The sequence below is a fragment of the Bacillus sp. TE9106W genome (assembly GCF_054062215.1).
On the sequence record NZ_JBSSFA010000023.1, the window covers coordinates 1 to 56899 of the forward strand.

The window sequence follows — 56899 nt, forward strand, 5'->3', positions numbered from 1 at the left end:
CAGGATCAAACTCTCCAATAAAGTTAGTTTGTCTAGCATCTAAAATAAAAATTGACGTTTCACGTTGTTTGTTTCGTTCAGTTTTCAAAGAACTACTTGGTCGCTCATTTGCGACTTCCTTATGTTAACATCTTCGTTTTTCAATGTCAACTAAGTTTTTCAATTTCTTTTTGTCGTTTTCTGCGTTTCCGCATCAGCGACGGTTATTAATTTATCATATAATAACCATGAACGTCAACACTTTTTAATAAAAAGTTCTTTTTCTTACGTAACGAATACAGTCCTCTGCATTAGCGACTCTTCGAAACAAACAAAAAATGATTTTATATCTTTCTTCCATCGCCTTTTTTACAACGTCATGAATACGTTCATCTTCAAAATCAAATAAAAGTTCTTCTAACTCTCTCTTCAATATGTATTCCATTTCTTTTTTCTCTTCTTTCGTTAACATAAACCCAAGCAAATCATCACCTCAATCATTTCTTACAGAGCAATAAACATTACGCCGATTTTCATTTAACAAAATCCTACCATCCATTATATCCACTACTTACGATATTAATCCCTTGTTCTCTTTTTTATATTTACAGCATATATGTAACTGAAAAGGATTGGACAAAGGGGCGTAATATTATGTTTTTCTTTTTTATTACGAGTAAAAGAAACTTTAAACACATTAGCTTAATAGTGATACTTTCCTTATTTACCGCATGGCTACTCTTTTTAAAAACATATTCACACGAGTCTGCTTTTTCAACTGCTACAGGGCCTAAAGTTATTTACAAAGGCGACACCTCTAAAAAACAAGTTGCATTCACGTTTGATATTAGTTGGGGAGACAAAAAAGCAATTCCAATCCTTGATACACTTAAAGAAAGAGATATTAAGAATGCAACCTTCTTCCTTTCTGCTGCATGGGCAGAAAGACACCCTGATGTTGTTGAACGCATCATAAAAGATGGACATGAAATCGGTAGTATGGGTTATAATTACACGTCCTACACTTCTCTAGAGACAAATGAAATACGAAGAGATCTTCTGCGAGCACAAGATGTTTTTACAAAACTCGGTGTGAAACAAATCAAACTATTGCGTCCACCTAGTGGAGACTTTAACAAGGCAACACTTAAAATAGCAGAATCACTCGGATACACTGTCGTTCATTGGAGTAATAACTCAAACGATTGGAAAAACCCTGGCGTAAACAATATCGTTTCCACCGTCTCTAATAATTTAAAAGGTGGAGATATCGTCTTATTACATGCATCCGATTCTGCCCTTCAAACAAATAAAGCTTTACCACTGCTTCTACAGAAATTAAAGAGTGACGGCTATGAGCAAATATCCGTATCACAACTTATTTCCAATACAAGTACGAAAAGTAAAGATGTTCAATAATTTTTTACACATAAAAAGCTCTACTACCTTTCATTCAGGTAATAGAGCTTTTTTCATCCCGATATTTTCATACATACAACTATCCTGCGTAAAAATGCTCTTAATTAGGCCGACTTACTCGTCTTTCCAATTAAACGATGTAATATAAGTAACTGATATGCATTACATAATAAAAGTGGTATCACCATTAAATATAACCAATCTGTATCATTAATCCGAAGCGCTGGTACCCACTCCAGAATTGTTACAACAACCATAAAGAACAAAGCTGGCACAAATGCCTTTTTATTCGTTTCTTTACTTTTTATATAAGCAACGATGGCCCCAAACATAAATAACACACCAGCAACAAGTATGTTATTCCCTAATGAAACTTCCCCATTTGCAATCAATACCGACCTTAAATACACGAAATCAAATAAAACGAATGCAATAAAGAAGAGCTGGACTATATTCCATAAAGAAGACGATCGGAACATCCCTAGTCCAAAACGGTGGATTGTTAAATAAGCAAAGAACCCCATTTGACTTATTACACTAAAAATGAATCCTACACCCATCAACCAGAAGGAAACTGCCAAAATCTCCTTTCCGTCGAAATTTTGAAAAAATTTAACATACTTGTCCCACTCTAAAACAAACCCAATAATGACTGTACTAATCCCACCAAGAAACAACGTCGTAAAAAATAGTCGTACCCACTTGCGGCTATTCACAACACATCCCCCATTATCCTTATATTTCTAATTAAATTGTATCAATGACAATTTCAAAAAGCTAGCCATGTTCATGTATAAATTCCTTAAAGATATTTATATTAAAAAGAGAGAACTGTGCTGAAAGGAGTTCCAACTTATGAAACGGATGCTGCTCGTTTTGACTTCTTCTTTTCTATTTCTTGTACTTGTAGCATGTGCACAAGAAAAAGAAGCAAAGTCCGAACTTGATTATGATCAAACGAAGAAAATGATTGTTGATATTTTAAAAACCGATCAAGGTAAGAAAGCCATTCAAGATGTGTTAACTGATGAAAAAATGAAACAGGCACTCATACTAGATGAAACAGTAGTAAAGAAAACGATTGAAGATGCAATGGTATCCGACAAAGGGCAACAATTCTGGGAAAAGCTCTTTAAAGACCCTGAGTTCTCATCGAAATTTGCTAAAAGTATGGGAAAAGAACAAACAGCCTTAATGAAAACATTACTAAAAGACCCTGAATACCAAGCAGGTGTTATAGAAATTATGAAAAACCCTGAAGTAGAAAAAATGATGTTACAAACGATGAAGAGCAAAGAATACCGTCAATATTTACAACAAGTACTAACAGAAACTGCTGAAAGCCCACTCTTCCAAGCTAAGATGATTGATATTATTAGTAAAGGTGTCCAAAAAGCCGAAAAAAGTGGTTCCGATAAAAAGGAAGCAGGCGGTGAAGGTGGTTCTCAAGAAGGTAAAAAGGAACAGCAGTAAAAATAATAACACTAATAATGAGTGGACAATATATGTATCGTCCACTCATTATTATTTTATTTTTGCGCAACAGCTGTTTTATCAATTACTGTTTCAGCTATCGTGCGATAAATAAGACCTGTCGTATGCGTATCTTCATATACTGACGGCGCAAAATCTTCTTTATTCCAATCAGGTTGTTGAAGCGGGATTCGGCCAAGTACTTCTGTTTGAAGTTCTGTAGCTAACTTATCTCCTCCACCTCTTCCAAACACATATTCTTTTTCACCAGTTGTTTTACTTTCGAAATAAGCCATATTTTCAACAACACCAAGAATACTATGTTCTGTACGTAAAGCCATTGCTCCAGCACGTGCTGCTACAAATGCCGCTGTTGGATGCGGTGTTGTGACAATAATCTCTTTACAAGCCGGCAACATCGAATGTAAGTCTAGCGCAACATCACCTGTACCTGGTGGTAAATCTAAAACTAAATAATCTAAATCGCCCCACTCTACTTCCGTAAAGAAGTGATTTAACATTTTCCCAAGCATAGGCCCTCTCCAAATAACCGGTGCATTATCTTCTACAAAGAACCCCATTGAGATTACCTTTACACCTAGACGCTCCACTGGAATAATTTTATCTCCTCTTACTACAGGTCGTTTCTCTATCCCCATCATATCCGGTACACTAAAACCATAAATATCTGCATCAATGATACCAACTTTTTTCCCTAGACGTGCTAGAGCAATAGCAAGGTTAACAGAAACTGTTGATTTTCCTACTCCACCTTTTCCACTTGCCACTGCTAAAAATGTCGTTTTCGAATTTGGTGACAATAAAGATTCAGTTTGCTCTTCTTCTTGTTCCGGTGCAAACTGAGCTAATTCCTCTTCTGTAAATTCTGCAAAGCGAAGCCCTACTGTTGCTGCTCCTAGTTCTTTTACTAACTTTACAATTCCAGATTGCAATTGCATTTGTTCCGCTGTACCGTTTTTTACAATTGCAATTTTAACACTTACATGTTTCTTCTCAGGCTTGACTGTTACCTCTTTAATTGCCCCTGTTTCTTTTAACGTTTTATGTAAAAACGGATCTACAATCCCTTCTAACGCTTCCACTACTTGCTCTTTCGTTACCATAATTAGCCCAGCCCCCTGTATGAAAAATAACATAATGTTAATTAAATATATCTCTCTTCACTTTTAAAATAAATGCGTTTACATTTCCAGTATAACATATTTTCGGAAAACTTCGTTAACGAGAGAAACTCAAAAAAATCCTCCTTATTCTGGAGGATTTCCTTTTTCCGTGAAATAACGTAATATACCACGATATACTGCAGCCGCTACCTTTTGCTGGTATTTCTCCGAATTTAACATATACCTTTCATTTACATTCGATAAAAAGCCAGCTTCAATTAAAGCGCCCGGTGTTTTCGCATACTTTAATAAATACACATGGGAAATTGTTTTAGCAGAACGACTTGTATTCTCTAAACTTGTTCTCAACTCAGCTTGTATAAATTTCGCAGCACGTTCATTTTCAATTGAAGAACGGTAATAGAACGTTTGTGCCCCCTTCGATCCACTACTAGTTAAAGCATTTAAATGAATGCTCGCAAAGAAGTCTACATCAGGTTTATTAATAATCTCTACACGCTTTTTTAAATCTTCTGCTTTACGTCTACTATATGACTTTGTATCTTTCTGGGCTAAATCATAATCTCCCTCACGTGTTAAAATAACTAACGCACCTTGTTCTTGTAAATAATCTTGTACCTTCTTTGTAATCTCAAGCGTAATATCTTTTTCTACAATATCCTTGCCACCAACTGCTCCTCCATCTGGTCCACCATGCCCAGCATCTAATACAATTACTTTCCCTGATAAGGGTAAATTCCAAGCTCGCCACGATTTTGTAATTTGAAATTCTTGTTTGACTAAAAAAAACAAAATAACCGCAGCGAGTGCAAAAGAGATAATTCGAATTCTCTTCATACCTTTCCTCCTCCAGCTAGTCCCTCTAATTACTTATATGGGACAAGAGGAAAGTTTATGCTTGTCTTAATGAAGCTTTAATCGATATCTTCTTTCACCTTTTTCATATCCTTCCTGCCACCATAAGCCAATAAACTGCTGACAAGATTCAAAAAGCAATTCCTCATCTTGTAACTTAATTTCCCGCATAGTCATGCTCGTTAAAAATTGAAATAGCGTTTCCGTTAATTGTTGCTCTTCTTCTAGAGCCCTATATTTCACATCAAAGAACGATTCGCCATAATAACCAAATTTACTATATCTTGCTCCTAATAAATACGATTCTATCCCTAATTCAATGCAGTAATCTTCATACTGGCGATGAAGTTCTTGCATCTGAAAGGCATCTCTAATATTTGAACGTAATGTTTTTAATGATAATTCCCGCAGCATCTTCCGCTCATATTTCAACTGCTTTTCTTTTTGTTTTTCTTGTAAGCTGACAATGACATTCATAGTACTTATAAACCTCCCTAATACGTATTAGTCTAAACTTCTAAAGAAGAAGCATACGCGAGAGGATAGCACTAAAATATTCCAAACTACAAAAATTACAAAAGAGGAATGAAACATAAAAAAACCCCAACCAAAATGGTTGGGGTTTGTAGTTCGCAAAAATTAACGTTTTGAGAACTGAGGTGCACGACGTGCGCCTTTAAGACCGTATTTTTTACGCTCTTTCATACGTGCGTCACGAGTTAATAGACCTGCACGTTTTAGTGTTAGACGGTATTCTGGATCAGCTTTTAATAAAGCGCGAGAAATACCGTGACGAATAGCACCAGCTTGACCAGTGTATCCACCACCATTTACGTTTACAAGTACATCGTAGTTACCTAAAGTTTCTGTTGCAACTAGAGGTTGTTTCACTACTTCACGTAATGCAGCAAATGGGATATAGTTTTCAAAATCACGACCGTTAATGATAACGCGTCCTTCGCCTGGAACTAGGCGTACGCGCGCTACTGAACTCTTACGACGTCCAGTGCCATAGTATTGAACCTGTGCCAAAGTAAGCCCTCCTTTAATTGATTATCCGCGAAGTTCGTAAACTTCTGGTTTTTGTGCTTGGTGTGGATGCTCTGCTCCAGCATACACGTTTAGTTTCTTAGAAACTTGACGGCCTAAGCGTCCTTTTGGAAGCATGCCTTTAATTGCAAGCTCTAACATTTGTACAGGGTAGTTTGTACGCATTTCAAGAGCTGTTCTTTGTTTAAGTCCACCTGGGTGGTTAGTGTGACGGTAGTAAATTTTATCGTTTAATTTATTACCTGTTAAATGAATTTTCTCAGCGTTAATAATAATTACATGATCACCCGTGTCAACGTGTGGTGTAAATGTAGGTTTGTTTTTACCACGTAAAATGGATGCTACTTCACTAGCAAGGCGACCTAAAGTTTGACCTTCAGCATCAACCACATACCATTTACGCTCAACTTCGTTAGCTTTTGCCATAAAAGTCGTACGCATGTGTTTCCCTCCTCGTTATCTTTTCCATAGAAAAAATCTATTGTTTATCTTAAACACGATTTCCTTCCGGGGCTAATCGTGGTTTTAGAAACAATACCATATGTTATGATATACTTTTGAGTTTCTAATGTCAAGCAAATGTTACACCAGGATTAGTTGTTATAGTTTACCTGCCATAAATAAAGCCCATGACCAGGAGCCATCTTTCCAGCAAACTGACGATTTTGTTTCGCTAAAATCTCTGGAATGCTATCCGGATCAAGCTTTCCTTGGCCTACGTTAAGTAACGTACCAACAATAATCCTGACCATATTATATAAAAATCCATTACCTACAAAACGAAAAATTAATTCATCGTCTTGCTCAATTAGCTCGATTTCATAAATTGTTCTCACTTTATCTTTTTTGTCAGTTTTTGCCGAACAAAAAGAAGTGAAATCATGCGTTCCAATAAAATAAGGAATCGCTTTTCTTATAGAGTTTACTTCGAGTGGATATGGATATTGATATACATAATTTCTACGGAATACATCCGCAGTCTTTGATACTAGTACACGATAACGATATTCTTTTCTCTCAACACCGTATCGAGCATGAAATTCTTCTGTTTTTTTCTCTACCTGTGTGATAACAATATCATCTGGTAGCATTGTGTTTAATGCATTACTCCATTGCCACTCTTCAAGAGACAACGGTGTATCAAAGTGTATCACTTGTCCTTTAGCATGAACGGTAGAATCCGTTCTGCCCGATGCCTGAACACGAACAAGTTCTCCTTTATGCAATTTCTGTAAAGCTTTCTCTATCTCTTGTTGAACAGTACGATGCTGCGGTTGAATTTGATAACCACAAAAATGCATGCCATCATATGCAACCGTACATTTTATTCTATCCATTTCTTTATTCTCCATTACGATCGCACCCATGCCAAAATACAAGCTAAACAAAGCAAGCTTATAATCGTTACTGTATCGCTTGTTTTCCAGCGTAGTTGCCTAAATTTAGTACGTCCTTCGCCACTTTGATATCCACGAGCTTCCATAGCGATTGCTAAGTCCTCTGCACGCTTAAAAGCACTGATAAATAGAGGGACGAGTAGTGAAATGATAGCTTTCATTCTATCTTTTATCGGTCCCCCTGCGAAATCAATACCACGTGACGATTGTGCCTTCATTATTTTACTCGTCTCATCCATTAATGTCGGAATAAAACGAAGAGAAATTGACATCATTAATGCGATTTCATGAACAGGAACTTTTATACGCTTCAACGGCTTTAATAACGTCTCCAAACCATCTGTAATCTCAATGGGTGTCGTCGTTAACGTTAATAATGTCGTCATTAAAATAATAACGAAGAATCGTATAGAAATGTATATCCCTTGCTCTAATCCTTTTTCATGTATCGAAAACCAACCAAGCTGGAATAGTACTTCCCCTTCTTTATTCGTAAAAATATGCAGGAAAAATGTAAAAAGAAAAATCCATAGAATTGGTTTTAAGCCCGAAAGTACATAACGAATCGGCACTTTTGCAAAAAATAAAGCAATGAGTGCATATAAAAATAAAAATCCATATGAAATCGCATTATTTGCTAAGAAAACAACAAATACATATAAAAAGACAATCAGCAGCTTCGTGCGTGGATCAAGTTGATGAATAAGAGAATTCCCTGGAATATACCTTCCAATAATCAACTGCTGCATGATTCATGACCACCTTTTCGTAACACCTGCACAACTTCATGAGTAAGATCCTCTAAAGATAAGGTAGCCTTTGGGATTGAAATGCCAAACTTCTCTTCAATTGCACGTTTATACTTTAAAGACATAGGAAGATCCACGCCAATTCTCTCTAGTTCATCAGCATGTGAAAAGACTTCCTCTGCACTTCCTTGCAAAAAGACCGTTCCTTTATACATAACTACAATCTGCTCGGCATATTTAGCAGCATCCTCCATATTATGCGTTACAAGGATAACTGTAAGGCCTTTCTCCTTATGTAGCTTATAAAACATCTCCATAAGTTCATTTTGCCCTTTTGGATCTAGTCCTGCTGTAGGTTCATCTAATACAAGCACTTCGGGTTCCATCGCTAATACGCCTGCTATCGCAACACGCCTCATTTGCCCACCGCTTAACTCAAATGGTGAACGCGCTAACAGGTCTGGTTCTAACCCTACAAGTTCAATTGCTTCTCTTGCCTTTTGCTTCGCTTCTTCTTCCGATACCCCAAAATTAGTAGGGCCGAAACAAATATCTTTCTCCACAGTCTCTTCAAATAACTGATGTTCTGGGAATTGAAAGACAACCCCTACCTTTTTACGTAGCGGCTTTAGCTTTTTTTCTTTCTTTCCTGCCGAAATGAAATGTTCACCAATTTGAACTGTGCCATTTGTCGGCTGCAATAAACCATTTAAATGTTGAATCATCGTCGACTTACCTGAACCAGTATGACCGATAATGGCATAATAGCCCCCACTTGGAAACGACACGTCTACATCATAAAGTGCGCGTCTTTCAAATGGAGTTTTATATTGATAACGATGTTCTACTTTTTGGAATGTAATCTCCAAAGTTCGTTCACCAAGCTTTCCATTGTAAGATGCGTATTTTGCAAGAGAATTTCATTTCTTTTTAATAATTCTGCTATTTTCACTGAAAATGGTACATCTAATCCAATTTCTTGGAGCATATGAGAGGACTTGAAAATTTGTTCTGGAGTCCCTTCCTCTAATATCTCTCCCTTATTTAAAATAATGACACGGTCTGATTGTGCCGCTTCTTCTAAATCGTGCGTAATTGATAACACAGTAATACCTTTTTCATTAACAAGTTGTCTAACCGTTTCTACTACTTCACGTCTCCCTTGAGGGTCTAGCATTGACGTTGCTTCATCTAATATCAAAATAGATGGCTGAAGTGCTAAAACGCCCGCTATTGCTACTCGCTGCTTTTGTCCACCAGATAACGAATGAGGCTCATCATTAAGAAAATCTTCCATACGGACTAGTCGTAAAGCTTGATCTAATCTTTCTACCATTTGTTCTCTTGGCATTCCAATGTTCTCTAAACCAAAGACAACGTCATCTTGCACTGTCGTTCCAACAAATTGATTATCTGGATTTTGAAATACCATCCCAATTTGTTTTCGAACATCCCATACCGTTTCTTCTGACAAAATCATTGTATCATTTACTGTAATTGTCCCTGCTTCCGGCAAAAACAAACCATTCAATAATTTTGCAAGTGTAGACTTCCCTGAACCGTTTTGTCCAATAACAGATACCCATTCTCCTTCAAATAAGGAGAATGAAACATCTTTTAATGCATAAGTGGCTGCACCAGGATATTGAAATGATATATTTTCTGTCCGAAGTTTCTCTTTTTTCAATACAAGGCACCCTTTCCTTCGCCAAGTAAGCCTATTTTTATATTTAAAAAAAAGGGCCATGACCAGTTTCTTGAAAAGAACTGTCCTGCCCTTTTAATTATCATTATACTAACTCGATAATTACCATTGGTGCTGCGTCTCCGCGACGTGGACCAATTTTTGCAATACGAGTGTATCCGCCTTGGCGCTCAGCATAGCGTGGAGCTACATCAGCGAATAGTTTTTGAAGTGCATCTTGACCAGTCTCAGCGTTAGCTACTTCATTGCGAATGAAAGCTGCTGCTTGACGACGAGCATGAAGATCTCCGCGTTTACCTAAAGTGATCATTTTTTCCACTACAGAACGAAGTTCTTTTGCACGAGTTTCTGTCGTTTGGATGCGCTCGTTGATAATTAAATCAGTAGCTAAGTCACGTAACATAGCTTTACGTTGCGCACTTGTACGGCCTAATTTTCTGTATGCCATTCGTAGTTCCCTCCTTTGTTGATGGGTTTAAATCCTCAGTCGTCTTTACGTAAACCTAAACCTAATTCCTCAAGTTTATGTTTAACTTCTTCTAAGGATTTACGTCCTAAGTTACGAACTTTCATCATATCTTCTTCTGTTTTGTTCGCAAGCTCTTGTACAGTATTAATTCCTGCACGTTTTAGGCAATTATAAGAACGAACAGAAAGGTCTAGTTATTCGATAGTCATCTCAAGAACTTTCTCTTTTTGATCTTCTTCCTTCTCGACCATAATCTCAGCATTTTGTGCTTCATCAGTTAAACCAACAAAGATATTTAAATGCTCAGTTAAGATTTTGGCACCTAAAGAGATAGCTTCTTTTGGCCCGATGCTTCCATCCGTCCATACATCAAGCGTAAGCTTATCATAATTAGCCACTTGTCCGACACGTGTCTTTTCCACTTGGTAAGTCACACGTGATACTGGAGTATAAATAGAATCAATAGGAATTACTCCTATTGGTTGATCTTCGCTTTTATTTGCATCAGCTGGCGTATACCCACGGCCACGCTTTGCAGTTAAACGCACGCGGAAATGCGCATCTTTTGCTAACGTTGCAATGTGTAAATCTGGATTTAAGATTTCTACATCACTATCGTGAGTAATATCAGCAGCTGTGACAATACCTTCGCCCTGCACATCAATTTCCAACGTCTTCTCTTCTTCAGAGTAGATTTTAAGAGCTAACTTTTTCAAGTTTAAGATGATCGTTGTAACGTCTTCTACTACGCCCTCAACTGTTGAAAATTCATGTAATACGCCATCGATTTGGATAGCAGTAACAGCGGCACCAGGGAGTGAAGATAAAAGAATACGACGTAAGGAGTTACCCAACGTAGTACCATATCCACGCTCAAGCGGTTCAATTACGAATTTACCATATTTAGCATCTTCGTTAAGTTCAACCGTTTCGATTTTCGGCTTTTCGATTTCAATCATTAACTAAACCCTCCTTCAAAACGTCGAAACCCCGGTTAAACAAAGGTATAACCTCTGTCTAACCGAAAGTCCCCCTTAGGCAGTTCCCGATTGTGCACAACAAGCGATGTTTCTGTACGAAATTTCTCGATAATGCATCATATCCATTATAGACAAAAGGGAAAATTCTATACAGAAAAATTACACACGACGACGTTTTGGTGGACGACATCCATTATGAGGAACTGGAGTAACATCTCTAATTGCTGTTACTTCTAGACCTGCAGCTTGAAGAGCACGAATTGCAGCTTCACGACCAGCACCAGGACCTTTAACAGTAACCTCTAAAGTTTTTAAACCGTGTTCCATTGCAGCTTTAGCAGCAGTTTCAGCAGCCATTTGTGCAGCGAATGGAGTAGATTTACGAGATCCACGGAAACCAAGTGCACCAGCACTAGACCAAGAAAGTGCGTTACCGTGAGTATCTGTAAGTGTTACGATTGTGTTGTTGAAAGTAGAACGAATATGAGCTACACCAGCTTCAATATTCTTTTTCACACGTTTTTTACGAGTGTTTGTTTTACGTGCCATTGTTAGTTCAACCTCCTTTACTTATTATTTCTTTTTATTTGCTACTGTACGACGTGGACCTTTACGTGTACGAGCATTGTTTTTAGAGTTTTGACCACGAACTGGTAAACCACGACGGTGACGAAGACCACGGTAAGAACCGATCTCCATTAGACGTTTGATGTTAAGAGATACTTCACGACGAAGGTCTCCCTCAACTTTAATACGATCGATGATATCACGGATACGTCCTAATTCGTCTTCCGTTAAATCACGAACTCGTGTTTCTTCAGAAATACCTGCTTCAGCAAGAATTTTTTCAGCAGTTGTGCGACCAATGCCGAATACGTAAGTTAAAGAAATAACAACGCGTTTGTCTCGAGGAATATCTACACCTGCGATACGTGCCATTACGAATGCACCTCCTTCTGATTAACCTTGTTTTTGTTTATGTTTAGGGTTTTCACAAATAACCATTACTTTTCCACGTCTACGAATAACTTTACATTTTTCGCAGATTGGTTTAACTGACGGTCTTACTTTCATGTCTCGAACCTCCTTAAAGATTACGGAGTGCTATATTATTTAAAACGGTACGTAATACGACCACGATTTAAATCGTACGGAGATAATTCTACCGTAACTTTGTCTCCTGGTAAAATACGAATGAAGTTCATACGGATTTTACCAGAAACGTGAGCCAATACGACATGCCCATTCTCTAATTCTACTTTGAACATAGCATTTGGCAACGTTTCAAGAACGGTACCTTCGACTTCAATTACATCATCTTTAGCCATTCAATAGTTCTCCCTTCATCAAATCAGTAACATTTTACACTGCTCTGAAATCCCGGAGAGCCAGCTACTTATAAAGTGGTAAGGATTTCGTATCCTGCTTCTGTAAGAGCAATCGTGTGCTCAAAATGGGCACACCATTTACCATCTACCGTTACCACTGTCCAGTCATCAGATAGTGTTTTTACATATCGTCTTCCTTGATTCACCATCGGCTCAACACAGATGACCATGCCCGGCTTTAATCTAGGGCCTCTATTTGGTGGACCATAGTGCGGGATTTGAGGGTCCTCATGTAAGTCTTGCCCGATTCCGTGACCAACATACTCCCTAACGATCGAGAATCCCTTCTCTTCAGCATGGGTTTGAACCGCATGTGAGATATTTGATAATCTCTCGCCTGGTTTTACTTGTTCTAGACCAAGATACAACGATTTTTCTGTGACATCAAGTAGCTTTTGAACAGATTCAGAAATGTTTCCAACTGGATACGTCCATGCAGAATCTCCATGGTACCCATTGTATTTCGCACCAATATCGATACTGATGATATCGCCCTCTTTGAGCTTGCGCTTCCCTGGAATTCCGTGTACAAGCTCTTCATTTACAGAAGCACATATGCTCCCCGGAAATCCGTTGTATCCTTTAAAAGATGGCGTAGCACCATATTTTTGAATCGTCTTTTCCGCTATTTGATCGAGCTCTTTCGTTGTAATTCCTGGAGTAATGTGTTGTTTTAACTCTTGATGAGTTAAAGCAACGATCCTGCCAGCTTCTCGCATGATTTCTATCTCGCGAGGAGTTTTGCAGATTATCATTACGCTAAGCCTCCGATGAGAACATCGATATCAGCAAATACTTTATTGATATCTTGCTCACCATTAATGCTTTGTAGGTAACCAAGCTCCTCGTAGAAATCAAGCAAAGGTTTAGTTTGCTTAATATTTACATCTAAGCGATTTGCTACAGTTTCTTCATTGTCATCAGAGCGTTGATATAATTCGCCACCACATTTATCGCACACGTCAGCTTTTGCTGGCGCATTGAATTCTAAGTGGTAAGTCGCACCGCACTCTTTACAAATGCGACGGCCTGTAAGGCGTTTTAATAACAACCCTGAATCCACATTAATGTTTAAAACATAGTCGATTTTTTTGCCAAGATCTTTCATAATCTCTTCAAGAGCTGATGCTTGTGCAACAGTTCGTGGGAAACCATCTAATAAGAAGCCTCTTACACAGTCTTCTTGGCTTAAACGTTCACGAACGATTCCGATTGTAACTTCATCTGGAACAAGTGCACCTTTATCAATAAAAGATTTTGCTTGTAAACCCATTTCAGTTTCAGCCTTCATAGCTGCACGGAACATATCTCCTGTTGAGATGTGAGGGATGTTATACTTGGCAACAATCTGTTCGGCTTGTGTACCTTTACCAGCACCAGGAAGCCCCATTAAAATTAAGTTCATCCTTGTTCCCCCTCAGAGTACATGAGCATGTAGGGAAGACAATACTTCCCACTTACTCACTGCTTGATAAACCCTTTGTAATGGCGTTTTACCAGTTGGCTTTCTAGCTGCTTCATTGTTTCTAAAGCAACGCCGACAACGATTAACATACTCGTTCCACCGATCTGTGCAGATGGAGGAAGATTTCCCAGCTTCGTAAAGATAACTGGTAAGATTGCAATCGCTGCTAGGAAAATTGATCCTACAAAGGTCAAACGATACAAGATTTTTGTTAGATATTGTTCCGTATTCTTACCCGGACGAATACCTGGAACATATCCACCTTGTTTGTTTAGATTCTCTGACATTTGCTCTGGATTAACCTGAACAAACGCATAGAAATATGTGAAGGCTACAATGAGCGCAACATATATGATCATTCCCACTGGGTGAGAATAGTTAAAGTTTGCAATAATCCACTGCGATACATCATGTTTCGGGAAGAACTGTGCAATAGTCGGAGGCGTAATTAAGAATGAAACAGCAAAAATTACTGGAATAACACCAGCACTATTTACCTTAAGCGGTAAATGTGTATTTTGTGCTCCAGCATAACCACCATTTCCTCCTGTTACACGCTTCGCATATTGAATTGGGATCTTTCTAACAGCCTGTTGAATGAAAATAACACCCACAACAACTGCTAGCACAGCTAGTAAAATCAATGCAACTTTAACGATACTCATGAACAATTGATCTCCGATATTTTGAAACTGTTGCTGATACACTTGAGATATAACACTTGGGATCGCTGCGGCAATACCACCAAAGATCAGGATGGAAATACCATTACCTACACCTTTAGCTGTAATCTGTTCACCTAACCACATTAAAAATGCAGTACCAGCAGTCAGTACCGTAGCAATGTATAAATAAGTGCTCCAACCAGGATTCAAAATTAATTGTCCACCTACCATACCGTTAAAACCGATTGACATACCAAACCCCTGAATAAACGCAAGAACAATTGTAAAATAACGCGTGAATTGCGTTAATTTACGACGGCCCATTTCACCTTGCTTCGCCCATTCCGAAAATTTAGGAACAACATCCATCTGCAATAATTGCACGATGATGGATGCTGTAATATACGGCATGATTCCCATCGCAAAGATGGAGAAGTTTTTCAAGGCTCCACCGCCAAATGTATTTAGAATACCTAAAGCATTTAATTGATCTTGTGCCTTCAGTACGTCTCCATTTGTAAATGGCACGGGGATAAACGTGCCAATCCTGAATACGATTAACATCGCTAAAGTGAATAATATTTTACGTCTTATCTCAGCAACGCGCATAAAGTTGGAGATTGTACGAAACATTAGATCACCTCAACTGATCCGCCAGCTGCTTCAATTGCTTCTTTAGCACTTGAAGAGAACTTGTGCGCTTTAACAGTTAGTTTTTTCTCTACTGCGCCGCTTGCAAGAATTTTAACACCGTCGTTTAATTTGCTGATAACGCCAGTTTCCAGCAATAATTCAGGTGTTACTTCTGTACCATCTTCAAAACGATTTAACGTTGATAAGTTTACAATAGCAAACTCTTTACGGTTAATGTTTGTGAAGCCGCGTTTTGGTAAACGACGGAATAATGGAGTTTGACCACCTTCGAAGCCAAGACGAACACCGCCGCCAGAACGTGCGTTTTGTCCTTTATGACCTTTACCAGCAGTTTTACCGTTACCAGAACCGATACCACGACCGACACGGTTACGTACTTTACGAGAACCTTCTGCAGGTTTTAATTCATGAAGTTTCATTCCCAGGCACCTCCTTATATTAATGAGTTATCCTTAAGCTTCTTTTACAGTTACAAGGTGAGAAACTTTGTTGATCATACCAAGAATAGCAGGAGTTTCTTCCTTAACTACAGTTGAATTCAACTTTTTAAGACCTAAAGCTTCTACCGTCGCACGTTGATCTTGTGGACGACCAATTACACTACGAGTGAGGGTAATTTCTAACTTTTTCGCCATTTGTTTTCCCTCCTTAACCTAGTAGCTCTTCTACAGATTTACCGCGTAATTTTGCAACATCTTCAGCGCGCTTAAGTTCGCTTAATCCGTTCACAGTAGCGCGAATCATGTTGATTGGTGTGTTAGAACCAAGAGATTTCGAAAGAATATCTTGTACACCTGCTAATTCAAGGACCGCACGAACAGGTCCACCAGCAATAACACCAGTACCCTCAGCAGCAGGTTTTAAGAATACTTCACCAGCTCCAAAATGACCGTTGATTGTGTGTGGAATTGTTGTACCAACTAATGGTACAGCGATTAAGTTTTTCTTAGCGTCTTCGATAGCTTTGCGGATTGCGTCTGGTACCTCTTGTGCTTTACCAGTACCGAATCCAACATGACCGTTTTTATCGCCAACTACAACTAGTGCAGCAAAGCGGAAACGACGACCACCCTTAACAACTTTCGCGACACGATTTATCGTAACTACACGTTCTTCAAGTTCTAATTTACTTGGGTCAATGCGATGCATCAATTTTCCCTCCTTTGACCATTAAAATTGTAATCCAGCCTCACGAGCAGCTTCAGCTAGAGCTTTAACACGGCCATGGTATAAGTAACCACCGCGATCAAATACTACTTCTTTAACGCCTTTCTCTACAGCACGCTTAGCAACTGATTCTCCAACTTTCGTAGCAGCTTCAATATTGCTAGTACCGTTAAGAGCAAGGTCTTTATCAAGAGTAGATGCACTTACTAACGTTACACCATTCACATCATCAATAACTTGAGCGTAAATATGTTGGTTAGAACGGAACACGTTTAAACGTGGACGCTCTGCAGTACCAGTAAGTTTAGCACGTACACGTGCATGTCTTTTCTTACGAGTCGCATTTTTATCAGCTTTAGTGATCATTCTTGTCACTCCTTTCTCTCACCTAACGGGTTTACTTAGCAGTTTTACCTTCTTTACGACGAACAACTTCGCCTTCGTAACGAATACCTTTACCTTTGTAAGGCTCAGGAGCACGTACAGCACGGATGTTAGCAGCAAATTCGCCAACACGTTGCTTGTCGATACCTTTGATTACGATCTTAGTTGGTGCAGGTACTTCAACTTCAAGACCTGCTTCCGGAGTCATTTCTACTGGATGAGAATAACCTACGCTTAATACAAGTTTATCACCTTGTTTTTGAGCACGGTAACCAACACCGACTAATTCAAGTCCGCGTGCGAAACCTTCAGTTACACCTTCAACCATGTTTCCGATTAAAGCACGAGTTGTACCGTGTAATGCACGGTGTTCCTTCTGTTCAGATGGACGCTCAACTGTTAATGTATTCTCTTCAATTTTGATAAGCATATCAGCATTGAAAGTACGAGTTAATTCACCTTTAGGGCCTTTTACTGTTACAGTATTGTCTTCTGCAACTGTAATAGTAACACCTGCAGGGATTTCAAGAATCTTTTTACCAATACGAGACATGTGGTCACACCTCCGTTCGTTTTAAATATATATTACCAAACGTATGCTACTACTTCTCCACCAGTTTGTAATTGACGAGCGTCTTTGTCTGTCATTACTCCCTTAGATGTAGAAACAAGAGCGATACCTAATCCGTTAAGTACACGTGGTACTTCGTCAGCTTTAGCGTAAACGCGTAAGCCAGGTTTACTGATACGTTTTAATCCAGTGATTACACGTTCATTGTTTGCACCATATTTCAGGAAAATACGAAGGATACCTTGTTTGTTATCCTCGATGTATTCTACATCACGAATGAAACCTTCACGTTTTAAAAGTTCAGCGATCTCTTTTTTGATTTTAGAAGCAGGAACCTCTAATTTCTCATGACGTACCATGTTCGCATTACGGATGCGAGTAAGCATGTCTGCAATTGGATCTGTCATCACCATGTGTTTTACCTCCTTCCCATTTGTGGGTTTTACCAACTAGCTTTTTTAACACCAGGAATTTGACCTTTATATGCAAGTTCACGGAAACAAATACGGCAAAGTTTAAATTTGCGGTATACAGAATGCGGACGACCGCAGCGTTCGCAACGTGTATACTCTTGTACTTTAAACTTAGGAGTACGCTTTTGTTTCGCTATCATAGATTTTTTAGCCACGTTTTCGCCTCCTCTACTTAGCGTTGGCTTCCATTATTTTTGGAATGGCATACCGAATTGTGTTAACAGTTCACGAGCTTCTTCATCAGTTTTCGCTGTAGTAACGATTACGATGTCCATACCGCGGACTTTGCTTACTTTATCATAATCAATCTCAGGGAAAATAAGTTGCTCTTTAACACCTAATGTGTAGTTTCCACGACCATCGAATGATTTCTTAGAAACACCACGGAAATCACGTACACGTGGTAAAGAAACTGATACTAATTTGTCGAAGAACTCATACATTTGCTCGCCGCGTAAAGTTACTTTCGCACCGATTGGCATACCTTCACGAAGACGGAAACCAGCGATTGATTTTTTAGCACGAGTTACAACAGGTTTTTGACCTGTGATTTGTGTTAATTCTTCTACTGCGTTGTCTAACGCTTTTGAGTTAGATACCGCGTCACCAACACCAGTGTTGATTACGATCTTTTCGATTTTTGGTACCTGCATTACAGATTTATAGTTAAACTTGCTCACTAGAGCAGGAGTAATTTCCTTTTGGAACTTCTCTTTAAGGCGATTCAATGAAGTGACCTCCTTTCTTAAGAAAATTATTTATCTAATAATTCACCAGATTTTTTTGCAATACGAACTTTTTTACCATCTTCTACTTTGAAGCCTACACGAGTAGGTTCACCTGTTTTCGGATCTAAAATCATAACGTTAGAAACGTGAATAGGTGCTTCTTTAGTAATAATTCCACCTTGTGGATTTAATTGAGATGGCTTAGAGTGCTTCTTAACGATATTGACACCCTCAACGATAACACGGTTTTGCTTTGGGAAAGCCACAAGGATAACGCCTTGTTTTCCTTTGTCTTTACCAGTGATTACCTGTACTTTATCACCTTTTTTTACATGCATCTTAATTCTGCACCTCCTTAGCAAGGCAATACCTTAAATTATAGAACTTCTGGAGCTAAAGAAACGATCTTCATGAAGTTGCTATCACGTAATTCACGAGCTACTGGTCCGAAGATACGAGTACCACGTGGGCTCTTATCGTCTTTAATGATAACCGCTGCGTTTTCATCAAATTTGATGTAAGAACCGTCCGGACGACGAGCTCCGCTCTTCGTACGTACTACTACTGCTTTAACAACGTCACCTTTTTTAACAACGCCACCTGGTGTTGCTTGTTTTACCGTAGCAACGATAATGTCACCAATGTTAGCATATTTACGACCAGAGCCGCCTAATACTTTAATTGTTAAAAGTTCACGTGCACCAGAGTTGTCAGCAACTTTCAAACGAGATTCTTGTTGGATCATGTTATGAAACCTCCCTTCGGACTAAAAATTCCGATTCGTCTATTTAGATAATAACCGCTTCTTCAACGATTTCAACTAAACGGAAACGCTTAGTAGCAGAAAGCGGGCGAGTTTCCATGATTTTAACGATATCGCCAAGTTTCGCTTGGTTTTGCTCATCATGGGCTTTGTACTTCTTAGAATACTTAACACGTTTTCCGTACAAGGAATGAGTTTTGTAAGTTTCAACTAAAACTGTAATCGTTTTGTCCATTTTGTCAGACACTACACGACCAGTATAAACTTTGCGTTGGTTACGTTCGCTCACTATGCAAACCTCCCCTCAATTTATCGATTAATTCCGATCTCTCTTTCACGAACTACAGTTTTCATACGAGCAATTGCTTTACGCACTTCACGAATGCGAGTTGGATTCTCTAATTGTCCTGTAGCAAGTTGGAAGCGAAGATTAAACAACTCTTCCTTTAAAGCTTTAACTTTTGTTTCGATTTCGGCAGTGGTTAATTCACGAATATCATTAGTTTTCATTAGATTCACCACCATTTTCTTCACGTTTTACGAATTTACATTTCACAGGTAACTTGTGAGCTGCAAGACGTAATGCTTCGCGTGCTACCTCTTCAGATACACCCGCGATTTCGAACATAATTTTCCCAGGTTTTACTACTGCTACCCAGCCTTCTGGTGCCCCTTTACCGGAACCCATACGTACTTCTAGAGGTTTTGCAGTGTAAGGTTTAGAAGGGAAAATTTTAATCCATACTTTACCGCCACGTTTCATGTAACGAGTCATTGCACGACGAGCAGCTTCGATTTGACGGTTTGTAATCCATGAAGCAGCTTGTGCTTGTAAACCGAATTCACCGAAAGCAATTTCAGTTCCACCTTTTGCACGACCACGCATTTTACCACGATGCTCTCTACGATATTTTACGCGTTTTGGCATTAACATATTATTTTCCTCCTTCCTCAGAAGCTTTCTTTTTTGTAGGAAGGACTTCTCCACGGTAGATCCATACTTTTACGCCTAATTTACCGTATGTTGTATCAGCTTCAACTGCTGCATAGTCAATATCAGCGCGAAGTGTATGAAGTGGAACAGTTCCTTCACTGTAAGATTCTGCACGAGCGATATCAGCTCCGCCAAGACGACCAGAAACCTGTGTTTTAATACCTTTAGCACCTGCACGCATAGCACGTTGAATAACTTGCTTTTGTGCACGACGGAATGATACACGGTTTTCTAATTGACGAGCAATGTTTTCGCCTACTAATTTAGCGTTAAGATCAGCTCTCTTAACTTCTAAAATGTTGATGTGTACACGCTTGCCTGTTAATTGGTTAAGAGCTTTACGAAGTGCTTCAACTTCAGTACCACCTTTACCAATTACCATACCAGGTTTTGCTGTGTGAATTGTAACATTTACACGATTTGCTGCACGTTCGATTTCTACTTTAGCAACAGCAGAATCTTTTAAGCGTACATTAATGTACTCACGGATTTTGATGTCTTCATGTAATAATGTAGCGTAATCTTTCTCAGCGAACCAACGAGATTCCCAGTCACGGATAACGCCGACACGAAGACCAATTGGATTAACCTTTTGACCCATCGATTATCCCTCCTTCTTTTCTGATACCACAACTGTGATGTGGCTTGTGCGTTTGTTAATTTGGCTTGCACGACCCATTGCACGTGGACGGAAACGTTTTAACGTTGGACCTTCGTCAACGAAAACTTTCTCAACAACTAGGCTGTTAATGTCCATTTCATAATTGTGCTCTGCATTTGCGATTGCAGATTTTAAAACTTTTTCTACAACTGGAGAAGCAGTTTTTGGTGTGTGGTTAAGGATAGCAATCGCTTCACCCACTTGCTTACCTCGGATTAAGTCTACAACTAAACGAACTTTACGAGGAGCAATACGAACTGTTCTCGCTACTGCTTTAGCTTGCATTGAAGTGCCTCCTCTCATTATCTTCTAGTTTTCTTATCGTCAGCATCATGACCTTTATACGTACGAGTTGGTGCGAATTCACCTAACTTGTGGCCTACCATGTCTTCAGTAACATATACAGGTACATGTTTACGACCGTCATATACAGCGATTGTGTGACCGATGAACTGAGGGAAGATCGTTGAACGACGAGACCAAGTTTTAACAACTTGCTTTTGCTCAGTTTCATTTAGCTTTGCAATTTTACTCATTAAATGATCATCGACAAATGGTCCTTTTTTCAAGCTACGAGCCATTTTGGTGCCTCCCTTCGTGATTGCCGTACGGTTCTCAAAGTGAACCGTACTACAATCCCATTATTTTTTACGACGACGAACGATGAATTTGTCAGACGCTTTGTTTTTCTTACGAGTTTTGAATCCAAGAGTTGGTTTACCCCATGGAGACATTGGAGACTTACGTCCGATTGGTGAACGTCCTTCACCACCACCGTGTGGGTGATCAACTGGGTTCATTACAGAACCACGAACAGTTGGGCGCTTACCTAACCAGCGAGAGCGACCAGCTTTACCGATCTTGATAAGTTCGTGTGACTCGTTACCAACTTGACCTACAGTTGCACGGCAAGCAGATAATACAAGACGCACTTCACCAGAAGTTAAACGTACAAGAACGTATTTACCTTCTTTACCAAGTACTTGTGCAGATGTACCAGCAGAACGAACTAATTGTCCACCACGACCTGGTTTAAGCTCGATGTTATGAACAACAGTACCTACTGGAATGTTGATTAATGGTAATGCGTTACCGATTTTAATGTCAGCTTCAGCGCCAGACATAATTTCCATACCTACTTCTAAGTTCTTAGGAGCAAGAATGTAACGTTTTTCACCGTCAACGTAGTTAATTAATGCGATATTCGCAGAGCGGTTTGGATCGTATTCGATCGTAGCAACGCGTCCTGGAATTCCATCTTTGTTACGTTTGAAGTCGATGATACGGTATTGACGCTTATGTCCGCCACCTTGATGACGTACAGTGATTTTACCTTGGTTATTACGACCAGCCTTTTTGCTTAAAGGAGCAAGTAAAGACTTTTCGGGTCTGTCAGTCGTGATTTCAGCGAAATCATTCGTAGTCATGTTACGACGACCGTTAGTAGTTGGATTATACTTTTTAATTCCCATCTCAATTTCCCTCCTTCTTTAGTAAGAATTAAACGCCTTGGAAGATTTCGATTTCTTTGCTGTCAGCAGTTAGCTTAACGATTGCTTTACGACGACGGCTAGTAAAACCAGCGTGACGACCAACGCGTTTTGCTTTCGGCTTGTAGTTCATGATGTTCACTTTTTCTACTTTAACACCAAAGATCGCTTCTAGAGCATCTTTAACTTCTGTTTTATTAGATTTAACGTCCACATCGAACGTGTATTTTTTTTCAGCCATCATTTCCATAGAACGTTCAGTGATAACTGGGCGCTTAATGATATCACGAGGATCTCTCATTATGCAAGCACCTCCTCTACTTTTTCCACTGCCGCTTTTGTCATGATTAGCTTATCATGATGAAGCACGTCTAAAACGTTTACGCCATCAGCAGTGATTACTGTTACTCCAGGGATATTGCGAGCAGATAACTCTACAGATTCGTTTGCATCAGCAGTTACGATAAGAGCTTTCTTCTCAACAGTTAATCCTTTAAGTACTGCTAGCATATCTTTTGTTTTTGGTGCATTTAACACTAGGTCTTCAAGAACTACAATGTTGTTCTCAACTACTTTAGTAGCTAATGCAGATTTGATTGCTAAACGACGAACTTTCTTAGGAAGTTTGTACGCATAGCTTCTTGGTGTAGGTCCGAATACCGTACCACCACCACGCCATTGAGGAGAGCGGATAGACCCTTGACGAGCACGTCCAGTTCCTTTTTGACGCCATGGTTTACGACCACCACCGCGAACTTCAGAGCGAGTTTTTACTTTGTGTGTACCTTGACGTAAAGATGCACGTTGCATCATTACAGCTTCGAAAAGTACAGCTTCATTTGGTTCGATACCGAAAATAGCTTCAGCTAATTCGATTTCACCAACCTGTGAACCAGTTTGGTTATATACAGTAACTTTTGGCATTGGAATTCCTCCTTCCTATTGTGAATTATTTGCTAACCTTCACAGCGCCTTGAACAACTACAAGAGATTTCTTAGCACCTGGAACGTTACCTTTTACTAGTAATAAGTTGCGCTCAGTGTCAACTTGAACGATTTCTAAGTTTTGGATAGTAACTTGGTCTCCACCCATACGTCCAGCAAGTTTTTTGCCTTTGAATACACGGTTCGGAGCAACTGGGCCCATTGAACCTGGACGACGGTGATAGCGAGAACCATGAGACATAGGTCCGCGAGATTGTCCGTGGCGTTTGATAACACCTTGGAAACCTTTACCTTTAGAAATTCCTGTTACATCAACGATTTCACCTGTAGCGAATACGTCAACTTTTACCTCTTGACCAACCTCTAATCCGTCCACGTCTGCATCGCGGATTTCGCGAATGAAGCGCTTAGGAGTTGTAGATGCTTTAGCAGTGTGGCCTTGTTCAGGTTTGTTAGTTAACTTTTCACGTTTATCTTCAAATCCTAACTGAATTGCGTTGTAGCCATCAGTTTCAGTTGTTTTCTTTTGAAGAACAACGTTTGGATTAGCAGCGATAACTGTTACTGGGATTAACTCACCGTTCTCAGCAAATACTTGAGTCATACCGATCTTTCTTCCTAAGATTCCTTTGGTCATGAGTTACACCTCCTACATTTTTAAGTTATATAAATTATAGTTTGATTTCGATATCTACACCAGATGGTAAGTCTAAACGCATTAATGAATCTACTGTTTGTGGAGTAGGACTCACGATGTCGATTAGACGTTTGTGCGTGCGCATTTCGAATTGCTCACGAGAATCTTTGTACTTATGAACAGCACGAAGAATTGTGTAAACAGTTTTTTCAGTTGGTAATGGGATCGGACCAGAAACTGTTGCCCCAGAACGCTTAGCTGTTTCTACAATTTTCTCAGCTGACTGATCAAGAATACGGTGATCGTAAGCTTTTAAACGGATACGAATTTTTTCTTTTGCCATTATTTTCCCTCCTTCGTTCGCCTATTTCTAAAATAGACCTTCTCCATGGAAATTTCCCCACACCATGCCATGGCAAAGCGGCCGGGTGTGTCAGCAACCTTCCACTTCATCGCAGTCAAAGACCAACATTGCCTATTATACAATGTTATTCGTCTAGATGCAAGCATCTTTTTGTTTGCATCTGCTTTTCTCTACTTTTGCTATTATACATGGCACTTTAAAGAATTTCAAGTTTTCATCTACCAGAATTCATTTTACAGTTTCTGGGTTTTGTTTATTACTTTTTATATACTATAGAAGAAACTCGTCAAAACATAAAAATATGATTTCATTTATTATATAAACGCAAACAAAAACCCCAAGGGAAAATCCCTTGAGGTTTTTTATATCAGTTAAGATTACTCAACGATAGTAGCAACTACACCGTAACCTACTGTACGTCCACCTTCACGAATAGAGAATTTAGTTCCCTCTTCGATAGCGATTGGAGCGATAAGTTCGATAGTCATTTCGATGTTGTCACCAGGCATTACCATTTCAGTACCTTCTGGTAATTGGATGATACCAGTTACGTCAGTTGTACGGAAGTAGAACTGAGGACGGTAGTTAGCGAAGAATGGAGTGTGACGTCCACCTTCTTCTTTAGATAATACGAAAACTTCAGCTTTGAATTTAGCGTGAGCTTTTACAGAACCGCTTTTCGCAAGTACTTGTCCACGTTGGATGTCTTCACGAGCAACCCCACGAAGTAAAGCACCGATGTTGTCACCAGCTTGAGCTTGGTCAAGAAGTTTACGGAACATTTCTACACCAGTTACAGTTGTAGAAGCATTTTCTTCAGCAAGACCGATGATTTCTACAACGTCACCAACTTTAACGATACCGCGCTCAACACGACCAGTAGCAACTGTACCACGACCTGTGATAGAGAATACGTCCTCTACAGGCATTAAGAATGGTTTGTCAGTTTCACGTTCTGGAGTTGGGATGTAAGCATCAACTTCAGCCATTAATTCAATGATTTTTGCTTCCCAATCAGCTTCTCCTTGAAGAGCTTTAAGAGCAGAACCTTTGATTACAGGAATGTCGTCGCCTGGGAATCCGTATTCAGATAATAGGTCGCGAACTTCCATTTCTACTAATTCTAATAATTCTTCGTCGTCTACCATGTCGCATTTGTTTAAGAATACAACGATGTAAGGTACACCTACTTGACGAGAAAGAAGGATGTGCTCACGAGTTTGAGGCATTGGGCCATCAGCAGCAGATACTACTAAGATACCGCCGTCCATTTGAGCAGCACCAGTGATCATGTTTTTAACATAGTCAGCGTGACCTGGGCAGTCAACGTGTGCATAGTGACGAGTTTCAGTTTCGTACTCAACGTGTGCAGTTGAGATTGTGATACCGCGCTCTCTTTCTTCTGGAGCAGCATCGATTTGATCGTATCCGCGTGCTTCAGCACCACCAGCTTTTGCAAGTACTGTAGTGATCGCAGCAGTTAATGTAGTTTTACCATGGTCAACGTGGCCGATTGTACCGATGTTAACATGGGGTTTAGAACGTTCGAATTTAGCTTTAGCCATTCTAAATTCCTCCTTAGTTTATATAGGTTATTTTATATTTAGGCTAGAAAGCGAAACTTGCGTCCCACTTTCTAAGCTTACATAAGTAGTTATACGTGAAGAATCGATAAAAATCAATTATTCACCTTTATTTTTTTTGATAATTTCTTCAGAAACAGACTTTGGTACTTCTTCATAGTGGTCAAACACCATAGAGAATGTTCCGCGTCCTTGAGTGTTAGAACGTAATGACGTTGCATAACCAAACATTTCAGAAAGTGGAACCATAGCGCGAACAACTTGAGCGTTACCGCGAGCTTCCATACCTTCTACACGTCCACGACGAGATGTTACGTCACCCATAATGTCACCCATGTACTCTTCAGGAATTACAACTTCAACTTTCATCATTGGCTCAAGAATTACTGGGTTACATTTAGAAACCGCAGCTTTAAGGGCCATAGATGCAGCGATTTTGAACGCCATCTCAGATGAATCGACATCATGGTAAGATCCGTCAACTAATGCAGCTTTAATGTCTACTACTGGATATCCAGCAAGTACACCATTTTTAAGTGCATCTTCAAGACCTGCGCCTACAGCTGGGATGTATTCACGTGGAACAACACCACCGACGATCTTGTTTTCGAATTCGAATCCTTTACCTTCTTCATTAGGTTCAAACTCAATCCAAACGTGACCGAATTGTCCACGTCCACCAGATTGACGAGCGAACTTACCTTCAACTTTCGCAGCAGCGCGGAAAGTCTCACGGTATGCTACCTGAGGAGCACCAACGTTTGCTTCAACTTTGAATTCACGGCGCATACGGTCAACGATGATATCAAGGTGAAGTTCACCCATACCAGCGATGATTGTTTGGCCAGTTTCTTGGTCAGTGTGAGCACGGAATGTTGGATCTTCTTCAGAAAGCTTAGATAATGCTGTACCCATTTTATCTTGGTCAGCTTTAGATTTTGGTTCGATAGCTACAGAGATAACTGGCTCTGGGAATTCCATAGACTCAAGGATAACAAGGCTCTTCTCGTCACAAAGAGTATCACCAGTAGTAGTATCTTTTAAACCTACAGCAGCAGCGATATCACCAGCGTAAACTGTTGAAATCTCTTCACGGCTGTTAGCGTGCATTTGTAGGATACGACCTACACGCTCACGCTTACCTTTAGTTGAGTTTTTCACGTATGATCCAGAGTTTAACACACCAGAATACACACGGAAGAACGTTAACTTACCAACATAAGGGTCAGTCATGATTTTGAATGCTAATGCAGAGAAAGGCTCTTCATCGCTAGACTTACGTTCTACTTCTTCATCTGTATCAGGAACGATACCTTTAATAGCAGGTACGTCTAATGGAGATGGTAGGTAGTCGATAACTGCGTCTAACAGAATTTGAACACCTTTGTTTTTGAATGCAGAACCACAGATTACTGGGAAGAATTCTACAGAAGTAGTAGCCTTACGGATACCAGCTTTAAGCTCTTCTACAGTGATTTCTTCACCTTCTAGGTACTTCATCATCATTTCTTCATCTAGCTCAGCTACCGCTTCGATAAGTTTTCCACGGTATTCTTCAGCTAGTTCTTTGTGCTCTTCAGGAATTTCAACACGTTGAATGTCTGTTCCTAAATCGTTACCGTACATGTAAGCACATTCTTCAACAAGGTCAATGATACCATTGAACTCATCTTCAGCACCGATTGGTAACTGAATTGGGTGTGCGTTTGCTTGTAAACGATCGTGGATTGTTCCTACAGAGTATAAGAAATCTGCACCGATTTTGTCCATTTTGTTAACGAATACGATACGAGGTACGCCGTAAGTAGTAGCCTGACGCCAAACAGTTTCTGTTTGTGGTTCTACACCAGATTGTGCATCAAGTACTGCTACCGCGCCATCAAGTACGCGTAAAGAACGTTCTACTTCTACTGTGAAGTCTACGTGACCTGGAGTGTCAATGATGTTTACACGGTGACCTTTCCATTGTGCTGTAGTTGCAGCGGAAGTAATTGTGATACCACGCTCTTGCTCTTGCTCCATCCAGTCCATCTGAGATGCACCTTCGTGAGTTTCACCGATTTTGTGAATACGTCCTGTGTAGTACAGAATACGCTCAGTAGCTGTTGTTTTACCAGCATCGATGTGAGCCATGATACCAATATTACGAGTGTTTTCTAAAGAGAACTCTCTTGCCATTTGGTGTCTTGCTCCTTCCATATATGGATTGGATTTTTTATTTTAAGTAGCAAAAAAGCCACTTTATATTGTTACACATGTCAGTATGTCCAGTACTCTCATTATGTAAAACGAGCGCCCAACGAAAGGGAGAGGCATTCTCCCTCTCCACACTTCCATAAGCGACAAATAAAGCGGTTTATGCTTACATTTATTTTACGTTGAATCCTACCAACGGTAATGAGCAAATGCTTTGTTAGCTTCTGCCATTTTATGAGTGTCTTCACGTTTCTTAACAGATGCACCAGCGTTGTTAGCTGCATCTAAGATTTCGTTAGCAAGACGCTCTTCCATAGTTTTTTCACCACGAAGACGAGCGTAGTTTACTAACCAACGAAGACCTAAAGTTGTACGGCGTTCTGGACGAACCTCAACTGGAACTTGGTAGTTAGCACCACCAACACGACGAGCGCGTACTTCAAGAACAGGCATAATGTTCTTAAGAGCTTGCTCGAATACTTCCATTGGCTCTTTACCAGTACGTTCGCTTACGATATCGAACGCATTATAAAGAATTGTTTGAGATTTACCTTTTTTACCGTCAACCATCATTTTGTTGATAAGGCGTGTTACTAGCTTCGAATTGTACATTGGATCTGGTAACACGTCACGTTTTGCAACAGGTCCTTTACGAGGCATATTGAGTTCCTCCTTTCATTAAAAAGTTATTATTTCTTAGCCGCTTTAGGCTTTTTAGTACCGTATTTAGAACGGCCTTGCATACGCTTGTCAACACCAGCTGTATCAAGCGCACCACGAACGATGTGGTAACGTACCCCTGGTAAGTCTTTTACACGACCACCGCGAATTAATACTACGCTGTGCTCTTGTAAGTTGTGACCGATACCTGGGATGTATGCTGTTACCTCAATACCATTTGTTAAACGAACACGAGCATATTTACGTAACGCTGAGTTAGGTTTCTTTGGAGTCATTGTACCAACACGAGTACATACACCACGTTTTTGAGGTGCAGAGATATCAGTTGATTTTTTCTTTAAAGAGTTAAAACCTTTGTTTAACGCAGGTGATTTAGATTTCCATACTTTATCAGTACGACCATTTCTCACTAATTGGTTAATAGTAGGCATTTGATTATCCTCCCTTCGCATGTTTGTATGACCACATATCCAGGTGGTTCATTATTAGTTGAAAACAAAGTTTTTGCAAGGGAGAGCAAATGCTCTCTCCTCACAAAAACAGTTTTAACTTATTATTCCTATTGCTGAAGCTCCCACTTGAATCCCCGCAACTTTTCCAAGTTTACGAACTGATTCAACTTTGGTTATGGGTATGTTATGTTGCAATGCAGTGCGAATGATAACATGGGTTAACCGCATATCAGCATCTTCTGCAATGACAACTTCTTTAACTATACCATTTTTGATTGCTTCCAATGTACGTTTATGACCAACGACTACATTTTCAGCATTTGACACTTTTTGATAAGACATATAAATATCCTCCAAAGCATCGTTCAGGAGCAACCTTGCTTATAGTAACATTTTGACTCATACAATGTCAACTAGGATTAACTGTTTTTATACAAAATTTACGACGGAAAATTTTACTGTTCCACATAAACTTCATCGTTTTCTACATTCATGTCATCTTGTGTAGTTTTAACAAGATCCACTTTGCGATAACGATTCATACCTGTTCCAGCAGGAACAAGTTTACCGATAATAACATTTTCTTTCAATCCTAGAAGCTCATCGCGTTTACCCTTAATCGCTGCATCAGTTAAGACACGAGTTGTTTCTTGGAACGATGCTGCAGATAAGAATGAATCTGTTTCAAGTGAAGCTTTTGTAATACCAAGTAGAACAGGTCTAGCTGTTGCTGGTTGTTTACCTTGCAGTAACACCTTCGCATTCGCATCAGTAAACTGATGAATATCTAGTAATGTTCCTGGTAATACATCTGTTTCACCTGCATCACTCACACGTACTTTACGTAACATTTGGCGTACCATTACTTCTACGTGTTTGTCACCAATTTCTACCCCTTGCATACGGTATACTTTTTGAACTTCACGTAATAAGTATTCTTGAACTGCCGTAATGTCTGTTACTTTTAGTAATTCTTTCGGATCAATAGAACCTTCTGTTAACTCTTTACCGTGGCTAATTTTCTGTCCTGGAATTACTTTCAGACGAGCACCATAAGGAATAGCATACGTACGAGCTTCAACTTCACCCTGTACAACTACTTCTTGGCGATCTTTAACATCGTTGATCGCTGCGATAACACCGTCGATTTCACTGATAACAGCCTGACCTTTCGGATTACGAGCTTCGAAGATCTCTTGGATACGAGGTAAACCTTGAGTGATATCATCTCCGGCAACCCCACCTGTATGGAACGTACGCATCGTTAACTGTGTACCTGGCTCACCGATAGATTGAGCTGCGATAATACCTACCGCTTCCCCTACTTCTACGTCTGTTCCAGTTGCTAAGTTACGACCGTAACACTTCTTACATACACCATGGCGAGTGTTACACGTAAACGCTGAACGAATGTTTACAGTTTCAACACCCGAGTTTTCAACAATATGAGCGATATCTTCAGTAATTAATTGATTTTCAGCAACTAATACTTCACCTGTTTCAGGATGTTTTACAGTTTTTCTTGCAAAACGTCCAACAAGACGATCATATAATGACTCAATAACTTCATTACCCTCTTTAATCGCACCAATTAATAAACCGCGATCTGTTCCACAATCATCTTCACGAACGATTACATCTTGTGCAACGTCAACAAGACGACGTGTTAAGTAACCAGAATCGGCAGTTTTCAGTGCTGTATCGGCAAGACCTTTACGCGCACCATGCGTAGAGATGAAGTACTCAAGTACTGTTAAACCTTCACGGAAACTTGATTTGATTGGAAGTTCGATGATACGACCAGATGGATTGGCCATCAGACCACGCATACCAGCAAGCTGAGTAAAGTTCGATGCGTTACCACGGGCACCGGAATCACTCATCATGAAGATTGGGTTGCGTTTATTCAAGGACTTCATCAGTTTTCCTTGGATAACATCTTTTGCATTACTCCAAATAGAGATAACGCGATCGTAACGTTCTTCTTCCGTGATTAAACCGCGACGGAATTGTTTAATTACATTATCTACTTTTGCTTGTGCTTCGTGGAGAATTTCATCTTTTTCACCTAATACAAGAATGTCAGATACCCCAACTGTAATACCAGCTTTTGTAGAGTACTTGAATCCTAAGTTTTTCATACGGTCAAGCATGCGAGACGTTTCTGTAATTTTGAAACGTTTAAACACTTCCGCAATGATGTTACCAAGGATTTTCTTGCTGAATGGTGCCACTTCTTCGCGACTAGCAATAATCTCTTTAATGTTCGCACCTTTTTCAACGAAATATTTCGCTGGTGTTTCTTTTTCAAGGTTTGAATTTGTTGGTTCATTAATATAAGGGAACGACTCTGGTAAGATTTCGTTAAATATTAATTTACCAACTGTTGTTAATAGAAGCATATTCTTTTGCTCTTCAGTAAATGTTGCGTTGTTTACTGCACTTGCAGCTACTGCAACACGCGTATGAAGATGTACATATCCATTTTGATATGCAAGTAATGCTTCGTTCGCATCTTTGAAGACCATACCTTCACCGATTGCACCTTCACGCTCAAGTGTTAAGTAGTAGTTACCTAATACCATATCCTGAGATGGAGTAACAACTGGTTTACCGTCTTTCGGGTTCAAGATGTTTTGTGCCGCTAACATAAGAAGACGAGCTTCTGCTTGTGCTTCTGATGATAAAGGTACGTGAACGGCCATTTGGTCACCGTCAAAGTCCGCGTTGTATGCAGTACATACAAGTGGGTGAAGACGGATTGCGCGACCTTCTACTAATGTAGGTTCAAACGCCTGAATACCAAGACGGTGAAGTGTCGGTGCGCGGTTTAGAAGTACTGGATGTTCTTTAATCACAGATTCTAAAACGTCCCAAACTTCAGGTTGTACACGCTCGATTTTACGTTTCGCACTCTTAATGTTGTGTGCTAATCCTTTTTCAACTAACTCTTTCATTACGAAAGGTTTGAACAGTTCAAGCGCCATCTCTTTCGGTAATCCACATTGATACATCTTTAAGTTCGGTCCTACAACGATTACAGAACGACCAGAGTAGTCAACACGTTTACCTAATAAGTTTTGACGGAAACGTCCTTGTTTACCTTTAAGCATGTGAGATAAAGATTTTAATGGACGGTTACCTGGTCCAGTAACTGGACGGCCACGACGACCATTATCGATTAATGCGTCTACAGCTTCTTGTAACATACGTTTTTCGTTTTGAACGATAATGCTTGGTGCACCTAAGTCCAATAGACGTTTTAAACGGTTGTTACGGTTAATTACACGACGGTATAAGTCGTTTAAGTCAGAAGTAGCAAAACGTCCACCATCTAACTGTACCATTGGTCGTAGTTCTGGTGGGATTACTGGTAGAACATCTAAGATCATCCAAGATGGCTCATTTCCAGAGTTACGGAATGCTTCTAATACTTCTAGACGTTTAATAGCACGAGTACGGCGTTGTCCTTGTGCTGTTTTTAATTCTTCTTTTAAGAAGTCTACTTCTTTATCTAAATCGATGTCTTGTAATAGCTTTTTAATCGCTTCTGCACCCATAGCAGCTTGGAATGTGCTACCATATCGATCACGATATGCACGGTATTCTTTTTCAGAAAGTAATTGCTTCTTATCAAGTGGTGTATCTCCACTTTCTGTTACAACATAAGAAGCGAAATAAATTACTTCTTCAAGCGCGCGAGGGGACATGTCTAAGACAAGTCCCATGCGGCTCGGGATACCTTTGAAATACCAAATATGAGATACAGGAGCAGCTAATTCGATATGACCCATACGTTCACGACGTACTTTCGCACGCGTTACTTCAACGCCACATCGATCACAAACTACACCTTTATAACGTACACGTTTGTATTTTCCGCAATGACATTCCCAGTCCTTTTGTGGTCCGAAAATACGCTCACAGAACAAGCCATCTTTTTCAGGCTTTAACGTACGATAGTTAATTGTTTCTGGTTTCTTAACTTCACCGTATGACCAAGAACGAATCTTGTCAGGTGAAGCAAGTCCAATCTTCATATATTCAAAGTTATTTACATCTATCAAGGGGCCTACCTCCCTTTTAGTCTACAGGTTATCCCAATTATTCCTTAGTTGTCTCAACTTCGACATTCAATTTATCTGCTGATTGATGATCATCGTCATCTTCCGTATCACGCATTTCAATTTCTGTATCGTCGCTAGACATCATTTTAACGTCCATACCTAAACTTTGCAGCTCTTTAATCAATACTTTGAATGATTCAGGAACGCCTGGTTCTGGAACATTTTCGCCTTTAACAATTGCTTCATACGTCTTAACACGTCCAACAACATCATCAGACTTCACTGTTAAGATTTCTTGAAGAGTATAAGCAGCACCGTAAGCTTCAAGTGCCCAAACCTCCATCTCACCGAAACGCTGTCCACCGAACTGAGCTTTACCTCCAAGAGGCTGCTGCGTTACAAGTGAGTATGGTCCAGTAGAACGAGCATGAAGTTTATCGTCAACCATGTGCGCAAGTTTGATCATATACATGACACCAACAGATACACGGTTATCGAACGGTTCACCAGTACGTCCGTCATACAGGATTGTTTTCGCGTCATTTGCCATACCAGCTTCTTCAATTGTGCCCCAAACATCTTCCTCACGAGCACCATCGAATACTGGTGTTGCAATGTGAATACCAAGGTATCTTGCTGCCATACCAAGATGAAGCTCTAATACCTGACCGATATTCATACGAGATGGTACCCCTAATGGGTTTAACATGATGTCGATTGGCGTACCGTCTGGTAAGTAAGGCATATCTTCTTCTGGTAAAATACGAGAGATAACACCTTTGTTACCGTGACGTCCGGCCATCTTGTCACCTTCAGAAATTTTACGTTTTTGAACGATATATGCACGTACAAGTTGATTCACGCCTGGTGGCAATTCATCGCCATCTTCACGGTTGAATACTTTTACGTCTAAGATAATACCGCCACCACCGTGTGGTACACGTAGTGATGTATCACGTACTTCACGCGCTTTTTCTCCAAAGATAGCATGTAATAGACGTTCTTCAGCTGTTAATTCTGTTACACCTTTAGGCGTTACTTTACCAACAAGTAAATCTCCATCTTTTACTTCCGCACCAACGCGAATGATACCGCGCTCGTCAAGGTTGCGTAATGCATCTTCCCCAACGTTTGGAATGTCACGTGTAATTTCTTCTGGTCCAAGCTTCGTATCACGAGCTTCTGACTCATATTCTTCAATATGAATAGAAGTGTACACATCATCTTTTACAAGGCGCTCACTCATAATGATCGCATCCTCGTAGTTATAACCATCCCAAGTCATGAAGCCAACAAGCACGTTACGTCCAAGTGCTAGTTCACCTAATTCCATAGAAGGACCATCCGCAAGGATTTCACCTTTTACAACTTCATTTCCAACACTTACAATTGGACGTTGGTTGTAGCAAGTTCCTTGGTTAGAACGAATGAATTTTTGCATTTTGTAGCGATCTAAGTCGCCTTTTACTGTTTGACCGTCAACTTCTACATAGCGACGTACCCAAACTTCACGTGCTTCTACGCGCTCAACAATACCAGGGTGTTTACAGATTACTGCAGCACCTGAGTCTTTTGCTGATACGTACTCCATACCTGTACCTACAATCGGTGATTCCGGATTCATTAACGGAACCGCCTGACGTTGCATGTTCGCTCCCATAAGTGCGCGGTTAGAGTCATCGTTTTCTAAGAACGGAATACAAGCTGTCGCTGCCGACACTACTTGTTTTGGTGATACATCCATGTAGTCGATGCGTTCTTTATTTGTGACAATGTTTTCACCACGGAAACGAGCTACGATATCTTCATCAAGGAATTCTCCTTCTTCAGATAATTTCATATTCGCTTGGGCTACAACATAATTATCTTCTTCATCTGCTGTTAAATAATCAACATGCCCTGTTACAAGACCAGTTTCTGGGTCAACACGACGGTATGGTGTTTCAATGAAACCAAACTCATTTACTTTCGCGAATGAAGATAATGAGTTAATCAAACCGATGTTTGGTCCCTCTGGTGTTTCAATCGGACACATACGACCATAGTGAGAGTAGTGAACGTCACGTACTTCAAAGCCTGCGCGCTCACGCGTTAAACCACCCGGTCCTAATGCAGATAGTCTTCGTTTGTGAGTTAACTCTGCTAATGGGTTTGTTTGGTCCATGAACTGAGATAACTGAGAACTTCCGAAGAACTCTTTAATAGATGCAATAACAGGACGAATATTAATTAATGCCTGTGGTGTAATTGCATTTGTATCTTGGATCGACATTCTCTCACGAACAACACGTTCCATACGAGAAAGACCGATACGGAATTGATTTTGTAATAGTTCTCCAACAGAACGCAGACGACGGTTTCCTAAGTGGTCGATATCATCTGTATCCCCTACTTTGTATAGTAGGTTGAAGAAGTAACTGATAGAAGCAAGGATATCACCTGGTGTGATGTGTTTTACATCACGAGTAATGTTTGCATTACCAATTACATTAATTACACGTTCGCCTTCTGACTCAGGAGCATAAATCTTAATAGATTGCAGCTCAACATCGCCTTCTACCACTCCACCCATTGGTTTCGCTGTTTTGAATCCAATGTTTTTCTCTAAGTAAGGTAAAATGCGATCAAGTGTACGACGATCTAAGATTGTTCCTTCTGCCGCTAAAATTTCACCAGTTTCTGGATCCACTAATGTTTCAGCTAAACGTTGATTAAACAATCTGTTTTTAATGTGTAACTTCTTGTTGATCTTGTAGCGACCTACATTTGCTAAATCGTAGCGCTTTGGATCGAAGAAACGAGACACAAGTAAGCTCTTAGCATTTTCTACTGTTGGTGGTTCACCAGGGCGTAGACGCTCATAAATTTCAAGCAATGCTTTTTCTGTGCTATCTGTGTTGTCTTTTTCTAATGTGTTGCTTAAGTATTCGTTATCACCTAAAAGCTCGGTGATTTCTTGATCAGAGCCAAACCCTAATGCGCGTAACAAAACAGTTACAGGAAGTTTACGCGTACGGTCAATACGCACATATACAACATCCTTAGCATCTGTCTCATACTCTAACCAAGCTCCGCGGTTTGGAATTACAGTAGCAGTAAAACCACGTTTTCCGTTTTTATCCACTTTGCCACTATAGTATACGCTTGGAGAGCGAACTAACTGGGAAACGATAACACGTTCTGCACCGTTAATTACGAATGTTCCAGTCTCTGTCATGAGTGGGAAATCTCCCATGAACACATCTTGTTCTTTTACTTCACCAGTTTCCTTGTTGATTAGACGCACTTTTACACGAAGTGGTGCTGCATACGTCACATCACGCTCTTTGCATTCGTCTACAGAGTATTTAGGTTCACCTAAGCTGTAGTCGATAAATTCAAGCGATAGATTTCCCGTAAAGTCTTCAATCGGAGAAATGTCTTGGAACATTTCTCGCAAACCCTCATCAAGAAACCACTGATAAGAAGAGGTTTGAATTTCGATAAGATTTGGTAACTCTAATACTTCACTAATACGGGCATAACTTCTTCGTTGGCGGTGGCGTCCGTATTGAACTAGTTGACCTGTCAACTGCTTCACCCCTCAAATCATGAGTATTATAAATGCACAAAAAAATTTGTGCAAAATCACAAATAAATACAACTACTGCTATTTAGCGTAGTCTTTTTTCTCTTAAAGATAAATACGTTGAGTCTTTCTACCTGCTCAAAAAAGAAAAATGGCTTCTATAAGAAAACCATCATTCTGTTTCATAATCTGCTGATTTTACTATCTTTTCCAAGAGAAACAAAAATATACATCTTTCTCAACGCAGAAAATCATATATTGGCATTGTATAATGTTAACATAGCCAAAAATAACCGTCAACGTTTTTTTGATTTTATGATATAATATCCTTTTTTCTTTTCTACAACTTCGACTTCAGAAAATACTTCCTCTAGTTTCTTCAGTGCAGATGGTGCACCTTGCTTCTTTTGAATAACAATCCACAACTCTCCACCCGGAACTAAATGTTCTACAGCTTTTTCTAAAATCTCATGCACGACATCTTTACCTGCACGAATTGGAGGATTAGATAGAATAGCAGCATACATACCATCTACGTTTTCATAGACGCTACTTTGAAAAATGTGCACATTTCCAATTTTATTGTTAGCGGCATTTTCTTTCGCAAGCTCAAGCGCCCTTTCATTCACATCCACCATGTGAACTTTACGGTCTTGAAACTCTTTCGCTAACGATAAACCAATTGGCCCATATCCACAACCTACGTCTAATATATCACCTTTAATATCTGGCACTTGAAACGCTTCAATTAAAAGACGAGAACCAAAGTCCACTTCGTTTTTCGAGAACACCCCATGGTCAGATAAGAAAGTAAATTGAGATCCACGAAGGGTAAATCCCCACCGCTTACGGTCACTTTTACTAGAAGGGTCGTTAGAAAAATAATGGTCTGCCATATGGCCACCTCTTTTCTTTACAGTTAAAAAAAAAGCTCGCATGAGAGCGAGCTTTTTTTAAAGCATCAAAAGTTAATTACTTAACTTCTACAGCAGCGCCAACTTCTTCAAGTTTAGCTTTGATTTCTTCAGCTTCTTCTTTAGCAGCAGCTTCTTTGATTACTTTTGGAGTGTTGTCAACTAATTCTTTAGCTTCTTTTAAGCCAAGACCAGTGATTTCACGAACAACTTTGATAACTTTGATTTTTTGTGCACCAGCGCTAGTTAGTTCCACATCAAATTCAGTTTTCTCAGCAGCAGCTTCTCCAGCGCCACCAGCAACAGCTACAGGAGCAGCAGCAGTTACGCCGAATTCTTCCTCGATAGCTTTTACTAAGTCGTTAAGTTCTAATACAGTCATAGATTTAACTGCTTCAATGATTTGTTCTTTAGTCATTGTAAATATCCTCCCTTAAATAGGTTTGTATTGTTTTATCGATAATACGTAATTATCTTTTAAAAAATTAAGCGCCTTGCTCTTCCTTTTGATCTGCAACTGCTTTAGTAGCAAGTGCAAGGTTACGGATTGGAGCTTGAAGAACGCTAAGAAGCATAGAAAGTAAGCCTTCACGTGATGGAAGAGTAGCGATAGCTTTAACCTCATCAAGTGTTACAAGTTTACCTTCGATTACGCCCGCTTTAATTTCTAAAGCTTCATGATCTTTAGCGAAGTCGTTTAATACTTTCGCAGGAGCAACTACATCCTCGTTACTGAACGCGATTGCGTTTGGTCCTGTTAAGAATTCATTTAACTCAGCCATTTCAGCAGATTCTGCAGCACGACGAGTTAGAGAGTTTTTGTAAACTTTGAACTCAACGCCAGCTTCACGTAATTGCTTACGTAATTCTGTTGCTTCAGAAACTGTTAAACCACGGTAGTCAACAACGATTGTAGATTTACTAGCGCGAAGTTTGTCCGCGATTTCAGTTACAACTTGTTGTTTAGTTTCGATTACTTTGCTCATGTTATTACACCTCCTGTAGATTATATAGAAGATGTACCGAAAGTGCACTAAAAACCTCCATGCCCAACTTGTAGACATGGAGGCATATAGTCACAGAAAAAAATTCCGCTTCGTATATTAACACCTAGGTAGGAAATTAAGTCTATTGACACCTACTGTCTACGGTACACTAATTAAATTCACAACATAAATGATTATATTAGAACTTCTTTATGAAGTCAACTTCCAAAATTTACGCTAATGTAGAAACGTCTACACGTACGCCAGGTCCCATTGTAGAAGCAACTGTTACGTTCTTCATGTAAGTACCTTTTGCAGCAGCTGGCTTAACTTTTTGTAAAGTGTCAGCAATTGTTCTGAAGTTTTCTACTAATTTAGCATCTTCGAAAGATACTTTACCGATTGGAACGTGGATGTTACCAGCTTTATCAACGCGGTATTCAACTTTACCAGCTTTGATTTCGTTAACAGCTTTAGTTACATCGAAAGTAACTGTTCCAGTTTTAGGGTTTGGCATTAAACCTTTAGGTCCTAATACGCGACCAAGTTTACCAACTTCACCCATCATGTCAGGAGTTGCTACTACTACATCGAAATCGAACCAACCTTGTTGGATTTTACCGATGTAATCAGCATCGCCTACGAAGTCAGCTCCAGCAGCTTCAGCTTCTTTAGCTTTTTCACCTTTAGCGAATACTAATACACGTTGTACTTTACCAGTACCGTGTGGAAGAACAACTGCACCACGGATTTGTTGGTCAGCTTTCTTAGGGTCAACACCTAAACGGAATGCAGCTTCTACAGTTGCATCAAATTTAGCTGTGTTTGTTTTCTTTACTAATTCTACTGCTTCTGTTGCAGAGTAAGCAGCTGCACGATCAACAAGCTTTGCAGCTTCTACGTACTTTTTACCTCTTTTAGCCATTTTTATTTCCTCCTCGAATGTGGTTTTAGCGGAATAACCTCCCACGTTTACGCTTATTTTCAGGTATAACCTGAGGATGCGCGCCATCCATTTATTTAAAAACGATAATCATTTACGATAATAAAGGTTGCGAATTGGAATTCCAGACCCGCAACCTTTTTTAAAAAACAAATCGAATTAGTCTTCGATAACGATGCCCATACTGCGTGCAGTACCTTCAACCATACGCATTGCAGCTTCTACACTAGCAGCGTTTAGGTCAGGCATTTTAGTTTCAGCGATTTCGCGTACTTTATCACGCTTAACAGTTGCCACTTTATTACGGTTTGGTTCACCAGAACCAGACTCAATACCAGCTACTTTCTTAAGAAGAACAGCAGCAGGAGGAGTTTTAGTAATGAAAGTGAATGAACGGTCCTCAAATACCGTAATTTCAACAGGGATGATAAGACCAGCTTGATCTGCTGTACGAGCGTTAAACTCTTTACAGAAGCCCATGATGTTAACACCTGCTTGTCCTAATGCTGGACCAACTGGTGGAGCTGGGTTAGCTTTACCTGCAGGAATTTGAAGTTTTACCATTTTAATTACCTTTTTAGCCACGAGACACACCTCCTTAAGTCCGTGATGTGGTCAATTGGACAGTGATTTGCCCTCCCACGTCATATTTTATCTGTAAGGATAAAATCTTTCAAAAAACGTCTCCGATAACGAAGACGTACTGACTTAAAAGATATTATCACTTTTTACAATTCATTTCAAGTTTCATTTTATAATTTTTCAATTTGATGGAAGTCAAGTTCAACTGGAGTCTCGCGACCAAACATGTCCACAAGTACGCTAACCTTCTTCTTCTCCACATCAATTTCTTCGATAGCACCTGTATAATCTGCGAATGGTCCCTCATTTACACGTACTGTCTCATGAAGTTCAAAGTCGAAATCAACCACTTCGTTGTCCATTCCCATATGTTTCATAATGGTAACAACTTCCTCTTCTAATAGAGGTGATGGTTTAGATCCAGAACCAGAAGAGCCAACGAACCCAGTTACACCCGGCGTGTTACGTACAACATACCAAGAGTCATCAGTCATGATTAATTCTACTAATACATAACCTGGGAACACTTTTCTTTTCATTAATTTTTCTTTACCGTTTTTCATTTCTACTTCTACTTCTTCCGGGACAACAACACGGAAAATTTTATCTTGCATACCCATTGATTCTACACGTTTCTCTAGGTTTGCTTTTACTTTATTTTCATATCCAGAATAAGTATGGACAACATACCAACTTTTTTCCATTCATTTAGGACGAGCGTCCTTCCCTCCCTGACGTACATTTTTTTGCGCAAATGAAAAAACCCGTTCACCGGGCTTTTACACAGTTCTTATAAATAACATTATATCATGGATAAGTGCTTCTTATTCAAGAATTAACCAAGAATTAACCGAATTAAAGAAGAAATGCCCATATCAACTACTGCGAAGAAAATCGCAAAGAAGACAACTGTAGCGATAACAGTCGCTGTTGAACGGAGTAATTCATCTTTTTTAGGCCAACTTACTTTTTTCATTTCGCGACCTACATCGCCGAAAAAGTTCGTTAAACGCATCTACGGGACCTCCAGTGTATTATTTCAATTATTTATTTTGTTTCCTTGTGAACTGTATGCTGATTGCATGTTTTACAAAATTTCTTTATTTCAAGTCGCTCTACTGAGCTCGTATCTTTCATCGTAGAGTAGTTTCGATTTTTACACTCTTCACATGAGAGTACAACTTTTTTCCTCATTAGTTACACCAACCTTGTAACATTATGTCCCTAAAAATGTATCATACAATAAAAGACAATGTCAATGACATGCCTTTTGTACTCTCTACAAAAAGAAAACAGGTGATTTTTTACACCTGTAGCTCTTGTTATTAATTTGAAGTGGTACTCTCTCTCATTTCCATATAGCGTTCCAATTTCCGCTTCACTCTCTGTAAAGCGTTATCAATAGATTTCACATGTCTATTTAACTGTTCCGAAATCTCTTGATAAGAACGACCGTCTAGATATAAAGAAAGCACTTTTCTTTCTAAATCGCTTAATAATTCAGATATTTTAGATTCTATGTCGGTATATTCTTCCTGACTTATAATCATTTCTTCAGGATCAGTTACCTTCGCTTCCGAAATAACATCTAATAATGTCCGATCGGATTCCTCGTCATAAATCGGTTTATCTAAAGACACATACGAATTTAACGGAATATGCTTTTGCCTGGTTGCTGTTTTAATAGCGGTAATAATTTGTCGAGTGATACACAGTTCAGCAAATGCTTTGAATGAAGACAGCTTGTCCTCTTTATAATCACGAATCGCTTTAAACAATCCAATCATACCTTCTTGAACAATATCTTCTCGATCGGCACCCACTAAGAAATAAGATCTCGATTTCGCGCGAACAAAGTTCTTATATTTGTGAATCAAATATTCTAGAGCGTCAGTATTACCTTTTCGAACTAACTCAACGATTGCCTCATCTTCTAAATCACGAAATGTAACGTCGCCTACACTTACGAAGCCTGCTTCCACCTTGATCCCTCCGACCGCTATTTATTTAGAAATATTATACAGTAAAAAGACAAAGAGCGTCAATGCTTCAACGCTCTCCTCTTCTTAATTTTTCTAACTTTTCTGTAATATCCTTGCTAAATATCTTTCGCATAGCAGGTTGCTTTTCTTTTGTGTCTTGTGTACGCCTTCTTACTTGTTGCTCCATCGCTTGTACTTCCAGCTCTAATTCCCGCGCAGATTTCCGGAGCGCACCTTGAGCAAATATAACCCATTGTTCCGTATAATCAGAAGTCGCAACATATATTTGCGTATTTATATTCCTAAGCTCAATTGCAAGTTGCTCTATCTTTTCATCTGCAGTTTGATTCTTCCTCGTGAATATAACTTCCACACGCGATTGTTTCATCTTTTTTTCAATACCGTGGACTGTATAAGCATCAAAAACTATCATTACCTTTGTACCTGTGTAACCTTGGTAATCCGCCATCTTATCAATCAGTGCATCTCTTGATGATTGCAAATCTACATCCCGTAGTTTTTTCAAGTCTCCCCAAGCTCCAATAATGTTGTAACCGTCAACGATTAAAATATCGTTCATTTTTTATTTACCAATTTCGTTACGTTTACGATATACCTCATACATTAACAAACTTGCGGCCACTGAAGCATTTAAGGATGTAACTTTACCAACCATCGGTAAAGTAATTAAGAAATCACATTTTTCACCAATAATACGGCTCATACCTTTTCCTTCACTTCCAATTACTAATCCAATTGGCATTTTACCATCTAAATTACGGTAATCTGTTTTCCCTTTTGCATCTGTACCAGCAATCCAAAGTCCACGTTCTTTTAATTCATCGATTGTACGAGATAAATTCGTTACACGTGCAACAGGAATATATTCAATTGCCCCGGTAGATGCTTTCGCAACTGAAGCTGTAAGTCCCACAGCTCTTCTTTTCGGAATAATAATTCCATGAGCTCCTGTTGCATCCGCAGTACGCATAATAGAACCTAGGTTATGCGGGTCTTCAATTTCATCTAAAATTAAGAAGAACGGATCTTCATTGCGCTTCTCTGCTACTTTGAATAGATCTTCTAGCTCAGCATATTGATATGCGGCCACTTGAGCAATTACACCTTGATGGTTTCCCTCAACTAATTGATCTAATTTCTTTTTTGGTGCATGTTGTAAAATAATCTTATTTTCTTTCGCTAGCGCTAGTACAATTTGTACTTGTCCTTTGGCAGCACCTTCTGCGATCCAAATTTTATTAATATCTCTCCCTGATCGTAACGCTTCAATTACAGGGTTACGTCCAATAATATATTCACTACTCATGATGATGTGCCCCCTTCCTTTTCTTCTAAAACAGCAATTGCCTTATATACAATTTCGTCTAATCTTTCACGATTATTTAATAAGTGATGATAGCCAATCAGCGCTTCAAAGGCTGTACTATGTCGGTATGTTTGTACATCCGTATTTTTCGGAACAGTACCTGAATTTGCATTACGCCCTCTTCTCAGTACCGCTTCTTCTTCCTCAGTTAAAAATGCTGTCTCTAATAAATGATAAACAACTTTCGCCTGTGCTTTTGCCGAAACAAAGCTTGTCCCTAATCGATGCAACTGATTAGGACGAACTTTTCCTTTTTGAAGTAGGTGATAGCGGATATATTGTTCATATACCGCATCACCCATATATGCTAACGCTAAGCTGTTTAATTGCTTTGCATCAATCATTCTTATCCTCTTTTCCATCTTGTACCTTGAGCGGTATCTTCTAAAATAATGTTGCGGTCTTTTAAATCATCGCGAATTTGATCCGATAATGCAAAATCACGATTTTTACGAGCTTCAATGCGTTTTTGAATAAGTGCCTCAATTTCTTCATCAAGCAACTCTTCTTGCGCTAATTCTAATCCTAAAATATCAAATAATGTTTCAAGCTGTTTTACATATGCTTCAATTACCACTGTGGACGTATGTTCTTCCAGTAAATATTGATTCGCATGATTTGCAACATTATATAACTCAGTGATTGCATTAGCAGTATTGAAGTCATCATTCATCGCTTCTTCAAATGCAGTTTGGAATTTTTCTAGGTCAGCTAACCATTTCTCATTATGATCTGTTAAATCCGTACTACTTTCCATACGGTGTTTTAAATTACCGTAAGCCGTTTTAATTCTTTCCAGTCCGTTATTTGTGCTTTGTAATAACTCTTCACTGAAATTAATTGGGTGACGATAATGTACTGATAGCATAAAGAATCTAATTAACTGCGGATCATATTGCTTAATAATATCGTGAACTAAAATGAAGTTCCCAAGTGACTTAGACATTTTCTCATTATTAATATTAATATATCCATTGTGCATCCAATAACGTGCAAATGTTTTTCCTGTTAACGCCTCAGACTGCGCGATTTCATTCTCATGATGAGGAAATGCCAAGTCTTGACCACCAGCATGAATATCAATTGTATCCCCTAAGTATTTACGCGCCATTGCCGAGCACTCGATATGCCAGCCTGGGCGACCTTGACCCCAAGGGCTTTCCCAGAAGATTTCTCCTTCTTTCGCAGCTTTCCATAAAGCAAAATCAAGAGGGTCTTGTTTCTTTTCTCCTACTTCAATACGCGCGCCGTGACGTAAGTCCGCAATTGGTTGATGTGATAATTTACCGTACCCTTCGAATTCCTTCGTTCTAAAGTACACATCCCCTTCGGATTCATATGCATATCCTTTATTCACAAGTTCTTGAATAAATTCAATAATGATATCCATATTTTCCGTTACACGCGGGTGAACTGTTGCATGTTTGCAACCTAGTGCCGTTACATCTTCAAAATACGCTTCCACAAAACGGTCCGCAATTGTCGGCACATCTTCACCTAATTCATTTGCTGCTTTAATTAATTTATCATCTACGTCAGTAAAGTTAGATACATACTGTACATCGTACCCTTTATATTCTAAATAACGACGCACCGTATCAAATACCATAGGTGGTCTTGCATTCCCAATGTGAATATAGTTATAAACTGTAGGTCCGCATACATACATCTTTACCTTATTTTCTTCTAATGGAGTAAACTCTTCCTTTTGACGTGTTAACGTATTATAAATGTGAATAGTCATTTTTATCCTTCCTTTCTACCTTTACTTCAAGTTGTTTTTTCAATTTATCAAGTTCTACTTCCATGACCTTTAATTTATCAAAAATTGGGTCTGGAAGGTCGGAATGATTTAATTCTTGACCGATCTTTACTCCATTTTGAATAACGACTCGGCCAGGTATACCTACAACTGTAGAATGTGCAGGGACTTCTTTCAATACGACAGAACCTGCTCCAATTTTAGAATTCTCTCCAACTGTAATAGAACCTAGTACTTTAGCACCCGTTGCAATTAATACATTATCTTGAATTGTAGGGTGCCTCTTTCCCTTTTCTTTACCTGTACCACCTAATGTAACTCCTTGGTAGATCGTTACATTATCACCAATTTCGCACGTTTCTCCAATTACAACCCCCATTCCATGGTCAATGAAAAAACGACGACCAATTGTTGCTCCTGGATGAATCTCAATGCCAGTAAAGAAACGACTAACTTGTGAGATCCAACGTGCAATAAAGAAGAAATTCTTTTTATAAAAAGCATGTGCAATTCGATGGGCCCAAACTGCATGTAATCCAGAGTAAGTCAAAATGACTTCGAAATAACTTCTTGCCGCTGGATCCTGTTCAAAAACGACTTCAATATCTTCCCGAAGCCTCTTAAACATCGACGTTCCCTCCCCTTTATGGGCTGCTTTTTCGAGTGAACTAACTCCCTACTTATCCCCCTAAATCTTTATACACGTGGATAAGACTTATACTCATACCAATTTTACGGTATAAAAAAGACGCCTCTGTCATATTGACAGAGACGCCTTATAAGCGCGGTTCCACTCTGTTTAGGCTAAAAAAGCCTCAAACTCATCTCTGATAACGGTGTACACCGCTTCTGCTTACTTTACGCCCTAAGACGTTTTGCAAAGCAATTTGCTGTTCAGCAGAAGACTCGAAGGGGCATTTCAAAAATCCGCTTATAAACCACTTCCAGCCTAAAGGTGGTTCTCTCTGTAAAAAGCCTGATTTTCTACTTCTCCTTCTCGTCGCTTTTCCTTATTAGGTTTTAAGTATACTTATTATATTTCTAAACCTAGAAAATGTTAACCAATTACTTTTTGAAGACGATTTAAAACTTTTTCTTTTCCAAGAAGTGCAATAGCATTAGGAAGCTCTGGGCCATGTGTTTGACCAGTAGTTGCAACACGGATTGGCATAAATAAGTTTTTACCTTTATGACCTGTTTCCTTTTGAACCGCTTTAATAGCCGCCTTAATTGCTGCCGGTTCCATAGCTTCTAGTGCTTCTACTTGACCAGCAAATGCACGAAGTACTTCTGGTACTTGTTCACCTTTTAATACTTCTTGTCCTTCTTCTTCATAATCAACGTGATCTTTGAAGAACATTTCAGAAAGCTCTACAATTTCAGCTCCAAAGCTCATTTGTTCATGATATAACGCAATTACATCACGAATCCAAGCTTGTTCTTGTTCACTTAAAGTTTCACCTATACGTCCAGCCTTCACTAAATGCGGTAAGCTTAATTCTACCACCGTATCTAAATCTTGCTTTTTCATATATTGGTTGTTCATCCATTTTAGTTTTTGAGAATCAAATAATGCAGGTGATTTTGATAAACGAGCTGCATCAAACATTTTGATAAACTCTTCTTGAGAGAAGATTTCTTCTTCTCCTACTGGCGACCAACCTAGTAGTGCAATAAAGTTAAAGATTGCTTCTGGAAGATATCCAAGCTCTTTATATTGCTCAATAAATTGAATAATAGATTCATCACGCTTACTTAATTTTTTACGGCTTTCATTTACAATTAAAGTCATATGACCGAATTGCGGAATATCCCAACCGAAAGCTTCATAAATCATCATTTGTTTTGGCGTGTTTGAAATATGGTCATCACCACGAAGTACGTGTGTAATTTCCATTAAGTGATCATCTACTGCTACTGCAAAGTTATAAGTTGGAATCCCATCTTTTTTCACGATAACGAAATCACCGAAATCATTTGAATGGAATGCAACTTCATCTTTTACAATATCTTTAAATGTGTAATCACGGTCAGCTGGTACGCGGAAACGAATACTTGGAATACGTCCCTCAGCTTCAAATTCTTTCACTTGCGCTTCAGTTAAATCACGGTGGTTACCTGCGTAACGAGGTGTTTCACCACGAGCAATTTGCCCTTCGCGTTCTGCTTCTAGCTCTTCTTCTGTCATATAACATTTGTAAGCTAAACCACGCTCTAATAAATCTTCATATAACTTTTTATAAATATCTAAACGCTCTGTTTGACGATATGGTCCAAATTCACCACCAACATCAACACCTTCATCCCAGTCCATACCGAGCCATTTCAAGTATTTTAATTGGCTTTCTTCTCCACCAGCAACATTACGTTTTACATCAGTATCTTCAATACGAATAATAAACTTACCATCTTGATGACGAGCAAATAAATAATTAAATAATGCCGTACGCGCATTTCCGATATGTAAGTGTCCTGTTGGACTTGGCGCATAGCGCACTCTCACTTGCTTTTCCATAATTGGTACACCTTCCATTCTTAATGTCAACACATTCTATAATTGTACACCAAAAAAATGTGATTATCCATCTTACGAATTAAAAACCATTATTTTTTCTGTAATAAAACAACTGCTTGAGAAGCAATTCCTTCTTCTCTACCTGTAAATCCTAATTTTTCTGTTGTTGTTGCCTTTACATTGACATTATCAATAGACGTTTCTAATAGTTCACTAATGCGTTTACGCATACTTTCAATATGTGGTGCCATTTTCGGCTTTTGAGCAATAATTGTACAATCTAAATTCCCTAATTCATAACCTTGTTCACGCACAAACTCCCAAACCTTTTGCAACAATACAGCTGAATCAGCATCTTTAAAGGCTGGGTCTGTATCAGGGAAATGTTTCCCGATATCTCCTGCTGCAATTGCACCTAAACACGCATCCGCGATTGTATGTAATAATACGTCTGCATCAGAGTGACCGATTAATCCTTTCTCATGTGGAATTGTAATTCCACCAATAATTAACGGTCTACCTTCCGCGAATTCATGCACATCAAAACCTTGTCCAATTCGAAACATTTTTACATCCTCCTCGAGCTAAACTACTGAGCTTTATGATTCTATATTATATCGCTATCCTTATAAAGAAAAGCCCGGCCGTTGCCGAGCTTTTCTTCGCTATAATCATTGCTATCATTTCTTTTGAACGTGAAGAAAACTTTCAGCAATTAGTAAATCCTCTGGGGTCGTCACTTTAATATTATAGTAACTCCCCTCTACTACACCTACTTGCTTCCCGATACGTTCTACGAGACTTGCATCATCTGTACCAAGGAAACAACTCTGCTTCGCACTTCTATGAGCTTCTAACAAAAGCGAAACAGAGAACCCTTGCGGTGTTTGTACAGCTTTAAGTTGCGATCTTTCTACCGTTTCGACAACAACACCCTGCTCTACTTTCTTAACAGTATCTTTCACTGGCACCGCACAAATGGAAGCTCCATATTTTTCTGCTGCAGTTAATACATCTTGGATTACTTTATTCGTTACGAACGGGCGCGCACCGTCATGTACAAGAACATACTCAACATCAGTCGTATGCTTAATCGCATTATATACACTATCTTGTCTTTCAGCTCCACCTTGAATAAATTGTACTGGCTTTTCAACCGGATACTTCTGCATTAACTCTTCAAAATATGGACGCTCTTCTTCGTTAATTGCCATAATAATATTTTTACATGCTTTATCCTTTTCAAAAGCACGTAACGTATGCACAATAATCGGTACTTCATTAATAAGTAAGAACAACTTATTTTTGCCAGCACCCATCCGCTTTCCCTGACCAGCTGCTGGAATAATTAATGTATACATATTAATAATCCTCTACTTACAATGCTTTTTCTAATAATTTACGTTTGGCAAAAATCATGCGCCCCGCCGATGTTTGTAACACACTCGTAACAAGTACATCAAGTTGTGAGCCTACATATTCTCTACCATCTTCTACTACAATCATCGTGCCGTCATCTAAATATGCCACACCTTGATTTTGTTCTTTTCCATCTTTTACAACATAAACACTTAATTCTTCACCTGGGAGTACAACAGGTTTAATTGCATTAGCTAAATCGTTAATGTTTAACACTGTTACCCCTTGTAATTCAGAGACTTTGTTTAAGTTGAAATCATTCGTTACTACCGTTCCACCAGTGATTTTCGCCAACTTTACAAGTTTGCTATCCACTTCCTGAATATCATCAAAATCGCCTTCATAAATTTCTACCGGAATCGGCATCTCTTTTTGAATACGATTTAAAATGTCTAATCCTCTGCGACCACGATTACGTTTTAAAGCATCAGAAGAATCGGCAATGTGCTGAAGTTCTTCTAACACGAATTGTGGAATGACAATTGTTCCTTCTAAAAACTTTGTTTGGCAAATATCAGCAATACGTCCATCGATAATTACACTTGTATCGAGAATTTTCCAATGTGCTAAAGATTCTTCTACCTCATTTTCTGGTTCTTCATTCTCGCTATTATTATTTTTCTTCTTCCCACGTTGTGGTAATGTAAATAACCCTAGCAATTCATTCCTCTTTTTAAACCCTACTTGGAATCCTAAATATCCTAGTAAAAGAGTAAAGAACACTTGCAACACTGTACTAATAACTGGAATTGTAAATTCACGAATTGGTATTAAAATTAAATACGCAACAATAAGCCCAGAGATTAAACCTAATGTACCAAATAAAACATCTGCTACAGGCGCTTTTACAAGAGCCTCTTCAATATGCTTAATAAGTTGAACAATATAATCTACAAGCCAAAATGTTGTTAAAAATAAAATAATTGCACCAATAATTGCACGAACATACGATCCTTCCAACAAAGGAACGGCACCGATGTCTAATACGTTAATAACTTTTGGGATTAAGTAAATCCCTAACGCTCCTCCGATTACTAAAAAGAAGAGCTGTACAATCCGTTTTAACATCCAACCACCTCCTACTCATTATTAACCATTGTTTCGCTAATCAAAACGCCGAATGCAAAAGCGGACGTGTTTTTTTATAAATAGTTTTATTTACCAATATATCATATCATATACCAAAAATGTTCTAGTGTCGTTATATTATGGAATCAATGTAATATTCTTAATTGTGTCTACTCATATAGAGATGCTCTTGAATTCTTTTTAGGCCTTCTCGTATTTTCTTCGCCCTGACTTCCCCAATTCCTTCCACATCATCTAATTCATTAATCGTTGCACGACAAACGCCTTGCAAAGTTTTAAATCGATTAATTAAATTTTCAATGATAAGTGGTGGAACACGCGAAATCTTACTTGTGATTCGGTATCCTCTCGGCGTCACACTTTCTTCTAAACTCATTTGTCCCGGGTATCCAAGCAATTTAACTAAATCACTATCCTCTAGAAGTTGTGTATTCGCAAGTTCTTGTAACTTTTTCAAAATTTGATGATGGTCTTGTGTTTTTTCTTGATAGTAATCTTTAATTAATAGCGCCGCTTCTGCTTCTAAATCGGCTAGTAGTTCCGTAAGTTGTAAACGAATTAACCTACCTTCTGTTCCCAATTCATGAATATAGCTCAATATTTCATTTTTAATACGTAGTACCATTTCAACACTATGTAAAACATGAACGACCTCGGACATTGTAACAACCTCTTCAAATTCTAGAATACCCAAATTCGTAATTCCATCATTCCATACAGCCTTATATTTTTCTAACGTTTGAATAGCTTGATTTGCCTTTGTTAAAATAACACCTATATCTTTTAGTGTATAACGTAAATTCCCTTGATATAGCGTAATTACGTTACGTCTTTGTGAAATAGCCACAACAAGGCTGCCTGTCTGCTTTGCTACACGCTCCGCCGTCCGGTGGCGCATACCCGTCTCGATAGAGTCGATAGATGACTCTGGAACTAACTGTGCATTCGAAATCAAAATTTTACTTCCAGTTTCATTTAAAATAAGTGCCCCATCCATTTTTGCTAATTCGTATAAACTAGCCGGGGAGAATGCACAATTAATATGAAAACCTCCATCAACAATACTTTTAATCTGCTCATTATATCCAAGAACAATTAATCCTCCTGTTTGTGCGCGAAGTACATTATCTATCCCTTCGCGCAGTGGTGTTCCCGGGGCCACAAGTTGTAAAATATTAATCATACTTTTGACACGTTGCTTGTTTTCTTCCATAGCCTAGCCTCCTAATGTCAAACGAAGCGCTTCTCCTAAATTAGATACACCAACTACCTCAATCCCATCCGGAATTGTCCATCCTCCCAAATTTTTTCTAGGAATAATAGCACGTTGAAATCCTAATTTAGCTGCTTCTTGTACACGTTGTTCAATTCTTGATACTCTTCTTATTTCTCCAGTTAATCCTACTTCTCCTATTACTGCATCGGTTGGTGCTGTAGATTTATCTCTGAAACTTGAAGCTATACTTAAAGCGACAGCTAAATCAATAGCTGGTTCATCTAACTTCAAACCACCTGCTACTTTTAAATATGCGTCCTGATTTTGCAATAATAAGCCTGTTCTTTTTTCTAACACCGCCATAATAAGCGATACACGGTTATGATCAATTCCCGTTGCCATTCTTCGAGGGTTTCCAAAACTAGTAGGAGAGATTAATGCTTGTATTTCTACTAAAACTGGTCTTGTTCCTTCCATTGAAGCAACCACTGTTGATCCCGCAACCCCCACTGGTCTTTCCTCAAGGAAAATCTCAGAAGGGTTTAATACTTCTGCAAGACCAAGTTCTTTCATTTCAAAAATACCCATTTCATTCGTAGAACCAAAGCGATTCTTTACTGCTCGCAAAATACGGTATGTATGATGACGGTCTCCTTCAAAATAAAGAACTGCATCGACCATATGTTCTAACATACGAGGTCCTGCAATTGCTCCCTCTTTTGTCACATGTCCAACGATAAAAATAGGGATTCCTTTCGTTTTTGCAAGTTTCATTAATTCCGCTGTACATTCACGAACTTGTGCCACACTCCCCGGCGCTGATGTTACCTCAGGTAAATGTATTGTTTGAATAGAGTCAATAACAACAAAGGCTGGGTTCACCTCTTCAATGTGTGTTGCAATTCGCTGTAAATCCGTCTCTGATACAACAAATAGATTACTACCATTTACATGTAGACGATCGGCACGCAGTTTAATCTGTTTTGCTGATTCCTCACCCGATATATATAGTACATCATATGAAGAATCCGCTAATTGCGATGATATTTGTAATAGTAACGTTGATTTTCCAATCCCGGGGTCTCCACCAATAAGTACTAAGGATCCATCTACAATCCCACCACCAAGTACACGGTTAAATTCTTGGAATTTTGTTTCAATACGCGCCTCAGACTTTGTTTCCACTTCTGTTAGGCGCCTTGGTTTTGTTACTTCTGTTTGAATTGCATTGGCATAATTAAGGCGTCTTGATGATACAACCGGTTCCATCTCTTCAACAAGCGTATTCCATTGACCACATCCAGGACATTTCCCCATATATTTTGGTGACTGATAACCACACTCTTGACATGTGAATTTTGTTTTCTTTTTAGCCATATCGTTTTATAGTTCACTTCACTTTCATCTATAAACAGTTTATCCTTCTCGTACAAGAAAGAGGGCTATCTCGTAGCCCTCTTAGTTTGTCTATACTTATTTTACCTTTTCAGCACTATGAATGACAAATGATTCTCCTTCAACATCAAAGATAACTTTCTGTCCTTTCTCAATAGCACCTTTTAACAGTTCTTCGGATAGTCTATCTTCTACATGTTTCTGAATCGCTCTACGAAGCGGGCGAGCACCGTACTCTCGGTCAAACCCTTTATCAGCAATAGCCGAAATTGCTCCTTCTGTTAAATGCAATTCAATTTCTTGCTCTTTTAAGCGATTTACTAACTGATTTACCATAAGTGTTACAATCTCTTGAATATGTTTTTTCTCAAGCATATGGAACACGATAATTTCATCAATACGGTTTAAGAATTCTGGACGGAAGGCTTTTTTCAGCTCATCCATTACTTTACCTTTCATATCCGAATAATCGCGGCTCTCATCTTGTACGTTAAATCCAAGATGCTTATTACGTTTTAACGCCTCTGCACCAACGTTAGATGTCATAATAACAATTGTATTGCGGAAATCAACTGTACGCCCTTTCGAATCTGTTAGGCGACCATCTTCTAATACTTGTAGTAAAATGTTAAACACATCAGGATGAGCTTTCTCTACTTCGTCTAATAGGACAACTGAATATGGCTTACGGCGAACCTTTTCTGTTAATTGTCCACCTTCTTCATATCCAACATACCCTGGAGGAGATCCAACTAAACGAGAAGTAGAATGCTTCTCCATGTACTCAGACATATCGATGCGAATCATTGCATCTTCATCACCGAACATAGATTCTGCTAACGCTCTTGCTAACTCCGTTTTACCTACACCTGTTGGTCCTAAGAAAATAAATGAGCCAATCGGACGTTTCGGATCTTTCAATCCTGCTCTAGCACGGCGAACAGCTTTCGCTACAGCTACTACCGCTTCATCTTGACCAATAACACGATCGTGAAGGATGGATTCTAAGTTTAATAATTTATCAGTCTCTGTTTGTGCAAGTTTAGAAACCGGGATACGAGTCCATGTAGAAACAACATTTGCAATATCTTCTACTGTCACTTCTGAGTTTTCTTTTCCTTGTTGTTCTTTCCATTGACGCTTCGTATCTTCTAACTTCTCACGTAAACGTTGTTCCATATCACGTAAGGAAGCAGCTTTTTCAAACTCTTGACTTTGTACAGCTGCATCTTTTTCTTTTCTAATTTCCTCAAGCTTCACTTCAAGCTCTTTTAGATTTGGTGGTGTTGTATAGGAGCGTAAGCGAACCTTTGAAGCAGCTTCATCAATTAAATCAATTGCTTTATCTGGTAAGAAACGATCTGTAATATAACGATCTGAAAGCTTTACAGCTGCATCAATTGCATCATCTGTAATAGATACGCGGTGATGTGCCTCATAACGATCGCGTAAACCTTTCAAAATTTGAGTTGATTCATCTAAACTTGGCTCATCAACGTGAATTGGTTGGAAACGTCTCTCTAAAGCTGCGTCTTTTTCAATATATTTGCGATATTCATCTAACGTTGTCGCCCCGATACATTGTAATTCCCCACGAGCTAAAGATGGTTTTAAAATATTCGATGCGTCAATAGCACCTTCTGCTCCACCTGCACCAATTAATGTATGAAGTTCATCAATAAATAGAATGATATTTCCCGCTTGGCGAATTTCATCCATTACTTTCTTCAAACGGTCTTCAAATTCACCACGGTATTTCGTTCCAGCTACCACTGTACCCATATCTAGTGTCATAACACGCTTATCTCTTAAAGTTTCAGGAACTTCATTATTTACGATTTGTTGTGCTAATCCTTCCGCAATTGCCGTTTTACCTACACCAGGCTCCCCGATTAATACAGGATTGTTTTTTGTTCTACGGCTTAAAACTTCAATTACACGTTGAATTTCTTTACCACGTCCAATAACAGGGTCTAAACGATTTTCACGTGCCACAACTGTTAAATCACGTGCTAAGCTATCAAGTGTTGGTGTATTTGCATTTGTTGAAGAACCACCTTGGTGACCTGAACTTGCTTCATTACTTCCAAGAAGTTGCAATACTTGTTGTCTTGCCTTATTTAGGCTAACACCTAAGTTATTTAAAACGCGTGCCGCTACCCCTTCACCTTCGCGGATTAAACCAAGTAAAATATGTTCTGTTCCAACGTAAGAATGACCTAATTTACGAGCTTCATCCATAGACAGCTCAATAACCTTTTTAGCACGCGGTGTATAATGTACAGTTTGAGAAGCTTCTGTTCCGCGTCCGATTAACGCTTCTACTTCTTTTTGAACCTTCTCTGGACTTAATCCAAGAGCAATCAACGCTTTTGCTGCAATTCCTTCACCTTCGCGTACAAGCCCAAGTAAAATATGTTCTGTTCCAATATTGTTATGCCCAATACGAATTGCTTCCTCTTGAGATAAAGCTAATACTTTCTGTGCTCTTTCTGTAAATCTTCCAAACATCATAGAAATCGCCTCCTACTTGCGCTTAGTTTTTTTCAATACGTAATCGCTCACGGATTAAGGTTGCTCTTCGATAATCTCTTTCTTCTGGGCCTAAAGGTCCTCCTGCATATTGTTGTAAAATGCCTGGTTGTGTAAGAACCATTAGCTCAGTCAAAATATTTCTCGATATACCTTGTATATATCCTAAATCAATACCAAGTCGTAAATCTGATAAGCAATTGGCTGCTTCCGCAGATTGAATTAAACGACTGTTGGCTAGTATGCCATAAGAGCGATAAACTTTATCTTCAAGTTCAATACTTGAATTTTGTACAATTAATTCTCTAGCCATTTTTTCTTGCTGTATGATTTGTTGAATAACACTCTTTAAATCTGCAATAATATCTTCTTCAGATTTTCCTAGCGTCATTTGGTTTGACACTTGAAATATATTACCTAACGCTTCGCTACCTTCACCGTATATTCCTCTTACTACTAATCCTAATTTTTGAATTACCTGTATAATACGGCTAATTCTTTTCGTTAAAACGAGTCCCGGTAAATGAATCATTACGGAAGCCCTAAGTCCTGTACCAACGTTAGTAGGACAACTCGTAATATATCCAAGTGATTCATCAAAAGCATATTCAACCTCTTTCTCAATCCAATTATCTATTTGATTGGCACTTTGAAGGGCCTCTGATAACTGCAATCCTGAAAATAAGCACTGAATCCGAATATGGTCTTCCTCATTCAACATAACACTAATATGTTCGCTTTCTGACAATAGACACGCTCCATATTCTGTTCCTGCAAGGTTGGGACTAATTAAATGCTTTTCAACTAATACTCTCCTTTGAAGAGGCGTTAATTCATTCATTTTTAATAGTTCAAACTCTCCAAAAGGTTCTACCGTTTTATTTATAAATTCCTTTTTAAATAATTCTTGAATCTGTTTAGTTTCTTCTTCATTTTGCATAGTAGAGAATTGATATTTTTTAAAATTACGAGCCAAACGAATTCGACTACTTAAAACAATATCAGAATCAGGGCCATCCCCCTTCATCCATGGACTAATCGCTTCATTCATAATTTTGTC

Annotated in this window: 71 protein-coding genes, 1 pseudogene and 2 other annotated features (1 of these 74 cut by a window edge); of the genes and pseudogenes, 2 read left to right on the top strand and 70 right to left on the bottom strand. The window is 39.0% G+C overall.

Annotated features, from left to right (window positions below):
- Nucleotides 1–244 precede the first annotated feature (244 nt).
- A complete protein-coding gene (locus ACVWY7_RS25820) occupies nucleotides 245–463 on the bottom strand; it encodes a hypothetical protein (protein ID WP_000900295.1) in 219 nt (72 codons plus the stop codon).
- Between the two features lie 170 nt (nucleotides 464–633).
- Between ACVWY7_RS25820 and pdaB the strand changes: the two genes are divergently transcribed.
- Nucleotides 634–1398: a polysaccharide deacetylase family sporulation protein PdaB gene (pdaB, locus tag ACVWY7_RS25825; RefSeq protein WP_000464710.1), complete on the top strand. Its 765-nt coding sequence runs from the start codon at nucleotides 634–636 to the stop codon at nucleotides 1396–1398.
- A 104-nt stretch (nucleotides 1399–1502) separates the two neighbouring features.
- On the opposite strand, the gene kbaA is transcribed toward pdaB, so the two are convergent.
- Nucleotides 1503–2114, bottom strand: coding sequence for a KinB signaling pathway activation protein KbaA (gene kbaA, locus ACVWY7_RS25830; protein WP_456524063.1), 612 nt, complete (start codon nucleotides 2112–2114; stop codon nucleotides 1503–1505).
- Nucleotides 2115–2253: 139 nt separating this feature from the next.
- Here kbaA and gerD point away from each other — a divergent pair, with 139 nt between their 5' ends.
- On the top strand, nucleotides 2254–2871 hold the full coding sequence (gene gerD, locus ACVWY7_RS25835; protein ID WP_000827519.1) for a spore germination protein GerD: 618 nt from the start codon (nucleotides 2254–2256) through the stop codon (nucleotides 2869–2871).
- Nucleotides 2872–2927: 56 nt separating this feature from the next.
- Here gerD and ACVWY7_RS25840 read toward each other — a convergent pair whose 3' ends face one another.
- The 68 genes and pseudogenes from ACVWY7_RS25840 to ACVWY7_RS26175 all read right to left on the bottom strand — a co-directional run.
- Nucleotides 2928–3995 carry an Mrp/NBP35 family ATP-binding protein gene (locus tag ACVWY7_RS25840; RefSeq protein ID WP_456524064.1) on the bottom strand — a complete coding sequence of 356 codons (1068 nt, stop codon included), beginning with the start codon at nucleotides 3993–3995 and terminating at the stop codon, nucleotides 2928–2930.
- Nucleotides 3996–4139: 144 nt separating this feature from the next.
- Nucleotides 4140–4853, bottom strand: a complete 714-nt coding sequence (cwlD, locus tag ACVWY7_RS25845) for an N-acetylmuramoyl-L-alanine amidase CwlD (protein ID WP_073525550.1) — start codon at nucleotides 4851–4853, stop codon at nucleotides 4140–4142.
- 66 nt (nucleotides 4854–4919) lie between these two features.
- Nucleotides 4920–5348, bottom strand: a complete 429-nt coding sequence (locus tag ACVWY7_RS25850) for a YbaK family protein (RefSeq protein ID WP_001101006.1) — start codon at nucleotides 5346–5348, stop codon at nucleotides 4920–4922.
- Nucleotides 5349–5510: 162 nt separating this feature from the next.
- A complete protein-coding gene (gene rpsI, locus ACVWY7_RS25855; protein ID WP_000079986.1) occupies nucleotides 5511–5903 on the bottom strand; it encodes a 30S ribosomal protein S9 in 393 nt (130 codons plus the stop codon).
- Between the two features lie 21 nt (nucleotides 5904–5924).
- Entirely contained in the window at nucleotides 5925–6362 is a 438-nt protein-coding gene (gene rplM, locus ACVWY7_RS25860; protein ID WP_001260793.1) for a 50S ribosomal protein L13, read from the bottom strand.
- Between the two features lie 152 nt (nucleotides 6363–6514).
- The gene (gene truA, locus ACVWY7_RS25865; RefSeq protein WP_001995175.1) at nucleotides 6515–7258 is read right to left on the bottom strand and encodes a tRNA pseudouridine(38-40) synthase TruA; all 744 of its coding nucleotides are present in this window, start codon (nucleotides 7256–7258) and stop codon (nucleotides 6515–6517) included.
- A gap of 14 nt (nucleotides 7259–7272) precedes the next feature.
- Nucleotides 7273–8067: an energy-coupling factor transporter transmembrane component T family protein gene (locus ACVWY7_RS25870; RefSeq protein ID WP_001186532.1), complete on the bottom strand. Its 795-nt coding sequence runs from the start codon at nucleotides 8065–8067 to the stop codon at nucleotides 7273–7275.
- Nucleotides 8055–8936: an energy-coupling factor ABC transporter ATP-binding protein gene (locus tag ACVWY7_RS25875; RefSeq protein ID WP_000406515.1), complete on the bottom strand. Its 882-nt coding sequence runs from the start codon at nucleotides 8934–8936 to the stop codon at nucleotides 8055–8057. The genes ACVWY7_RS25870 and ACVWY7_RS25875 overlap by 13 nt, the downstream gene beginning before the upstream one ends.
- Nucleotides 8912–9754, bottom strand: a complete 843-nt coding sequence (locus ACVWY7_RS25880) for an energy-coupling factor ABC transporter ATP-binding protein (protein ID WP_000711771.1) — start codon at nucleotides 9752–9754, stop codon at nucleotides 8912–8914. Before ACVWY7_RS25880 ends, ACVWY7_RS25875 begins: the two co-directional genes overlap by 25 nt.
- A 103-nt stretch (nucleotides 9755–9857) precedes the next feature.
- A complete protein-coding gene (rplQ, locus tag ACVWY7_RS25885) occupies nucleotides 9858–10220 on the bottom strand; it encodes a 50S ribosomal protein L17 (protein WP_000331490.1) in 363 nt (120 codons plus the stop codon).
- A 35-nt stretch (nucleotides 10221–10255) separates the two neighbouring features.
- Nucleotides 10256–11200, bottom strand: a pseudogene (locus ACVWY7_RS25890) (DNA-directed RNA polymerase subunit alpha).
- A gap of 180 nt (nucleotides 11201–11380) precedes the next feature.
- Nucleotides 11381–11770, bottom strand: coding sequence for a 30S ribosomal protein S11 (rpsK, locus tag ACVWY7_RS25895; protein WP_000101799.1), 390 nt, complete (start codon nucleotides 11768–11770; stop codon nucleotides 11381–11383).
- Nucleotides 11771–11794: 24 nt separating this feature from the next.
- Entirely contained in the window at nucleotides 11795–12160 is a 366-nt protein-coding gene (gene rpsM, locus ACVWY7_RS25900; RefSeq protein ID WP_000090788.1) for a 30S ribosomal protein S13, read from the bottom strand.
- Nucleotides 12161–12181: 21 nt separating this feature from the next.
- Nucleotides 12182–12295 carry a 50S ribosomal protein L36 gene (gene rpmJ / locus ACVWY7_RS25905; protein ID WP_000868344.1) on the bottom strand — a complete coding sequence of 38 codons (114 nt, stop codon included), beginning with the start codon at nucleotides 12293–12295 and terminating at the stop codon, nucleotides 12182–12184.
- Between the two features lie 35 nt (nucleotides 12296–12330).
- The gene (gene infA, locus ACVWY7_RS25910; RefSeq protein ID WP_001029884.1) at nucleotides 12331–12549 is read right to left on the bottom strand and encodes a translation initiation factor IF-1; all 219 of its coding nucleotides are present in this window, start codon (nucleotides 12547–12549) and stop codon (nucleotides 12331–12333) included.
- 68 nt (nucleotides 12550–12617) lie between these two features.
- A complete protein-coding gene (gene map, locus ACVWY7_RS25915; protein ID WP_456524065.1) occupies nucleotides 12618–13364 on the bottom strand; it encodes a type I methionyl aminopeptidase in 747 nt (248 codons plus the stop codon).
- Entirely contained in the window at nucleotides 13364–14014 is a 651-nt protein-coding gene (locus ACVWY7_RS25920; RefSeq protein WP_001048992.1) for an adenylate kinase, read from the bottom strand. The genes map and ACVWY7_RS25920 overlap by 1 nt, the downstream gene beginning before the upstream one ends.
- A 56-nt stretch (nucleotides 14015–14070) precedes the next feature.
- Nucleotides 14071–15372: a preprotein translocase subunit SecY gene (gene secY / locus ACVWY7_RS25925; RefSeq protein WP_000490115.1), complete on the bottom strand. Its 1302-nt coding sequence runs from the start codon at nucleotides 15370–15372 to the stop codon at nucleotides 14071–14073.
- On the bottom strand, nucleotides 15372–15812 hold the full coding sequence (gene rplO, locus ACVWY7_RS25930) for a 50S ribosomal protein L15 (protein WP_000766080.1): 441 nt from the start codon (nucleotides 15810–15812) through the stop codon (nucleotides 15372–15374). Before rplO ends, secY begins: the two co-directional genes overlap by 1 nt.
- A gap of 33 nt (nucleotides 15813–15845) precedes the next feature.
- A complete protein-coding gene (rpmD, locus tag ACVWY7_RS25935) occupies nucleotides 15846–16028 on the bottom strand; it encodes a 50S ribosomal protein L30 (protein WP_001085234.1) in 183 nt (60 codons plus the stop codon).
- Between the two features lie 13 nt (nucleotides 16029–16041).
- Nucleotides 16042–16542: a 30S ribosomal protein S5 gene (gene rpsE / locus ACVWY7_RS25940; protein WP_000554646.1), complete on the bottom strand. Its 501-nt coding sequence runs from the start codon at nucleotides 16540–16542 to the stop codon at nucleotides 16042–16044.
- 21 nt (nucleotides 16543–16563) lie between these two features.
- Nucleotides 16564–16926, bottom strand: a complete 363-nt coding sequence (gene rplR / locus ACVWY7_RS25945) for a 50S ribosomal protein L18 (protein ID WP_000628816.1) — start codon at nucleotides 16924–16926, stop codon at nucleotides 16564–16566.
- 31 nt (nucleotides 16927–16957) lie between these two features.
- A complete protein-coding gene (rplF, locus tag ACVWY7_RS25950; protein WP_000086558.1) occupies nucleotides 16958–17497 on the bottom strand; it encodes a 50S ribosomal protein L6 in 540 nt (179 codons plus the stop codon).
- A gap of 32 nt (nucleotides 17498–17529) precedes the next feature.
- The gene (gene rpsH, locus ACVWY7_RS25955) at nucleotides 17530–17928 is read right to left on the bottom strand and encodes a 30S ribosomal protein S8 (protein WP_000245511.1); all 399 of its coding nucleotides are present in this window, start codon (nucleotides 17926–17928) and stop codon (nucleotides 17530–17532) included.
- A gap of 29 nt (nucleotides 17929–17957) precedes the next feature.
- Nucleotides 17958–18143, bottom strand: coding sequence for a 30S ribosomal protein S14 (gene rpsN / locus ACVWY7_RS25960; RefSeq protein ID WP_001085700.1), 186 nt, complete (start codon nucleotides 18141–18143; stop codon nucleotides 17958–17960).
- Nucleotides 18144–18176: 33 nt separating this feature from the next.
- Nucleotides 18177–18716 (bottom strand): 50S ribosomal protein L5, encoded by a 540-nt coding sequence (gene rplE / locus ACVWY7_RS25965; protein WP_001080831.1) that lies wholly within the window; start codon nucleotides 18714–18716, stop codon nucleotides 18177–18179.
- A gap of 26 nt (nucleotides 18717–18742) precedes the next feature.
- On the bottom strand, nucleotides 18743–19054 hold the full coding sequence (gene rplX / locus ACVWY7_RS25970) for a 50S ribosomal protein L24 (protein WP_000558200.1): 312 nt from the start codon (nucleotides 19052–19054) through the stop codon (nucleotides 18743–18745).
- A 38-nt stretch (nucleotides 19055–19092) separates the two neighbouring features.
- Complete coding sequence (gene rplN, locus ACVWY7_RS25975; RefSeq protein ID WP_000615912.1) at nucleotides 19093–19461, bottom strand: 50S ribosomal protein L14; 369 nt, start codon at nucleotides 19459–19461, stop codon at nucleotides 19093–19095.
- A 43-nt stretch (nucleotides 19462–19504) separates the two neighbouring features.
- Nucleotides 19505–19768 (bottom strand): 30S ribosomal protein S17, encoded by a 264-nt coding sequence (gene rpsQ / locus ACVWY7_RS25980; RefSeq protein ID WP_000004106.1) that lies wholly within the window; start codon nucleotides 19766–19768, stop codon nucleotides 19505–19507.
- 20 nt (nucleotides 19769–19788) lie between these two features.
- Nucleotides 19789–19989 (bottom strand): 50S ribosomal protein L29, encoded by a 201-nt coding sequence (gene rpmC / locus ACVWY7_RS25985; protein WP_000855718.1) that lies wholly within the window; start codon nucleotides 19987–19989, stop codon nucleotides 19789–19791.
- The gene (gene rplP / locus ACVWY7_RS25990) at nucleotides 19979–20413 is read right to left on the bottom strand and encodes a 50S ribosomal protein L16 (protein WP_000928969.1); all 435 of its coding nucleotides are present in this window, start codon (nucleotides 20411–20413) and stop codon (nucleotides 19979–19981) included. The genes rpmC and rplP overlap by 11 nt, the downstream gene beginning before the upstream one ends.
- A gap of 1 nt (nucleotide 20414) precedes the next feature.
- On the bottom strand, nucleotides 20415–21074 hold the full coding sequence (gene rpsC, locus ACVWY7_RS25995; protein WP_000529956.1) for a 30S ribosomal protein S3: 660 nt from the start codon (nucleotides 21072–21074) through the stop codon (nucleotides 20415–20417).
- A 3-nt stretch (nucleotides 21075–21077) separates the two neighbouring features.
- Nucleotides 21078–21419, bottom strand: a complete 342-nt coding sequence (gene rplV / locus ACVWY7_RS26000; RefSeq protein ID WP_001148025.1) for a 50S ribosomal protein L22 — start codon at nucleotides 21417–21419, stop codon at nucleotides 21078–21080.
- A gap of 17 nt (nucleotides 21420–21436) precedes the next feature.
- A complete protein-coding gene (gene rpsS, locus ACVWY7_RS26005; RefSeq protein ID WP_000124453.1) occupies nucleotides 21437–21715 on the bottom strand; it encodes a 30S ribosomal protein S19 in 279 nt (92 codons plus the stop codon).
- Nucleotides 21716–21775: 60 nt separating this feature from the next.
- Complete coding sequence (rplB, locus tag ACVWY7_RS26010) at nucleotides 21776–22606, bottom strand: 50S ribosomal protein L2 (protein ID WP_000511580.1); 831 nt, start codon at nucleotides 22604–22606, stop codon at nucleotides 21776–21778.
- A 28-nt stretch (nucleotides 22607–22634) separates the two neighbouring features.
- Complete coding sequence (gene rplW, locus ACVWY7_RS26015; RefSeq protein WP_001205558.1) at nucleotides 22635–22925, bottom strand: 50S ribosomal protein L23; 291 nt, start codon at nucleotides 22923–22925, stop codon at nucleotides 22635–22637.
- Nucleotides 22925–23548 (bottom strand): 50S ribosomal protein L4, encoded by a 624-nt coding sequence (gene rplD / locus ACVWY7_RS26020; protein WP_001127258.1) that lies wholly within the window; start codon nucleotides 23546–23548, stop codon nucleotides 22925–22927. The genes rplW and rplD overlap by 1 nt, the downstream gene beginning before the upstream one ends.
- 25 nt (nucleotides 23549–23573) lie before the next feature.
- The gene (gene rplC, locus ACVWY7_RS26025) at nucleotides 23574–24206 is read right to left on the bottom strand and encodes a 50S ribosomal protein L3 (protein ID WP_000160207.1); all 633 of its coding nucleotides are present in this window, start codon (nucleotides 24204–24206) and stop codon (nucleotides 23574–23576) included.
- Between the two features lie 34 nt (nucleotides 24207–24240).
- The gene (gene rpsJ, locus ACVWY7_RS26030; protein ID WP_001040596.1) at nucleotides 24241–24549 is read right to left on the bottom strand and encodes a 30S ribosomal protein S10; all 309 of its coding nucleotides are present in this window, start codon (nucleotides 24547–24549) and stop codon (nucleotides 24241–24243) included.
- A gap of 398 nt (nucleotides 24550–24947) precedes the next feature.
- Nucleotides 24948–26135 (bottom strand): elongation factor Tu, encoded by a 1188-nt coding sequence (tuf, locus tag ACVWY7_RS26035; RefSeq protein ID WP_001029614.1) that lies wholly within the window; start codon nucleotides 26133–26135, stop codon nucleotides 24948–24950.
- 117 nt (nucleotides 26136–26252) lie between these two features.
- On the bottom strand, nucleotides 26253–28331 hold the full coding sequence (gene fusA, locus ACVWY7_RS26040; RefSeq protein WP_073525552.1) for an elongation factor G: 2079 nt from the start codon (nucleotides 28329–28331) through the stop codon (nucleotides 26253–26255).
- A 207-nt stretch (nucleotides 28332–28538) separates the two neighbouring features.
- On the bottom strand, nucleotides 28539–29009 hold the full coding sequence (gene rpsG / locus ACVWY7_RS26045) for a 30S ribosomal protein S7 (RefSeq protein ID WP_001137493.1): 471 nt from the start codon (nucleotides 29007–29009) through the stop codon (nucleotides 28539–28541).
- A 29-nt stretch (nucleotides 29010–29038) separates the two neighbouring features.
- The gene (gene rpsL / locus ACVWY7_RS26050; RefSeq protein WP_001142340.1) at nucleotides 29039–29461 is read right to left on the bottom strand and encodes a 30S ribosomal protein S12; all 423 of its coding nucleotides are present in this window, start codon (nucleotides 29459–29461) and stop codon (nucleotides 29039–29041) included.
- A gap of 114 nt (nucleotides 29462–29575) precedes the next feature.
- Nucleotides 29576–29824: a 50S ribosomal protein L7ae-like protein gene (locus ACVWY7_RS26055; RefSeq protein ID WP_000121830.1), complete on the bottom strand. Its 249-nt coding sequence runs from the start codon at nucleotides 29822–29824 to the stop codon at nucleotides 29576–29578.
- A 113-nt stretch (nucleotides 29825–29937) separates the two neighbouring features.
- Nucleotides 29938–33549, bottom strand: a complete 3612-nt coding sequence (gene rpoC, locus ACVWY7_RS26060) for a DNA-directed RNA polymerase subunit beta' (RefSeq protein WP_000567936.1) — start codon at nucleotides 33547–33549, stop codon at nucleotides 29938–29940.
- A 37-nt stretch (nucleotides 33550–33586) separates the two neighbouring features.
- Entirely contained in the window at nucleotides 33587–37120 is a 3534-nt protein-coding gene (gene rpoB, locus ACVWY7_RS26065) for a DNA-directed RNA polymerase subunit beta (protein ID WP_000147554.1), read from the bottom strand.
- A 293-nt stretch (nucleotides 37121–37413) separates the two neighbouring features.
- Nucleotides 37414–38013, bottom strand: a complete 600-nt coding sequence (locus ACVWY7_RS26070) for a class I SAM-dependent methyltransferase (protein ID WP_000763292.1) — start codon at nucleotides 38011–38013, stop codon at nucleotides 37414–37416.
- Nucleotides 38014–38089: 76 nt separating this feature from the next.
- Nucleotides 38090–38449: a 50S ribosomal protein L7/L12 gene (gene rplL / locus ACVWY7_RS26075; protein WP_000159736.1), complete on the bottom strand. Its 360-nt coding sequence runs from the start codon at nucleotides 38447–38449 to the stop codon at nucleotides 38090–38092.
- A 67-nt stretch (nucleotides 38450–38516) separates the two neighbouring features.
- Nucleotides 38517–39017 carry a 50S ribosomal protein L10 gene (rplJ, locus tag ACVWY7_RS26080; RefSeq protein ID WP_000048716.1) on the bottom strand — a complete coding sequence of 167 codons (501 nt, stop codon included), beginning with the start codon at nucleotides 39015–39017 and terminating at the stop codon, nucleotides 38517–38519.
- A gap of 39 nt (nucleotides 39018–39056) precedes the next feature.
- Nucleotides 39057–39200: a sequence feature (ribosomal protein L10 leader region), on the bottom strand.
- 49 nt (nucleotides 39201–39249) lie between these two features.
- Nucleotides 39250–39942, bottom strand: coding sequence for a 50S ribosomal protein L1 (rplA, locus tag ACVWY7_RS26085; RefSeq protein ID WP_002020168.1), 693 nt, complete (start codon nucleotides 39940–39942; stop codon nucleotides 39250–39252).
- Between the two features lie 177 nt (nucleotides 39943–40119).
- Entirely contained in the window at nucleotides 40120–40545 is a 426-nt protein-coding gene (rplK, locus tag ACVWY7_RS26090) for a 50S ribosomal protein L11 (protein ID WP_001085872.1), read from the bottom strand.
- 167 nt (nucleotides 40546–40712) lie between these two features.
- The gene (gene nusG / locus ACVWY7_RS26095; RefSeq protein ID WP_000415794.1) at nucleotides 40713–41246 is read right to left on the bottom strand and encodes a transcription termination/antitermination protein NusG; all 534 of its coding nucleotides are present in this window, start codon (nucleotides 41244–41246) and stop codon (nucleotides 40713–40715) included.
- 131 nt (nucleotides 41247–41377) lie between these two features.
- Complete coding sequence (gene secE, locus ACVWY7_RS26100) at nucleotides 41378–41557, bottom strand: preprotein translocase subunit SecE (RefSeq protein ID WP_001241321.1); 180 nt, start codon at nucleotides 41555–41557, stop codon at nucleotides 41378–41380.
- A 32-nt stretch (nucleotides 41558–41589) separates the two neighbouring features.
- Complete coding sequence (rpmG, locus tag ACVWY7_RS26105) at nucleotides 41590–41736, bottom strand: 50S ribosomal protein L33 (RefSeq protein WP_002070160.1); 147 nt, start codon at nucleotides 41734–41736, stop codon at nucleotides 41590–41592.
- 131 nt (nucleotides 41737–41867) lie between these two features.
- On the bottom strand, nucleotides 41868–42524 hold the full coding sequence (locus tag ACVWY7_RS26110; RefSeq protein WP_000387199.1) for an RNA polymerase sporulation sigma factor SigH: 657 nt from the start codon (nucleotides 42522–42524) through the stop codon (nucleotides 41868–41870).
- Between the two features lie 67 nt (nucleotides 42525–42591).
- Nucleotides 42592–43104, bottom strand: coding sequence for an NYN domain-containing protein (locus tag ACVWY7_RS26115; RefSeq protein WP_000997883.1), 513 nt, complete (start codon nucleotides 43102–43104; stop codon nucleotides 42592–42594).
- A 3-nt stretch (nucleotides 43105–43107) separates the two neighbouring features.
- Nucleotides 43108–43851, bottom strand: a complete 744-nt coding sequence (gene rlmB, locus ACVWY7_RS26120) for a 23S rRNA (guanosine(2251)-2'-O)-methyltransferase RlmB (RefSeq protein WP_000093759.1) — start codon at nucleotides 43849–43851, stop codon at nucleotides 43108–43110.
- The gene (locus ACVWY7_RS26125; RefSeq protein WP_000564261.1) at nucleotides 43848–44255 is read right to left on the bottom strand and encodes a Mini-ribonuclease 3; all 408 of its coding nucleotides are present in this window, start codon (nucleotides 44253–44255) and stop codon (nucleotides 43848–43850) included. The genes rlmB and ACVWY7_RS26125 overlap by 4 nt, the downstream gene beginning before the upstream one ends.
- 2 nt (nucleotides 44256–44257) lie before the next feature.
- Entirely contained in the window at nucleotides 44258–45655 is a 1398-nt protein-coding gene (gene cysS, locus ACVWY7_RS26130; RefSeq protein WP_000152268.1) for a cysteine--tRNA ligase, read from the bottom strand.
- Complete coding sequence (cysE, locus tag ACVWY7_RS26135) at nucleotides 45636–46301, bottom strand: serine O-acetyltransferase (protein ID WP_000476500.1); 666 nt, start codon at nucleotides 46299–46301, stop codon at nucleotides 45636–45638. Before cysE ends, cysS begins: the two co-directional genes overlap by 20 nt.
- Before the next feature lie 136 nt (nucleotides 46302–46437).
- Nucleotides 46438–46683: a binding site (T-box leader), on the bottom strand.
- 47 nt (nucleotides 46684–46730) lie between these two features.
- Complete coding sequence (gene gltX, locus ACVWY7_RS26140) at nucleotides 46731–48188, bottom strand: glutamate--tRNA ligase (protein ID WP_000415154.1); 1458 nt, start codon at nucleotides 48186–48188, stop codon at nucleotides 46731–46733.
- Nucleotides 48189–48277: 89 nt separating this feature from the next.
- A complete protein-coding gene (gene ispF / locus ACVWY7_RS26145; RefSeq protein ID WP_073525555.1) occupies nucleotides 48278–48754 on the bottom strand; it encodes a 2-C-methyl-D-erythritol 2,4-cyclodiphosphate synthase in 477 nt (158 codons plus the stop codon).
- A 114-nt stretch (nucleotides 48755–48868) separates the two neighbouring features.
- Nucleotides 48869–49549 carry a 2-C-methyl-D-erythritol 4-phosphate cytidylyltransferase gene (ispD, locus tag ACVWY7_RS26150; RefSeq protein WP_105990023.1) on the bottom strand — a complete coding sequence of 227 codons (681 nt, stop codon included), beginning with the start codon at nucleotides 49547–49549 and terminating at the stop codon, nucleotides 48869–48871.
- 16 nt (nucleotides 49550–49565) lie between these two features.
- Nucleotides 49566–50675: a PIN/TRAM domain-containing protein gene (locus ACVWY7_RS26155; RefSeq protein ID WP_000919684.1), complete on the bottom strand. Its 1110-nt coding sequence runs from the start codon at nucleotides 50673–50675 to the stop codon at nucleotides 49566–49568.
- A gap of 160 nt (nucleotides 50676–50835) precedes the next feature.
- On the bottom strand, nucleotides 50836–51909 hold the full coding sequence (gene disA / locus ACVWY7_RS26160) for a DNA integrity scanning diadenylate cyclase DisA (protein WP_000392170.1): 1074 nt from the start codon (nucleotides 51907–51909) through the stop codon (nucleotides 50836–50838).
- A 3-nt stretch (nucleotides 51910–51912) separates the two neighbouring features.
- Nucleotides 51913–53289 (bottom strand): DNA repair protein RadA, encoded by a 1377-nt coding sequence (gene radA, locus ACVWY7_RS26165; RefSeq protein ID WP_001085212.1) that lies wholly within the window; start codon nucleotides 53287–53289, stop codon nucleotides 51913–51915.
- 96 nt (nucleotides 53290–53385) lie between these two features.
- Entirely contained in the window at nucleotides 53386–55821 is a 2436-nt protein-coding gene (clpC, locus tag ACVWY7_RS26170; RefSeq protein WP_000971179.1) for an ATP-dependent protease ATP-binding subunit ClpC, read from the bottom strand.
- 22 nt (nucleotides 55822–55843) lie between these two features.
- A protein-coding gene (locus ACVWY7_RS26175) for a protein arginine kinase (RefSeq protein ID WP_000050832.1) crosses the window boundary here: on the bottom strand, nucleotides 55844–56899 show its 3' portion. The gene runs 9 nt beyond the window's last position; 1056 of the gene's 1065 nt are visible here — the last part of the coding sequence; the start codon falls outside the window, past its right edge — the gene reads right to left on this strand; its stop codon occupies nucleotides 55844–55846.

Bases quoted from the DNA above. Each gene is read 5' to 3' on its own strand.
- pdaB (WP_000464710.1), top strand. From the start codon at position 634: ATGTTTTTCTTTTTTATTACGAGTAAAAGAAACTTTAAACACATTAGC.
- gerD (WP_000827519.1), top strand. From the start codon at position 2,254: ATGAAACGGATGCTGCTCGTTTTGACTTCTTCTTTTCTATTTCTTGTA.
- ACVWY7_RS25840 (WP_456524064.1), bottom strand. From the start codon at position 3,995: ATGGTAACGAAAGAGCAAGTAGTGGAAGCGTTAGAAGGGATTGTAGAT.
- cwlD (WP_073525550.1), bottom strand. From the start codon at position 4,853: ATGAAGAGAATTCGAATTATCTCTTTTGCACTCGCTGCGGTTATTTTG.
- ACVWY7_RS25850 (WP_001101006.1), bottom strand. From the start codon at position 5,348: ATGAATGTCATTGTCAGCTTACAAGAAAAACAAAAAGAAAAGCAGTTG.
- rplM (WP_001260793.1), bottom strand. From the start codon at position 6,362: ATGCGTACGACTTTTATGGCAAAAGCTAACGAAGTTGAGCGTAAATGG.
- truA (WP_001995175.1), bottom strand. From the start codon at position 7,258: ATGGATAGAATAAAATGTACGGTTGCATATGATGGCATGCATTTTTGT.
- ACVWY7_RS25870 (WP_001186532.1), bottom strand. From the start codon at position 8,067: ATGCAGCAGTTGATTATTGGAAGGTATATTCCAGGGAATTCTCTTATT.
- rplQ (WP_000331490.1), bottom strand. From the start codon at position 10,220: ATGGCATACAGAAAATTAGGCCGTACAAGTGCGCAACGTAAAGCTATG.
- rpsK (WP_000101799.1), bottom strand. From the start codon at position 11,770: ATGGCACGTAAAACAAACACTCGTAAAAAACGTGTGAAAAAGAATATT.
- rpsM (WP_000090788.1), bottom strand. From the start codon at position 12,160: ATGGCACGTATCGCAGGTGTAGATATTCCTCGAGACAAACGCGTTGTT.
- rpmJ (WP_000868344.1), bottom strand. From the start codon at position 12,295: ATGAAAGTAAGACCGTCAGTTAAACCAATCTGCGAAAAATGTAAAGTT.
- infA (WP_001029884.1), bottom strand. From the start codon at position 12,549: ATGGCTAAAGATGATGTAATTGAAGTCGAAGGTACCGTTCTTGAAACG.
- map (WP_456524065.1), bottom strand. From the start codon at position 13,364: ATGATAATCTGCAAAACTCCTCGCGAGATAGAAATCATGCGAGAAGCT.
- ACVWY7_RS25920 (WP_001048992.1), bottom strand. From the start codon at position 14,014: ATGAACTTAATTTTAATGGGGCTTCCTGGTGCTGGTAAAGGTACACAA.
- secY (WP_000490115.1), bottom strand. From the start codon at position 15,372: ATGTTTCGTACAATCTCCAACTTTATGCGCGTTGCTGAGATAAGACGT.
- rplO (WP_000766080.1), bottom strand. From the start codon at position 15,812: ATGAAACTTCATGAATTAAAACCTGCAGAAGGTTCTCGTAAAGTACGT.
- rpmD (WP_001085234.1), bottom strand. From the start codon at position 16,028: ATGGCGAAAAAGTTAGAAATTACCCTCACTCGTAGTGTAATTGGTCGT.
- rpsE (WP_000554646.1), bottom strand. From the start codon at position 16,542: ATGCATCGCATTGACCCAAGTAAATTAGAACTTGAAGAACGTGTAGTT.
- rplR (WP_000628816.1), bottom strand. From the start codon at position 16,926: ATGATCACTAAAGCTGATAAAAATGCGACTCGTAAGAAAAGACATGCA.
- rplF (WP_000086558.1), bottom strand. From the start codon at position 17,497: ATGTCTCGTATTGGTAAAAAGATTCTTGAAATCCCTGCAGGTGTTACT.
- rpsH (WP_000245511.1), bottom strand. From the start codon at position 17,928: ATGGTGATGACAGATCCAATTGCAGACATGCTTACTCGCATCCGTAAT.
- rplX (WP_000558200.1), bottom strand. From the start codon at position 19,054: ATGCATGTAAAAAAAGGTGATAAAGTACAGGTAATCACTGGTAAAGAC.
- rplN (WP_000615912.1), bottom strand. From the start codon at position 19,461: ATGATCCAACAAGAATCTCGTTTGAAAGTTGCTGACAACTCTGGTGCA.
- rpmC (WP_000855718.1), bottom strand. From the start codon at position 19,989: ATGAAAACTAATGATATTCGTGAATTAACCACTGCCGAAATCGAAACA.
- rplP (WP_000928969.1), bottom strand. From the start codon at position 20,413: ATGTTAATGCCAAAACGCGTAAAATATCGTAGAGAGCATCGTGGTAAA.
- rpsC (WP_000529956.1), bottom strand. From the start codon at position 21,074: ATGGGTCAAAAGGTTAATCCAATTGGTCTTCGTGTCGGCGTTATCCGT.
- rplV (WP_001148025.1), bottom strand. From the start codon at position 21,419: ATGCAAGCTAAAGCAGTAGCGAGAACAGTTCGTATTGCTCCTCGTAAA.
- rpsS (WP_000124453.1), bottom strand. From the start codon at position 21,715: ATGGCTCGTAGCTTGAAAAAAGGACCATTTGTCGATGATCATTTAATG.
- rplB (WP_000511580.1), bottom strand. From the start codon at position 22,606: ATGGGAATTAAAAAGTATAATCCAACTACTAACGGTCGTCGTAACATG.
- rplW (WP_001205558.1), bottom strand. From the start codon at position 22,925: ATGAGAGATCCTCGTGATATCATTAAGCGCCCAGTTATCACTGAACGT.
- rplD (WP_001127258.1), bottom strand. From the start codon at position 23,548: ATGCCAAAAGTTACTGTATATAACCAAACTGGTTCACAGGTTGGTGAA.
- rplC (WP_000160207.1), bottom strand. From the start codon at position 24,206: ATGACCAAAGGAATCTTAGGAAGAAAGATCGGTATGACTCAAGTATTT.
- rpsJ (WP_001040596.1), bottom strand. From the start codon at position 24,549: ATGGCAAAAGAAAAAATTCGTATCCGTTTAAAAGCTTACGATCACCGT.
- tuf (WP_001029614.1), bottom strand. From the start codon at position 26,135: ATGGCTAAAGCTAAATTCGAACGTTCTAAACCCCATGTTAACATCGGT.
- fusA (WP_073525552.1), bottom strand. From the start codon at position 28,331: ATGGCAAGAGAGTTCTCTTTAGAAAACACTCGTAATATTGGTATCATG.
- rpsG (WP_001137493.1), bottom strand. From the start codon at position 29,009: ATGCCTCGTAAAGGACCTGTTGCAAAACGTGACGTGTTACCAGATCCA.
- rpsL (WP_001142340.1), bottom strand. From the start codon at position 29,461: ATGCCTACTATTAACCAATTAGTGAGAAATGGTCGTACTGATAAAGTA.
- ACVWY7_RS26055 (WP_000121830.1), bottom strand. From the start codon at position 29,824: ATGTCTTATCAAAAAGTGTCAAATGCTGAAAATGTAGTCGTTGGTCAT.
- ACVWY7_RS26070 (WP_000763292.1), bottom strand. From the start codon at position 38,013: ATGGCAGACCATTATTTTTCTAACGACCCTTCTAGTAAAAGTGACCGT.
- rplL (WP_000159736.1), bottom strand. From the start codon at position 38,449: ATGACTAAAGAACAAATCATTGAAGCAGTTAAATCTATGACTGTATTA.
- rplJ (WP_000048716.1), bottom strand. From the start codon at position 39,017: ATGAGCAAAGTAATCGAAACTAAACAACAAGTTGTAACTGAAATCGCG.
- rplA (WP_002020168.1), bottom strand. From the start codon at position 39,942: ATGGCTAAAAGAGGTAAAAAGTACGTAGAAGCTGCAAAGCTTGTTGAT.
- nusG (WP_000415794.1), bottom strand. From the start codon at position 41,246: ATGGAAAAAAGTTGGTATGTTGTCCATACTTATTCTGGATATGAAAAT.
- secE (WP_001241321.1), bottom strand. From the start codon at position 41,557: ATGCGTTTAACGAACTTTTTCGGCGATGTAGGTCGCGAAATGAAAAAA.
- rpmG (WP_002070160.1), bottom strand. From the start codon at position 41,736: ATGAGGAAAAAAGTTGTACTCTCATGTGAAGAGTGTAAAAATCGAAAC.
- ACVWY7_RS26115 (WP_000997883.1), bottom strand. From the start codon at position 43,104: ATGAACGATATTTTAATCGTTGACGGTTACAACATTATTGGAGCTTGG.
- rlmB (WP_000093759.1), bottom strand. From the start codon at position 43,851: ATGAGTAGTGAATATATTATTGGACGTAACCCTGTAATTGAAGCGTTA.
- ACVWY7_RS26125 (WP_000564261.1), bottom strand. From the start codon at position 44,255: ATGATTGATGCAAAGCAATTAAACAGCTTAGCGTTAGCATATATGGGT.
- cysS (WP_000152268.1), bottom strand. From the start codon at position 45,655: ATGACTATTCACATTTATAATACGTTAACACGTCAAAAGGAAGAGTTT.
- cysE (WP_000476500.1), bottom strand. From the start codon at position 46,301: ATGTTTAAGAGGCTTCGGGAAGATATTGAAGTCGTTTTTGAACAGGAT.
- gltX (WP_000415154.1), bottom strand. From the start codon at position 48,188: ATGGAAAAGCAAGTGAGAGTGCGCTATGCGCCAAGTCCAACAGGACAC.
- ispF (WP_073525555.1), bottom strand. From the start codon at position 48,754: ATGTTTCGAATTGGACAAGGTTTTGATGTGCATGAATTCGCGGAAGGT.
- ispD (WP_105990023.1), bottom strand. From the start codon at position 49,549: ATGTATACATTAATTATTCCAGCAGCTGGTCAGGGAAAGCGGATGGGT.
- ACVWY7_RS26155 (WP_000919684.1), bottom strand. From the start codon at position 50,675: ATGTTAAAACGGATTGTACAGCTCTTCTTTTTAGTAATCGGAGGAGCG.
- disA (WP_000392170.1), bottom strand. From the start codon at position 51,909: ATGGAAGAAAACAAGCAACGTGTCAAAAGTATGATTAATATTTTACAA.
- radA (WP_001085212.1), bottom strand. From the start codon at position 53,289: ATGGCTAAAAAGAAAACAAAATTCACATGTCAAGAGTGTGGTTATCAG.
- clpC (WP_000971179.1), bottom strand. From the start codon at position 55,821: ATGATGTTTGGAAGATTTACAGAAAGAGCACAGAAAGTATTAGCTTTA.